Here is a 57,671-nt window from a genome sequence, read left to right as displayed (position 1 = left end):
AGGGATAGGATTTTCCACCCTCGGAGCCCTCTCTGCAATAAAATATCCCCTGCTTGGATTCTCAAGCCTTGGCGGAGGTTCCGGAGTTGCAACTGTAGGTTTTGCCCTGGCTGTTGCCCGAATGAATGCCTATAGGGGGCTTTCAATGGGACTTTTTAATACGACCACCTATGCAGGGCTTTCCTTTGCTCCGATTATTGCGGGGCTTTTTACAGACATTATGAGTTTTGAAAAGCTGTTTATCGTAAACGGCTGTATTCTGGCAGGTGCCCTGATATTGAGAGAGTGAAGAGCACCAGCAGGTTTAGCCAGGCTTCTACCACAGGCTCATTCCAGCCGAATAATGCAGCATATTGCGTAAGATATTTATTCCACGAGATTTCCTGATATTCAGGAAGATTTATAGAGATAAGTGTATTTTTAGGAATCAGAGTATTCTTAGAGGCGAGAGCAATCTTAGAGATCAGAGTAATGTTTCAATTAAGGGTAAATTGAGAAACCAGGAAAAATAAGCATCGAGTAAATGACCGGTATAAGGCTGAAAACATAAAATCGAAAAGCCTATGAACCCCAAAAAACTAGCACTCTATTCTTCAGTTTTTGCGCTCCAGGGCCTCTCAAACTCAGTAATCCCCGTCCTTCCGGAACTTGCCGGAGGAGACAACGGAGGTTCTGCAGTTTCAACCCTTATATTTTCCGGATATTTTATGGGAGCTCTGCTTGCCCTCGTGCCATTCGGAATCCTGGCAGACCGAGTAGGGAACCTGAAGGTGCTAAGGTTTGGAATGCTGCTGACTGTCCTTTCGGGATTTTTTATCATATTTTCTGACAGCCCTTTGATTATTGGAATTTTCAGATTTCTGGAAGGAGTGGGATGCGGAGCTTTTTTTCCTGCAGCTTTCTCTATAATTGCAGAATGGAAAGACAGCCAGCAAAGCCTTGGGGAATTTAACTTTTTGCTAAACGCCGGGCTGGCTGCAGGTGTTTTCTTTTCCGGGATGCTTGCAGGGATTGGGATTAAAACCGCAATAATTAGCTTCACCTTCCTGGCAGGCGTTTCCTGTATTTTACTTCTATCGAAAGCCGGAAAACTTCTTGCCCATAATAACAGACAGCAGAAGTTTGCGCTTGCGGAGAGTGAAAATCTCGTGATGAAGCAGCAGAATGCTCCTCTACTCCCCGAACTGAAAAGTTACCTGGAAAAAGCCAGTGAAACGCTGTTTAAAACGGATTTCGGGAAAATCTGGGGAATTGCAGTGCTTGTTTATGGGACGACAGGCCTGTTAACAGCAAACTACGCGGATTACAGTGCTGGTTTCCTGACAAAGCCCGAACTCGGACTGGCAATTTCAACTTCTTATGCAGCAGCAATGCTTAGTTCATTGCTCGCAGGCAGGGCAGCTATTAACTCAAAGAATATAATAAAGATAGGGATAATCCTTGCATCAGCAGGTATCCTTCTCTCGGTAAAACTGCCCTTGCTGGCCTTCTTCCTGATGGGGGCAGGAGGAGGGGCCGCAGTCGTAGGGCTGATTATGGCAGTTTCCAGAGTCAGCTCAAGTGGCTTTGCAATGGGGCTTTTCAATACCGGAATTTACGCCGGGCTCGGGCTGGGCCCGGTTTTTGGAAGTTTCTTTCTGGAGCCTTTCGGTTATGAGACCGTATTTCTGGGAAGTGCCTTTATACTGCTTGCAATGCTCTTTGTAGAACTTGAGTAAAAATGCCCTGAATAAATACCTGAATAAAATGAGAAAATACAGCAGAAAAGAGAAATCTGCCTGGGGAGCCATAGAGTTTCACATAAGCTTTAAAAGGCACAAAAACCCTATGCTATAAACAATATATAACATTTGAAATCCGGTGGTTAATTGAAAGTAAAATCAAGAGTTCAGTTGAGGAAGAATATCAGGAATAAAATGTTAAAAGACCTTGTATCCACTTTCGGCGAAGAGATGTCAGAGCTGGAAAATAAAACCCTTGAAAAAATTACCCTTGAAGAATATTCAATTATCCTTGTGGATGGCAAGCCGTTGCTTTTCGAGATTGAAGGACATCTTTTTCCTACTGTTCGCGGAGCTCTTGAGATGGAACTTCAAAAACGCGTCGTAACCGTAGATAAAGGAGCTATCCGTTTTGTTTCAAATGGTGCGGATATAATGGCTCCGGGGGTTGTGGCTGCCGATGCCGAAATAAAAGATGGAGATCTTGTAATCATTGTGGAAGAGACTCATCGGAAACCGCTTGCAATCGGAAAAGCCCTTATGGAAGGACCGGAGATGGTCGAGGCTACTTCAGGTAAAGCCATAAAATCAATAACCCATGTAGGAGACAAACTCTGGAATATGGAGTTCTGAGAGTTCCATAGAATAAAATATATTTTCATTAAACGAAACCTGCGGGCAGGGAACGAAAACTTCCTGAGACAGAAAGAAAATCAGGATCAGCTTTATAATAGCAAAATTAATTAATATAGATTTCAATATAGGACAATACTATCCGAATTTTAAAAAATAAGAAAGGTGTGCACAAAATGGCAAAACTCATAGACAAACTCCTTGGCAGCAATGTAAAAAGTCCAACCAGCCCCGAGGATTATACTGAAATTGATCTCAGCAAGTATGAGGAAGTTCTCGAGGAAGAGCCTGCAGAAACTTATGTAAAGATAGCAGAAGTTTCGAATCTTAACCAGGTTTCCCAGCTAAAGCAGGAGATCTATAACGGAAATATCCTGATGATAGATATTTCGAATATCAGGGGCGATGACCTGCTGAGAGACAGAGTTTTAAAAGAGCTAAAAGATGTTATTGTCGATGTCCACGGGGATATCGCCGGTGTCAAAGGAAATACCGTGATAGTGACCCCTACAGGCGTTAAAATCGACAGATCTAAAATAACTGGTGGAAAATATTGAATCCGGATTTTTTTAAACAGGAAAGGTTTGAGACAAGAATCTGCTGCCCTCTGTGCCAGAGAGATCTTGTTATGAACTGGCAGAGAGATAATATCCCCTACTTCGGGGAGATCATGCATATCAGTGCAAGGTGCCAGTGCAGCTTCCGTTTTGCAGATACTATGATCCTCTCGAGTAAGGAGCCCATGCGCTATGAGATGCCAGTTGAAACCCGGGAGGACCTTGATGCAAGGGTTATCCGTTCAACCTCAGGAACAATCCGCATCCCGGAAATGGGGGTTACTATCGAGCCCGGAACGGCATCGGAGTCTTATGTAACGAATATAGAAGGTATACTGCACCGGGTACGGGATGTCCTGATGACCGCGAGCAGGTGGGTGCAGGGGGACGAAGAGAAAACTTCCCGCAGCCAGGAACTCCTGTGTATGCTCGAAGAAGTAATTCAGGGCAAGAGAAAAATCACAGTCATAGTCGAAGATCCCCTTGGAAACAGCGCAATTATTTCAAAGAAAGTCAAGGCTGTCAAGCTCTCTAAAGAAGAAGCCGAGAAACTAAATACCGGCATGATTGTTTTCGACGTTGACAAATCCGAACTCGTACACGATATTTCAGACAATGTTCAGCCCCTTGGAGGAGATTAATTCTTTTTTCCGGTTTTTCACAGCCTGACAGATTCCGGGGGCATACTTCCAATATAGTTATTTACTTTTATTCCAATAAAGGCAGGATACTACGGGCTATGCAGGCAATCTCACATGAGGGTGCCGCATTCATCAGGATTTCATATCTGCGGATGTGACCGCCCGGAAAACCCCCTGCAGGTTTCAGGAGAAAGGCACAACTGCAGGTATCGTATCTGTATGAGAGCAAGCCACTAAATATCCCGGCAAACTGTGCGTTTTTATCCTGAAGATTACCATTGGCACTCAAACGTGATGCAGGAATTCACGCTGCTCAAAGCTCGACAACTTAAGAGTATATTTAGCTGATCCAGGAGTTTATTTAACCAATCTAAAAATTTGTCTAAGCAATTTAAGAGTACACCTAATCAGTTAAAAAGTATTAAATTAGCTAGAATTATTTTAATAATTTAGGATTTATAATGACGTTAATATTTATTTAATTGATTCAGGATTTATCTAACTAACTCAAGAATTTAAGATTATTTCAAATTGCGATAATACGGTGAAGGTATGGCAGAAAGTGAAAAAGAAGCAGCACTCCCTCCAAAAGGGGAATTCAGCGAATGGTACAACGAACTCCTGTGGATGGCCGAAATAATGGATGTCCGCTATCCTGTAAAAGGCCTCTATGTCTGGTATCCTTTCGGCTTTGCAATTCGCAGGAATACTTATAATATTATAAGGGAAATCCTTGACAACAGCGGGCACCAGGAAACTCTTTTCCCGCAGCTTATCCCTGAAAATGAGTTCATGAAAGAAGCCGAACATATCAAAGGCTTTGAGAATGAAGTATATTGGGTAACCCACGGAGGAAGAGATCCTCTTGACATCCCTCTTGCTCTCCGTCCGACAAGTGAGACTGCTATTTACCCTATGTACAAAATGTGGGTCAGATCTCATGCGGATTTTCCTGTCAAGCTCTATCAGATAGTTAACACTTTCCGTTACGAGACAAAACACACCCGCCCCCTGATAAGGCTCAGAGAGATTACTTCCTTTAAAGAAGCCCATACCGTGCATGCCACCTGGGAAGATGCGGAGGCTCAGGTTAAAGAAGCTGTCAGGCTCTATACTGAGATATACCGCAGGCTTGGAGTCCCCGTGCTCCGGTCAAGAAGACCTGATTGGGACAAGTTCCCGGGTGCAGATTACACCGATGCTATTGACGCGGTTATGCCTGATGGAAAGACTCTTCAGATAGGTACCGTTCATCACCTGGGAGATAATTTCGCAAGGACTTTTGATATTAAGTATGAAGCTCCCGACGGAGAGCAGCGTTATGCTCATCAGACCTGTTACGGGATTTCAGAGAGATCGATTGCAGCTACGATTTCGATCCACGGAGACGACAAAGGACTGATTTTGCCCCCTGAGATCGCACCAGTACAGGTTGTAATTATCCCGATTATCTTCAAGAAGGGAGCAGAAGAGGTGCTTGCAGCCTGCAGGGATGTGCAGGAACGCCTGAAAAAAGCCGGGATGAGAGTTGAGATTGATGCAAGTGATCTCCGCCCCGGAGCAAAGTATTATAAATGGGAAATGAAAGGTGTGCCCATGAGGCTCGAAATCGGGCCCAGAGATCTGCAAAATAATGTTGCTGTGGCTGTCAGGAGAGACACCGGAGAAAAAGAGCAGATTCCGCTTCTTGAGATCGAGGCTACCGTTCGCTCAAGGTTTGAGACCATCCACGAAAGCCTCTATAAAAAAGCCGAGATCGAACTTGAAAACCGCATATTTGAATGTACTGGATTTGAAGAAGTAAAGGAGAAAATCCAGAAGGGGGTTGCAACGATTCCCTGGTGCGGGAACAAGGAATGCGGGCTTGTTATGGAAGATAAAATAGGTGCAGGCATTCTAGGAATTCCTATGGAGCAGAAAAAAGACCGCAAAGAGAAATGCCCTGTCTGCGGCGGAGAAACCGAAACCCGCGTGTACGTAGCAAGAACTTATTAAATAAAAAGCCGTTCTGGCACAAATAACCTGAAAGCCGCTTATCGAACCTGCTCTGGCTTTCATTCTTTTCTTTTTTATTCTACGAAGGTTACTATACAGATCTCCACAATCTGAGTAAGTCCGAAAACAAGAGTCTGAAAATTCAGTTATATCTGAGTATGCACTCAATTGATCTTTAATATAGACTTGCCAGTTATCGAGCGGCTGAGTATGAAAAAAGAGAGAACTAAAGTAAACTTAACTTGATTAATATTAAATTATATTTGTTCGTGGATAAATATTAAATAGTAAGTTGAAGAATTCTCATAAGATTTCCGAAAGAATTAATATTTATCTCAGCCGCAAGCCTTTTCAAAAAAATGTTTGAGCGCAAGCCTTTTCAAAAAAGGCTTGAGCGAAAACTCATGATTTATCTAAACCAGCATAGCCGGAGCGTGATCGACCGGCGCAACGGTCGCGACGCCACGCTTGCAGAGCTACTGTACTTTATCCATTAAGGAGATACGATATGGCCTGGATCGAACCGGAAGTAACCAGAAAACCCAGAAGACCGATGTTTTTATGCGTGCTTTCCAATACCAAAACCGCACATATCCCAAAGCTCTCAGCCGCAGGGAAAACAGCTGAACTTACGGACTATACACCTGCAGGAGATGCGGAACTTATGGAGACTGGAAATATTATCAGCGTGCCAGTTCTTCCCATGACTCCTCCTTATGATACCCCTACTCCTGCAATCATGACCCGTTCGGCACTGAAGCTTACGGACATTCCTTATCACTTTATTAATTCCGGCCTTATTGTAACTCCGGAAGTCCCTTGCATTGACCTGAAGGCTAAGCCCGGAGAAGATATCAGGGAACCGGTTGCAGTCAGGGATGTACAGGGAATTTACGAACGGGCAAAGTTCTTTGCCAGAAGGCTCAGAAACCAGGTAGACCATGTGGTTATTGGAGAAAGTATTCCCGGCGGCACAACAACTGCGATGGGAGTTTTAATGGCCCTTGGGTATAATGGAAACGTTAGCAGCAGTGCCGATGAGAATCCTCTTGAACTGAAGAAGCGAGTTGTAGAAGAAGGCATGAAAGCCTCAGGCTTAACCTTCGGATGCCTGAAAGATGACCCAATGAAAGCTATTGCCTGCATGGGAGACCCGATGATGCCTGCTGTTGTAGGTCTTGTTGCAGGTTTCCAGGACAGTTATATCAGTGTCGTGCTTGCAGGCGGGACCCAGATGGCAGCAGTATATGCCGTGATTAAACATCTGGGATTCAATACGGAAAAGCTGGCACTTGCCACCACCCGTTATGTTGTGGAAGATAAGTCGGCAAACTTTACCGAGCTTACCAGAGAGCTTGGCGTACCCGTAGTCTACGTCGCAGACCCCGGATTTGGGAAGTCCGAACTCAAGGGACTTCACAGGTATGAGACCGGCACAATCAAGGAAGGGGCAGGTGCTGGCGGCGCCATGTATCTTGCGGGGCTTTATGGGATCACGCAGGAAGATTTCAGGTCCGAAGTAGAAAACGTCTGCAAACTGCTCAAAGCAGGGCACTGAGACAGCGCTTTCTGACTGGTTTTACAGAATATACACAGAAATTTTATGTATCTGGTAAAACCAGTTTATTTCATAGTTCTTTTTTTTCAAATAAGCTTCCTTTGAAGGAATATTTTCATCTCTTTTTTCATCCGGAGAGATCTGTATGGGCTATACGATATTAATAAATGAAAAAAAGTAATTTAATAAATGGAAAAAAGTAATTTAATAAATGGAAAAAAATAATTACTTTCTAAAATAAACATAGGAAAATACAATAAAGAAAAGAGAAATAAGAAGTAAAATTATTAAAAATTAAAAACTGAATTTATGAGCCGTTGATGCTCTTTAAAAGCTGAATTTCTCTACTTTTCTAACAATAGCTCCTTTTTTCCAGGTCAGGCACAATTAAAGCGATTCGGGCGCCTTTATAGTGTTCAAAGGTAAAGCTGCCCTGTTCACAGATGTCGGTTTCTGGGATTGGAGGACGTCTAACCCCCTTGATAAATACGCTTCCGAACTCACACATCCACAGCTCCGGCAGTAGTAAAAGGTATTAGAACCCAGGACCTGGCGTTTCAACTCTGTCTGGCATACACCGCAAAACATGGAAATACTTGCATTCCCCATTGCAAAGTCCTCATCCGTAAATCATGATCGAATCCAGTCTTGCAGTACCCACCTTTGTCCAGTACTTGCAAATGCTACAGTACTGGGTCTCTCCATCTGAGCTCACTTTCAGTTTAGCATGGCATTTTGGACATATTTTTAGCCGTTTCGTAAATAAACCCCCTTGAATTTCCATTTTTAAAACTACAAGATTCAGATAGTCAAACGCCCGGAAACCAAAAAGATACCCTGACAACACATAAATTATCCGAAAGGATACCCAGGTACGGAAAAGCAACTGACCCCAAACCTTGAAGTTACATTTGAAGGCTGTTTTTAACCTTTAGCTGACACACATTAATTCCCCTGGACAGGACCACAGATAAAGGCGTTTTAAGCTAAACGAGATATTGCTTAAAAATCAGACCTGCCCGATCTCGCTGCATAATATTACAACAAGTAATCAAATATATTATTCCTGAAAGGATATAAGTTTTGGGTCGAAAAGAACTATTTTTTATATGATAAAGAGGCAAAAGGTTACCTCCTGGTGGAAGAGGGTGTTTCTTAGCGAAGGGCTATATAAAAGGAGAAAGAAATATCAGTTTTATCAACACAAGTAAATAATGTTAATTTAATAAGTATCAGTTTAATTTTATTAATTACATAGAGATTGAATAATATTAGTTGGATGAATAATAAATTGTACAGGAATCAAATAAAGGTATTCATCGAATTAGCGGTAAATGGTTGAAGGGTGAAAATAGCGAAACGGAAGAAGCAGATACTGAAAGTGCCTGTACTGCTCCGCGTTAACAAACCCTCACGTTGTCAGACTTAAAACGCTCGCATTTTCAGATTCTTCAGCCCGGAGGTTGTTTTGAGAACGGTTTCAAGCGAAATATATAAATAATATCATCGCTTTAGGAGTGTTCGCGACAGGGTGGGCAAAACGGGCACATCCGATAACGTAAGCCGCTTTAACTCAGTTGGTAGAGTGTCTGGCTGTTAACCAGAATGTCGTAGGTTCGAGCCCTGCAAGCGGCGTAAAATCTTTGTATTTTTTACTATTCTTTCCATAATAAAAAATACACTTTCAAAAACATTATAATTAAAGTCAACAAAAAGCTACTAATAGCCTTATAAAATCAATAAGGGCCTGTAGCTCAGTCAGGTTAGAGCGCTCGGCTCATAACCGAGCGGTCACCGGTTCAAATCCGGTCAGGCCCATAAACTTTATATCCAAAGAATCTCTTGTATAAGAAGATTCGAAGGTGATACCGGGAATGTTTTCCCCCACAAAGCCGCTTTAACTCAGTTGGTAGAGTGTCTGGCTGTTAACCAGAATGTCGTAGGTTCGAGCCCTGCAAGCGGCGTAAAATCTTACTTTTTGATTTGTGTAAAGTAATTATGCTCTTGCCATTTTTACTTCCTGTCCATTGAGAAGGGGACTTGGAGCTTAGTTTACTTGAATCTGCTTTAGTGCTGTTTCTATTATCTCAACCTGCTCAAAGCTTATTTTAATTATGGACTCGCTTAAGATTTTATTTTACCCGAACTTAGTTTAGGTTCACTTTACCTGAATTCGCTTCAGGATATTCTAAATTAACCAGCCAGCCTATTGATTAAATTTTTAAATTTTCGGAACATACCAGTTTTTAATTGAATAGTTTTTATATTCATACAGGGGGAGTCAGATATTTCAGGAGAGTATTGACAAATGCGATCCCTGAACAAACTTGCTGAGACTTAATAGAAAAATTATAAATGTCGGAACGGGGATAAGGTAGTAAGAAGGATTATAGATAAATACAGTTTCACAGTATTACTACCATCCAACTAATTGTCATCGAATAAAACTGAGGTTTATACATATGGTTTCAATTGATAAAGAGGATGTTATTGTACCTTTAGACGTCCCGAAAGCAATGCGTGAGACATACGTCAACAATTATATGGAAATGACAAAGGGAACCGGCAAGCTAATGCTTTTTGCAGGCGACCAGAAGGTAGAGCATCTTAACGACGATTTTTACGGAGAAGGCGTGCCTGAGGACGATGCTGACCCGGAACACCTTTTCAGGATAGCGTCCAGGGCAAAAATCGGAGTTTTTGCAACGCAGCTAGGGCTTATTGCTCGCTACGGCATGGATTACAGGGACGTACCCTATCTTGTAAAAATAAACTCCAAGACAAATCTTGTTGATACCGCACAGGCTGATCCTTTTAGCAACCTATGGTACGATGTTGACCAGGTAGTTGAATTCAAAGAAAACAGCGGGCTTAAAATCCTTGGCGTAGGATATACAATCTATCTCGGTAGCGAGTTTGAAGCCGAAATGCTTGTGCAGGCAGCCCAGATAATTTACGATGCCCACCAGCACGGCATGTTATCCGTACTCTGGATTTACCCGCGTGGGACTGCAGTAAAAGACGAAAAGGACCCGCACCTTATTGCAGGAGCAACCGGAGTCGGAGCCTGTCTCGGTACGGACTTTGTAAAGGTCAATTATCCGAAAAAGGAAGGGGCAAAGTCTGCCGAGATCTTCAAGGAAGCCATTAAAGCCGCAGGGCGTACCAGAGTGGTTTGCGCAGGCGGTACGAGTGACGAAGCCGAAGCTTTCCTGAAGAAGCTCTATGACCAGATCCATATTTCCGGAGCGCAGGGAAATGCAACCGGAAGAAATATTCACCAGAAACCTCTGGATGAGGCTGTACGCATGTGCAATGCTGTCTACGCAGTCACTGTTGAAGACTCAAGCGTCGAAGATGCCCTTAAGATATATAAAGGCAAATAAAAAAGACCAAGAATACCTGATTAGAAGCAGGAAGACGGCATTGATCAGGGATTAAACATAAAAGGCCGTGTAAATATGCAGATTCCGGACCATAAGACAAAGATCGTCTGCACCATAGGCCCGGCTTCCTCTTCCGAGGAAGTAATCAGGGAACTTGTGCTTGCTGGCATGAATGTAGCAAGGATCAACTTTTCCCACGGAAGCTTTGAAAGCCATAGCGAGGTAATCCGTAGAGTCCGCAGGGTCGCAGCTGACCTTGACAGGACAATTGCGATTCTTGCCGACCTGCCTGGCCCGAAGATCCGTATAGGAAAGCTGGAAAAAGAACCGATTATGCTTCACAAAGGAAACTATGTGACCCTTACGGTTGACGAAATTCTCGGAAATGAGAAACGCATTCCCGTTGGCTACAAACAGCTTCCCGAAAGTGTATCTCCGGGGAGCCTTATTTACTTGAGTGATGGTTTTATCCAGCTCCGCTGCCTGGAGGTTTCTGGAAAAGATGTATTTTGCGAGGTTCTTGTGGGGGGACAGCTTTATTCTCAAAAAGGGCTGAACCTGCCCGGGGCAAAGATCTTCGTTGACCCTGTAACCGGAAAGGACCTTAAAATCCTTGAGTTCGCTATGAATGAGGGGGTTGACACTTTCAGTATCTCTTTCATAGAAAATGTTGAGGATATTCGTAAGGTCCGGGATTTCGCTGCAGCCAGAGGAAAGTCTGTATATATTGTTGCTAAAATCGAGCGCAGGGAGGCTGTAGAAAACATTCAGGAGATTCTAAAAGAAACCGATGCACTTATGGTTGCCAGAGGAGATCTCGGAGTCGAGATCCCTATTCAGGAAGTGCCCTCAGTCCAGAAAGAGCTTATCCAGAGTGCGAAACTTCTCGGAATTCCGGTAATTACAGCCACTCATATGCTGGCTTCAATGACCGATAATATAAGACCTACCCGCGCAGAGGCGACAGATGTTGCCAACGCAATCCTTGACGGCACGGATGCGGTCATGCTTTCAGAAGAAACGGCGGTTGGTGATTATCCTGTAGAAGCCGTTGAGATGATGGCAAAAATTGCAAAAACCACAGAAAACTGGCGTTCCCGGACGAAATGGGGACTTGACACGATTATCAAGGGTATAACGGAAAAGGAAATGTCAGTGGATGAGGTAATAACCCTGCAGGTGCATGAAGCCCTGCAAAAACTGCCGGTTGCAGCCGTACTGACCCCCACAAGAAGCGGAGCAACCCCGCGCAGGATTTCACGCTTCAAGCCCGAAACCTGGATTCTTGCGTTCAGCCGTGTACCCGGAGCCTGCGGCTTTCTCTCTCTATCCTATGGAGTTTATCCTGTTCTTGTAAAAGAAACAATAGAGAGCTGGGAAAAGGAAACTACGAAAAAAGCCAAAGAACTGGGTTTTGTAAAAAGCGGGGATATCGTCATATTCACACAGGGTCCCTCTTTAGGAAAACCCGGAGGCACGAATATGCTTAAAATTCTCACCCTTGAGTGAAAAAGGCGGCAGATTGTTCAGGGCAAAAGACTTCAGAAACCCTTTCAGTCAAATATACAGAATCCAGTTGGGGAGAAAACATTAGAAAACTTCTTATGTTATAGATCTCAAACCAGAATATTTAGACAATATATTTAGAGACCAAGTGCATGATCTCTACTGTCAGAAAAATTAACTTTATTTTATGAGGTTTCATTGATGAAACGAAAGGACCCAGCAACAAAAAACCAGAAATATCTGGCTGTTTTTTTGGCGTTTACAATGCTTATGTCAGTCTTTATGATCCTCTTTTCAGGAGACTCAAATAATGATAGCGATAATGATGTTTCCGCTACAGAGAACGGAGAGGGAAATCTTACGGTTTCTTTTTCTCAAATCCCTGGCAAGCAGGTTCACCATAAGTTCAATTCCATTGCTGACGGGTTGAACATGACCCCCGAAGGGGTAATAATTGCTAGATATGTAGACCTGCAGAAAACGACAGGCACCCCATTTGAACAAATCTTCGGGAATGTAACAATGATGGATTCTTTTTATGGGGCAGATGTAACAAGATTCTACGGCTCAAGTTATGCTGACGGAAAAGAATTCGAACTTCACCAGATTCCGGAGCAGAAGATCCTCATGCCCTGGGGAGCAATCTCGTACGATGAGTATAATTTCCTTGCAAGGACAAATAATACCCATGACATATGGAATGTGGTAGGAAGCCCTGTGATTCTTGGCTCCCGCCAGAGCGTGAAAGAAGTAATTGACGTGCTGGAAGGAAATGCAACTGCTACAACCGAATATGATAACCTCCTGAGCCAGGCGAATCCGGAAGGAAGCTTCTACCAGGAAGTTGCTACAAAAACGAATTTAACTGACATCCCGGCCGATCAAGCCTATATGGAATTTAAAAAGCAGGATGACGGAAATTACAGGCAGACATCCATTTACCTGAATCCCGAACCAAAATTAATTGAAAAAATCCAGGCCCTGCAGGCAAACTCTACCGAACGCGGTGTAACCTATAACGTGACTATGTCAGGAGAGATTACCAAATTAGTAATAACCTCCGACTTTGGAAGCTTACTTAATGAAACACAGCTGCTTGCACAGTAAGCTTTCAACTTTTTTCTTTTTTGAATATCTCTTCTTTGAATAGTTTTTCCTTGAATATCCTTCTTTAAACATCTCTTCATTAAATAGTTCCTTCTTAAAATACTCTAAATTTTTAATTACCTTATCCTGTATTGGAATTTATTTTCGATTTGACAGTCCAGATTACACTATGTTTTTGCTGTCCCGGTCAACAGAATAAATATCTATTTCTACCTGTCAGACAATGTTAGAATGGGAAGTGATGCCATTGGGATTTCTGGACAGCTTATTCAAGAAGAAAGTAGAAGGCAAAACCGCAGAGGAATGGTATGCGCTTGGGGTCAGGGAAAACGATCCCGAAAAAAAGATCGAGTATTTCGATAAGGTTCTGAAGCTGAAACCTGATTTCGCAGGAGTCTGGAACCTGAGAGGGCTTGAGTTCGTAGTCCTCAAACGGTACGAAGAAGCTATTGCTTCCTTTGATAAAGCCCTTGAGATCCGGCCTGTCTACCCGGAAGCGAAATACAACAAGGAAGATGCAGAAACCGAATTAAGAAAGATAAAGGCATCCGAAGCAAAAGCCGGAGAGAAGGGAGAAGAAGGAACTGTGGAAAGGAAGGAGACGTAAAAAGGGAAGATTATTTCTCAAGCTCTTTTATTCTACCTCGCCTTTTATCGGATAATACCGGTCTTCCTTTTTCCATGAAGATTATTTCTCTCCCTTCCATGCAGATTATTTTTTTCCAGGTTTTCCGAATTTCACTTTTTTCCCCGGTTCAGTGCCTGCAGTCCCAGTCTTACAGGAGCAGGGAGTTTCCCGCATTGCATAACTTTCATCTGTTCAGGGGAGATGAGTTTGAAAGCTGTATTCATGAGAGTATCGGATTTCATAACCCCATCCATAAGCTGCCTTGCCTGTACCGATGTTTCAAGTGCGGATCCGAACTGAGCCCGCCATCTGCGGTCATACTCATCAAGCCTGCACTTTCCGGCTGCAAACTCGGCTGCAGTTTCTCCTGCTATCTTTCCGGCAATCATTGCGGGAGGAATTCCACCGCCGTTTGTTGCGAAAATCTGGCCTGCCGCATCCCCTACAATCAGAGAGTCGCAGGTTGCGGTCCTTTTCGGAGCGCCGTTTACAGGGATAATGCCTGCAATCACATTCATTACTATGCCGTTTTTTAATTTCGGCCCTGCAAAAGGATGATCCCTCATAAAACGATGCAGATATTCTTTTGCAGAGATCCCTCTCTCAGCCATTCCGCTCCGGATCCCAATTCCCACATTTGCCCGGTCTTTGCCTTCGGGAAAAATCCAGGCGTAACCGCCAGGCACGAAATCCTTTCCGAAATACATCTCCAGAGCAGAGGGGTCGATATCCACGTTCCTGACCTGGTATTCTATAGCAACCGAGGTTTCTCTTGATTCGGGTTTAAGGACAAGCCCTTTTGATCTTGCTACAAGGGAATTGGGACCGTCGGCTCCTATGATAGCCTTTGCTTTAATTCTGTGTTTCCCGAAGATTCCTGAGATTTCAACCGTCGTGTCCTCAATTTTCGTTACGCGGGTTTTGACCATCAGCTCAGCCCCTGCTCTTGCTGCCTCCTCGGCAAGGAACTGGTCATACCTGCGCCTGTCAAGCACTGCGCCCCTGACAGCGAACTCTTTTATACTGCAGTTGGGAGGGATAATGCGCTGAGTATTAATCCGCTGCAGTACGCAGGAATCGGGATAGTTCCTCAGCGTATCCGGCAGCGTGGAATCACGGAGCAAAGCCTGGACTTCCGAAGCATCGGGAAGAAAGCCGGCACACTGAATAGGGCTGCCTATCTCTCTTTTTTTGTCAAGGAAAAGCACCGAAGCGCCGCTTTTTGCAGCATAGAGAGCGGATGTAGAGCCTGCAGGACCTGCGCCTACCACAATTACATCATAAGAGGCTTCGGGTGTCATAATGGGTCTTCCTGTTATTCATTTTTTGAGTCTCAATTTACTGGGAACTATTTATTAATCCTTTCCTGATGCTCACAAATAAATGCAATTAATAATAAGAGATTTTTTTCAATGAATAGAAAGTTATAAATAATATCAAATAGTACAACGGTTACCGGCTTCCCATGGCTGATGGAAAGCAAATAAAAAGAAAGGTTAAAAGATGAGACAGATAGCAATCTATGGAAAAGGTGGCATTGGAAAATCCACTACCACGCAAAATCTGACCGCGGCCCTTTCGACTATGGGCAACAAAATTCTGCTTGTAGGATGCGACCCGAAAGCAGACTCCACCAGAATGCTGCTTGGCGGCCTGAACCAGAAAACTGTACTTGATACTCTGAGAAGCGAAGGGGACGAAGGGGTTTGTCTTGAGACTCTCGTGCAGCCTGGCTTTGGCAGCATAAAATGTGTGGAATCCGGAGGCCCTGAACCTGGTGTAGGATGTGCAGGCAGGGGAATTATCACCTCAATCGGGCTGCTCGAAAACCTGGGAGCATATACCGATGACCTTGACTATGTATTCTATGATGTACTCGGTGACGTCGTATGCGGTGGGTTTGCAATGCCAATCCGCGAAGGAAAAGCCAAAGAGATTTACATAGTTGCCAGTGGGGAGTTAATGGCAATCTATGCTGCAAACAACATCTGCAAAGGGCTTGCCAAATTTGCCAAAGGTGGAGCCCGTCTGGGAGGCATCATTTGCAACAGCAGGAATGTTGATGGAGAGCGTGAACTCCTTGAAGCTTTCGCAAAGAAACTCGGAAGCCAGTTAATTCACTTCGTGCCCAGGGACAACATTGTCCAGAGGGCGGAAATCAACAGAAAGACTGTCATTGACTATGACCCCGAATCCAACCAGGCAAAAGAATACCTGACCCTCGCCCACAATGTCCAGAACAACACCAAACTTGTTGTCCCGACCCCGCTTCCGATGGAAGAACTGGAAGCTATGATGGTGGAATTCGGAATTGTCGAACTGTGAATTGTGGAGCTATAATTGCTGAAATACAGAGGAGAGGAAAACGATGCAGATGATACGTGCAATTATCAGGCCTGGCATGGAAACCAGAGTTGTCGAGAGCCTGGAAAAAGAGGGCTGTATTTCCCTTACAAAAATGGAAGTCTTCGGAAGAGGAAAACAGAAAGGAATCCATATAGCCGATATCCACTATGACGAACTTCAGAAAACCATGCTTCTGATAGTGGTTGAGGATGAACACAAGGACATGGTTGTAGAAACCATAATGGAATCCGCAAGAACCGGAAAATACGGAGATGGGAGAATCTTCGTAAGCCCGGTAGAAGAAGCCTATACCATAAGGACTGGAAAGGCAGGACTTTAAACCCGGATTTTCGGAGGAGAATCCCATGAAAGAGATTACTGCGATAATCAGGATGAATAAAGTCCAGAAAACCAAAGACGTCCTTCTGGAATGTGGCTTTCCTTCATTCACCGTAAGAAGGGTAATGGGCCGGGGAAAGCAAAAAGGGCTCTGCTTTGAATTTGATCCTCCCCTACCTGATCCCGGAGATAAGGAGTCCGAAACCTGTATTCGCTTCATTCCGAAAAGGATGTTCACGGTTGTAGTGGACGATAAAAGTGTCGATGAAGTAGTTCAGAAAATCATCGAGGTAAACCAGACCGGGAATGTCGGAGACGGGAAGATTTTCGTGTCAGATATTGGTGAAGCGCTCCGCATCCGGACAGGAGAAAGCGGAGAATCGACCGTAAGTAAGGAGCTGATGTAATGGGAGCTGAAATCGACCAGGGAATTGAAGATAGACAGAAGCTTGTTGACGACACGCTGAAGGTGCTCCCGGAAAAAGCTGCAAGGAACAGGAGAAAGCACATCGTTGTCAGGGACTGTTCCGCCGAACAGCATATCGAAGCCGACGACAAGGTAATCCCTGGCATCATTACAAACCGCGGATGTGCTTTTGCAGGCTCAAAAGGTGTGGTTTTTGGGCCGATCAAGGACATGGTACATCTGGTCCACGGTCCCATTGGCTGTGCATACTTTACCTGGGGAACCAGACGAAACCTTGCAAAAGCTGAGGAAGGGGAGGATAACTTCAGTAACTACTGCGTATGCACGGACATGAGGGAAACTGACATTGTTTTTGGTGGCGAGAAAAAACTAAAGAAAGCTATTGACGAGGTTGTAAAGATCTTCAAGCCCGAAGCAATCAGTATCTCTGCAACCTGCCCGGTAGGGCTTATCGGAGACGATATCGAAGCCGTTGCCAGGCAGGCTGAAAAAGAGTACGGGATCAAGGTAATCCCCTCCCGCTGTGAAGGGTACAGGGGAGTCAGCCAGTCGGCAGGCCACCACATTGCAAGCAACGCCCTGATGGAAAATCTGATCGGAACCGAGGAGCTTGAAAACCCAACACCCTTTGACATTAACGTATTCGGAGAATATAACATAGGAGGAGATTTCTGGGAAGTAAAGCCTATCCTTGAAAAAATAGGATACAGGATTGTATCGACCTTCACAGGCGATGGATCTTTCCATAAGCTTGCACAGGCACATAAAGCAAAACTCAGCATCCTGCTCTGCCATCGATCCATCAATTACACAAACCGCATGATGGAAGAAAAATACGGGATTCCCTGGTTAAAGGTCAACTACATAGGTACAAAAGCTACTGCAAAATCCCTCCGAAAAATGGCAGAGTTCTTTGATGATCCTGAGATTACCAGAAAAACCGAGGAAACTATTGCCGAAGAAAAAGCGAAATACGGAGCTGAAATCGAAAGATACAGGAAAAAGCTCCAGGGAAAAACCGCCTTTATTTATTCTGGAGGCTCCAGAAGTCATCATTATGCTAACCTCTTCGAAGAACTTGGCATGAAAGTTGTTGTTGCAGGCTACCAGTTCGCCCACAGGGACGACTATGAAGGCAGGCAGATTATACCCCAGATTAAGGAGAACGCGCTTGGCTCGATTCTGGAGGATGTACACTATGACAGAGATGAGAATATCAAACCCGCAGTTAGCCCGGAACGGATTGAGGAGCTGAAAAAGAAAATCGGGCTCATGGACTATGAAGGGCTTTTCCCTGAGATGAAAGATGGGACCATTGTTATTGATGACCTTAACCATCACGAGACAGAAGTCCTAGTAAAAGCCCTTAAACCTGACATCTTCTGCTCCGGAATCAAGGATAAGTACTGGGCCCAGAAGCTTGGAATCCCTTCAAGGCAGATCCATTCTTACGACTACAGCGGAAGGTATACTGGGTTTTCCGGGGTCCTGAATTTCGCAAGGGATATTGACATGGCTCTGCACAGCCCAACTTGGAGATTCATACGCCCGCCCTGGAAAGCCGGAGAAATGGAGTAAGGAGGGAGAAAAATGTTAGACTACACCTCATGTGAAGAAGTAACCAGAGAAGCCGTAACTATTAACCCTGCAAAGATCTGCCAGCCTATAGGCGCAGTTTATGCAGCCCTCGGCGTACATAACTGCATGCCGCACAGCCACGGGTCCCAGGGCTGTCTTTCTTACCTGCGCATGTGCCTGAGCAGGCATTACCGTGAAAGCGCTATGGCTACGACCAGCAGTTTCTCGGAAGGGACTGCCGTTTTCGGAGGGGCAGGAAATCTCAAGGAAGCCCTTGGAAACCTGACTGCAATCTACAAACCCGAAGTAATTGCCATCCACACCACCTGCGTAGCCGAAACCATAGGCGATGATGTGGGAGTAATTATAGAAGATGTGAAGGCAGAAGAGTTAATCGACCCCTCAATAAAGGTATGTGCAGCCTCAACCCCGAGTTATGTAGGTACTCATGTCACTGGCTATGATAATATGGTTAAGAGCTTCGTGACCACCTTTGCCAAGAAGAGCAAGCCGAACGGGAAACTCAACATTATTCCGGGTTTTGTGGAGCCTGCGGATATCCGGGAAATCAAACGCTTACTCTCAATTATGGGAATCTCAAGTATTGTTTTCCCGGACACGACTGATGTCTTCGATGCCCCTCTAACCGGAGAAAGCCGTATGTATCCGAAAGGTGGGACTCCAATAGGGGATATAGAGGATTCTGCAAACTCTCTAGGAACAATCGCGCTCTGCAGGATGGCAGGAGGCTCGCCTGCAAAAATCCTTGAAAACCGCTACAAAGTCCCGGCAAAAATAGGACCCACTCCCATAGGTATCCGAAATACCGACCGTTTCATCATGAATGCAGCAAAGCTTGCCAGTGTGGCGATTCCTCCCGAACTTGAGGATGAAAGGGGAAGGCTTGTAGATATGATGACTGATGCGCACCCTCATTATCATGGGAAGAAAGTAGCATTATATGGAGACCCTGATATCATTGCAGGCCTGACCAGTCTTGTGCTGGAAATGGGTATGGAACCTGGTGTTGTGCTCACGGGAACCCAGAGTTCGGAGTTTGAAAAAGAGATAGAGGCACTTATAGGCTCTGAGTACCCGGAAGCTGATATCATCTCCAGAGGAGACCTTTTCACACTCCATCAAATAATCAAGCGAAAACCTGTGGATCTCCTTATAGGGAATACCTACGGGAAATTCGTAGCAAGGGCAGAGGATGTGCCCCTTGTAAGGGTGGGCTTCCCGATTATGGACAGGGCGAACCTGCACTACTTCCCGATCATGGGATACGCAGGGGCTGCAAGACTGGTAGAGCGTATAGGAAATACCCTGCTTGACAGGAAAGACAGGGATGCCCCTGACTGGCTGCTTGAGACCATCCAGTAAAGCACCTTTTAGAAGATAAACCGAACGACCGGATTAACCTGATAACCGGAAAACTGCCGCTGCAAACCTGAAAACCGAAGCAGAGGAGAGTGAAGGAAGTGAAAGAGAAAATTGAGATAGTGGATACTCTCGAAGAAAGAAAGCCCTATATTGCCAGAAAACAGAAAAAGGGGCAGGAAATCCCCCTTGCCTGTGATAACAATTCCCTTGCAGGAGCGATTAGCCAGCGAGCCTGTGTATATTCGGGAGCCAGGGTTATCTTAAACCCGGTAACCGATGCCGTTCATCTCGTCCACGGACCTATAGGCTGTGCAGGCTATACCTGGGATATAAGGGGTGCAAAATCGAGCGGGATTGAGACGAACCGTACCAGCTTCAGCACGGATATGAAAGAGCTCGATGTAGTATTCGGAGGAGAGAAAAAACTCTCAAACGCGATCGACGAACTGGTTGGACTATACCGCCCGCCTGTTATTTTCGTGTATTCCACCTGCATAGTCGGGATTATAGGAGACGATCTGGAGTCCGTATGCAAAACTGCAAGCCAGAAACACGGAATCCCTGTAATCCCTGTTAAATCCGAAGGCTTCAAAGGCAACAAGTCCGACGGGTACAAGGCTGCCTGTGACGCCTTAAAAAAGCTGATTAGAAGGCCAGGCGAAGGTGAAATCACGAAAAAAAGCCCCAGGCATCCTGAAACTATAAAATCGAAGATTAACATCCTGGGGGATTTCAACGTGGCAGGCGATGTCTGGCTCATAAAGCCCCTCTTTGAACAGATGGGAATCGAGGTCATAGTCTCAATGACAGGGGATTCGACTGCAAACTCCATTTCAAGAGCTGCTGAAGCCGACCTTAATCTCGTCCAGTGCAGCGGGTCTATGACCTATCTTGCTAAATGGATGCAGAGAGAGTATAGGATCCCGTACTTAACAGTGAGTTTCTTCGGAATCGAGGATATTTCCCTGGCTCTGCGTAAGACTGCGGATTATTTCGGCTCCGAACTTATGAAAGAACATGCTGAGAAGTTTCTGGAATCCGAGATAAGCCGTATAATGCCTGAAATCTTGCGAGTTAAGGAAAGGGTAAGAGGAAAAAAAGCCGCCATTTACATGGGAGGGCCTGCGAAAGCTCTTACACTTATCAAAGGTTTTTCAGAACTGGGCATGGAAGTAGTCATTATCGGGACCCAGACCGGGAAAAAAGAGGATTACGAACAGATCAGTTACTCGGTCAGGGAGGGAACGGTCATTGTGGACGATGCAAACCCGCTTGAGCTTGCCGAGTTGCTTGTGAAACAGAAAGCCGACCTTATGGTTGCAGGCGTAAAAGAGAGATTTATCGCATACAAACTGGGAGTTGCTTTCTGCGACTTCAACCATGACAGGGTTGTGGAGTTCGAAGGTTTTGATGGCTTTGTGAACTTTGCACGGGAAGTAGATGCTTCTATCAACAGCCCTGTCTGGAAAGCTGTAAGACAGAGAATTCTGAAACCCGAAGCAAAAGAATCAGAGGAAAGGTCAGGGAGAACAAAAAGACCAGAAGTAAAAGAAAAGATTCCAGGCGAACCGTACGCCGGAGAGTATAAAGAAATAACCATTGGACCAGGTATCGAGCCGGACTTTCTGAACCCGGAGCCGGATACTGCAGTTGAAAGCCAGGCATGAGGAGGGAACCGAAATGACCAAAAGAAACTATGCTACCGTAAACCCCTGTGTCATGTGCCAGCCCATGGGAAGTGCCCTTGCGTTCAGGGGGATTGAAAACACAATGGTTCTCTACCACGGTTCCCAGGGCTGCAGTACCTATATGCGCCTGCATCTTGCCCATCACTTCAGGGAACCTGTGGATATTGCATCAAGTGCTCTCAGTGAAAAAGGGGCAGTATACGGAGGCAGGGAAAACCTGAAAAAAGGGTTGAGAAACGTGATCAACAGGTACAACCCGAAAGTGATAGGAGTTGCCACTACCTGCCTTGCCGAAACAATAGGAGATGATGTGCCTGCGATTATCCGGGAGTTCAAAGAAGAGGAAGGGCTCGGAGACGACCCTGAAAAAGATATAATAATCATTCCCGTTTCCACTCCCAGTTACGGGGAAAGCCATGTAAGCGGGTATATAAAAGCCCTGGATGCTGTTGTCAGGAAGTTTGCAGAAAAACAGGAAGAACAGGGAAAGCCAGAAAAGCCAGAGAAAACGGAGAAAGCAGAAAAACCGGAGAGAACTAAACTTTCCAGAGGCATTGAGATCATGGATTACATGGAAAGCATGGAAATTATGGAATATACAGAGATCATGGAAAAAGGGAAGGCTGAAGGAACTTCACTGGAAGCGGAAGGTTTTGATACGAAAGAACTCGCAAAAGGCAAACTCAATGTTATCCCTGTCGAGAGTCTCTCTCCAGCCGATATACGGGAATTGAAAGAAATCCTTGAGATTATGGCTGGAGAGTATGTTTTCATGCCTGACATTTCCGAAACCTTTGACGCTCCTTTGAGAGAGGATCTCCCGAGGATTGCAAAGGGCGGCACTCCTCTTTCCGAGATTGCCGATATGCCGAACAGCCGGGCAAGCCTTGGCCTGGGCATAGTCAGCAAGAACCTCGCACTTGAATACCTGCGAAAATCGCATGGTGTACCCGGGCGCAATGTTCCTATCCCTATCGGGCTTTCAAATACGGACAGTTTCTTTACTGAACTGGCACACATCTTTGGCTGCCCCATTCCTGAGAAGTACCAGAGAGAAAGGGGCAGGCTTCTCGATGCAATGGTGGATGTGCATAAGTATCTTTATGGTGTAAAAGCCGCGGTCTACGGAGATCCTGACCTGGTATTTAGCCTGACGACCTTTATGCTGGAACTCGGGATGCATCCTGTGCTGATAGCTACAGGGAGTGAAAGCCGGGACTTTGGGAAGAGAATCGAGCAAGTTTTTGAAGAAAAGCCGGAATTAAAATATTCGGCTCTGGATGGAATTGATTTTGATAGTCTCAATGATGCGATTACTGAATGCAACCCTGAGATCCTGATAGGAAACTCCAACGGGAGATATATTGCAAAAGCAAGGGATATTCCACTTGTAAGGGTCGGCCTGCCAATACATGATAGAGTAGGCGCACAGCGTATTCTTACTGTGGGGTACAGGGGAGCTATGGAACTGCTGGACAGGCTTACCAATGCGATTCTTGAAGCAACGGATACCTTCACAGCACCGGTACAGGTAGGATCTACAGCATACACCGGAAAGCGAATTGAGGAAGAATGTGTTAAAGGGGCGGATGAGTGAGCTATGGCAGGAAAACTGATGCTTTCGGTCCTTGCAGCATTACTCTGCCTTTGCCTTGTAACAGTACTCGCAGTCTCTCAGGAATCAGAAGAGCAGCCTACAACAATTACGGTTTCAGCTGCTACAAGCCTTACTGAAGCATTTACTGAGATTGCAAAAGAGTTTGAAGCTGCCCATCCTGATACGAAGGTTGAGCTTAACCTTGCAGGCTCAGGTACGCTTCGAATGCAGATTGAAGCCGGGGCGCCTATTGATGTATTCGCGTCGGCTTCCGAAGATCATATGGATGCCCTTTCGGAGAAAAACCTGATTGAAGAAGATTCAAGAAAAGACTTTGCAGGAAATACCCTTGTGATGATAGTGCCTGCAAATAGCGGTTCCGAAGCCCCGGAAACCCTGGAAGACCTGACTGCGGAAAATGTAGAAAGGATTGCAATCGGAGCCCCTGAAAGCGCTCCTGCAGGAAAATATGCCGACCTGGCGCTGAAAGAAGCCGGTATTCGTCAAGTAATCGACGATAAAACCATCTTTGCGGAGAATGTCAAACAGATCCTCACTTATGTAGAGGCAGGAGAAGCCGATGCAGGTTTCGTATACATGACTGATGCTGAAAGCGGGAATCGAGTCCTTTACAGAATAGCGTGCACTGTTCCAGTCAGTCAACCGATTTCCTACCCTATAGCAATTGTCAGTACAGCGGAAAATAAGGATAAAGCTCAGGAGTTTACGGATTTCGTAACTGGAGCCAGAGGACAGGAGATCCTGGCAAAATATGGTTTCAATTCACCATGAAACATTATCATAGAACTTTATCATGAGCATTATTATAAAACAAATCCTGGACAGAAGAGTCCTGGACAGAAGGAAGAAAAGAAGCCAAAAACCGGAAAGAGTGAGAATACCCGGCACAGGAAAATATGGAATTAGACAGAGAGGGATTTAATGGAAACGCTTCAATCGGTCATAACTCCGCTCCTGCTCACACTCAGGATTGCTACCGTTTCATCCTTATTTGTGACACTGCTGGGAATTCTAATTGCATATGTACTGGCAAAGCGGGAGTTTACCGGAAAATGGCTGGCTGATGTGCTCGTGACCCTGCCCCTGGTTCTGCCTCCTACTGTAACCGGGTATATCCTTGTACTCTTGCTGGGGAAAAACGGAGTTTTCGGAGGTATTTTTTTCAGAATTACCGGGGATGGAATACTCTTTACCTGGCAGGCGGCAGCCGTTGCAGCTTTTGTCGTCTCTTTGCCCATGATGGTAAAAACCGCCACCTCGGCTATCGGGGCAGTTGACCGGAATATTGAGGAGGCTGCCTGCATTCTCGGGAGAAGCGAATTCGAGACTGCGCTCTTCATAACCCTGCCCCTCGCAAAGAAAGGAATAATTGCAGGCTGCATATTGAGTTTTGCAAGGGCTGTGGGAGAGTTCGGAGCGACCCTGATGGTCGCAGGAAATATCCAGGGAAAAACCAGTACCATGCCCCTTTCGATCTACGGGGCATACCAGGCAGGAAATAATGAACTTGCGAACCTGCTTGTGCTTGTCCTGATTGTCATATCCCTCATAACTATTGCAGCTACCAGTAAACTCGGAGAATGATAAAGAAAAATAAGGTGAGAGCAGGAATGCCCGTTGAAGTTGACATTGAAAAGAAATTCTATGGAAGGAAGCATATAAAAAGAAAAGGAGAAAAACCCAGCTTTTCAATGCAGTGCAGCTTTGATGCCGACTCTGATTTCGTGGTCCTGTTCGGCTGCTCGGGTTCGGGAAAAACCACGGCTCTCCGCTGCATTGCAGGACTTGAGAAACCGGATGCAGGAACTATAAAGATAAACGATACCCTGTGTTTTGACGGCAGGAAGAAAATAAACCTGCCTCCTCAGAAGCGGAAAATCGGATATATGTTTCAGGAAAATGCGCTCTTCCCGCACATGAATGTCCGGCAGAACATTGAGTTCGGGTTAAAAGGCATGCACCCGGCAGAGAAACTGGAAAGAGTTTCTGCAATGCTGGATCTTGTGGGAATCGAGAAGTTTGAGTTTGCATACCCGGAAGAACTTTCAGGCGGCCAGAAGCAAAAAGTTGCACTTGCAAGAGCTCTTGCTCCCGACCCGGAAATCCTGCTCCTGGATGAGCCCTTTTCATCCCTGGACACAGTAGTAAGGCTGAAATTACGGAAAGAACTGAGAGTGATCCAGAAAAGGCTCGGGATTCCTGTAGTCTTTATCACCCATGACCCTGTCGAAGCTTTTACGATGGCAGACCGGATTGCGATTTTCGATAACGGCAGAGTACAGCAGCTTGGCTCACCTGAGGATGTATTCTATCACCCGAAAACCCGCTACGTGGCGGAGCTGGTAGGCTTCTCTAACCTCTTTGACGATGCTGTAGTAGAAGGACATGGAGAGGAGTGCACTTTTCTCTGGTCCCTGGGTACGGAGATTACGGCTCCCTATATAAGGCGAATGGCAGGAGATAAGGTAAGCTGGGGAATAAAGCCTGAGAATGTAGAGATTATAGACAGCGGAAATATCCATGCATCCCGAGAAGAAGACAGGAAAAATCTGTTTGACGGCGTGATAAGGAACGTCATTAACAAAGGCAGCAGCCGGGTTATGTCCATGAAATTAAAAGACAGCGGGGCATTTCTCAATGTTGAAGTTACGAACCATATTTTTGACTCGTTAAAAATAGGGAAAGGAGATGAATGCATGGTAAGGGTCAGGACTTCGGATATGATTGTATTCTAGTTCGATAAGTTATGATCCAATTTTAATTAATATATAGCAGTATTTTAGCGGGAACTCGATTGTTTTTAAACAGGGAGAGCTTCCTTTGCAGTGAATAAGGGTAAGGGAGCTTCGCCCTGATTATCTATACTACATTTCGTATTACATTCTTTTTACAGCTCTTAAGATCGCTGCTCCTTCCATATTCTCAACCTCGACTGCGAAGCCGACATCTTCAAAAAGCGTTTTCCATTCAGTTTCCGAGAACTGGGGACCGTGGTGGTGCTGGTGGGCAAGCGGCTCGACTGCAATCAACAGGCCGCCGCTTTTAAGCACTCTTTTAATCTCGAATAGGGCAAATTTAATGTCTTCGAGGTGGTGAAGCATGAAAAAACAGGTAGCCACGTCCGCAGATTTAGGTTCAAAAGGCAGGGCATAGGCACTTCCTGTCCTGAATTCCACATTCGACACTCCAAGGATATCGGCATTCATCTGTGACTGTCCGGTAAGAGAGTCATGAATATCGATCCCGTAAACCTTCGAATCCGGGTTGTTTTTTGCAAGCTCCATTGTAAGGCTTCCGAAACCGCTGCCAATATCGAGGATTGTTTCCCCTATTATGTCAGGAAGCACGGCAGGAAGCACCTGAGCCCGGATACGGGCCATGCGGTCTTCAGGAAACATTGCCTGTTTCGTTTTTTCCGCATCTATTGTCGTAAAGGGAAGGATGGCATAGACCTTTGAGCCGTTAACCGCAATAAGCCCTTTTACGTAAATCCGGTCTGTCTCAGCCATAATACATTCCACAACCGAAACTCCTGCATTCCCGCAAAAACGCATATTCCATTCTTCCCTTTTCTCAGGGAACCGGATGTCCAGGGGCGTATGTACCACAATATAATGGGAGTATTCCGGCTTGAAATAGTCTGATACGGACTCAGGCTCATTCAGGTGAATCTCACTAATGCTCTCCCTGAAAAGGGCAAGAATTTGCAGGGAAACCTCATCAGCCCTGTTTCTTATGCTTCCAATTTCTCCGAACATAGCTCTAAGTTTGCTTTCGGGGAATAAAAGGTCTCTTACAGCGTGCCCGGAGAAAGGAAAGCTGACTCACATAAGACAGTCCGAATTCTAATTTTAGATAGCTACAGTAGCCACAAAGACCACGAAAAACTTATCCTGGGATCTATAATTGAGGAAAAAAGCCATTTACTTTACCATTTTTTTGCCAAACTGTATGAATATTTAATGCCCTGATAGGGTTCTGTAACGTCTTCGTCTGTTCAGGACGGTCTAAAACAAGTGTAACGTGTCGTCTGTTTTGAGTAACACTAATATTAAGAAAAGTAAAACTAAGTGTCTAAACCTTTTCTTTTAATTTGTTTAGAATAAAACAATACTTTCGCGCTGCTTGCCAGAAATTTATACCATCGAGTTTTATTAATATTTTTTCAAGCGTGAGGCATACACCAAAATGTATATAATATATACGCTAAACACGTTATATATAGATTTTATTATAATTATTTAGTTTATGCCAATATATAATCGAAATGGAGGATGTATTTGATAAATATTTTAAAAGAGGTTGAGAAATATTTATTTTATATTATATTACCATAACATTTTGGTGGTCCGCCAATAATCAGTTGATATTTTCCAGAGTATTCGTACATTCGCATTCTGCTTTCATTTTCTGCTTTATGTACACTCAATTTCCTGTACACAGGTGAGCTTAGAAAACAGATGCAACTAAGCAAAAACATTCACAAACAAAATATCAACCACGTACTAATGCACGACCTAAAATTATTTCGCTTTTTAATTTCTTTTATTTCAATTACATATTGTATACAGTTGACCCACTATTTTACTCCTATTTCGAACTTGTTTCATTTTACATGATTATTCCACAGTACCAAAATGGAATTGAAACTTGCTCAACGTTTAACTTTTTGTGCCCCCTGCTGTTGTATCGTGTATCGAACTTTCAAATAGCTTTGAATCTGCGAAATTATTTCAGGATACAACAATCGGGGATAAAACAATTTGACTTAAAAGAGGGGGATAAATTAGAATGGAATATAGAACCGAGGAAAAATAAATTGATAATTGTCGTTACAGTGCCAAAAGAAGAGACAAATGAATAAAGGAATAAAAAAGATATTGAAATCTTTTATTAATAAACCATAGCCGTTTGTACTGGCTGCAAATTTATATCATTTATTCCAAATGCAGTACTTACTTTTTCAATTCTTGCGTTTCTACTTATAACGAATATTTTCATTTTTACTTTTATTTCTTCTTTAGATATATCTACTTCAGCGCTTATTTTTTTAATATTCCTCAATACTGTTTTCGATATCCTAAAATTAACAGATGCATTAAGTAATTCCATACCCATAGGCGTCTCTGTTTCATCAAGCTCTACGATTAGGTCTCCCAAAAGAATAGATGAATGATATTTTATTCTATTGTCGCGGAAAAATAAAATATCGGTTTCGGCATCATAATTCCAGAGATTTATTTCTCTTTTAAAATCACTCATCTGCTTTCGGTCTCCTTTTTGCATTTTGTCTATGGATAGTTAATAAAAAAATTTGGTATGAACTCGATTTTTTAATAGATTTAACAGATATTACTATCATCAAGTCATATACAACATCTACGTCGTAGAAGAGTATAAAACTATCGTCGGTTTTACCTTTCGCTATGCAAACAGGTTTTTTACTTGAGAGTAAAGCCTGAACACCATCATCATCGGGAACTACGGAGTCTTGACGTAATGTGACTTGCTCCATATAATGCCAAGTTTTGATGATAGTGTTGTTTTTCGCACTTGACATTACAATATCAGCAATGTTCAATTTTAATCCTCTAGTTTTCGTACTTATGTATGGAAATTCAGTGTATGGAATTAAACTTTTTGATTTTAATCGATCTTATCTCGATGTAACCTTCTAACAATAATAATTGAGGATAGACGAATTAATATTCTCTGACTGTAATTTTAATTATTTTGCACAAACTTTTCCTCAAAACCAGACGATATGTTACACTCATTTTTGACAGTTCAGAACTGACGCAGACGTTACAGAACCCTTGATAGATATCTTTAAATATAATAGGATAGGATACAAGCTACCGATTGGTGGTTGAGATGAAATACATAATCGCTATGATAAGGCCGGAAAGACTTGATGCGGTCAAACGAGAACTTCAGAAACTTGAGGTAAACAGATTAACAGTCTCATCCGTTGCAGGTTATGGTGCACAGAAAGGGCATCTGGAAATATACAGGGCAACGGAATATGAAGCAAACCTGCTTGAGAAAATTAAGATTGAAATCGCAGTTGAAGATCATTTTCTTCAACCAATTGTTGAAGCAATAAAAACCGGAGCAATGGGCAATGACGGGTACATCGGAAGCGGCAAGATATTTGTGCTTCCACTTGATGACGTAATACGGATTCGAACGAACGAAAGCGGACCTGAAGCTTTATGAGGGGATAAATATGGCTATCGAAGCTGCAGACACAGTATGGGTACTGATTTCATCTGCAATGGTATTACTAATGGTTCCCGGACTGGCGCTTTTCTACGGCGGGCTTGTCCAGCGCAAAAACGTCCTGAGCAGCATGATGCATTCATTCGTTGCAATGGGCGTTATGGCTCTGGTATGGGTGTTAGCAGGCTACTCGCTTGCTTTTGGAGAAGGCAACTGGTTTGTGGGCGACCTTGAATACGCATTCCTTAAAGGGATTGACGCATATTCGGTAACTGGCACAATTCCAACTTATGCATTTGTAGCATTTCAGGGAATGTTTGCAATAATTACACCTGCTCTTATTTCAGGTGCAATTGTGGGACGTGTTAAGTTCAAGTCTTACATCGCGTTCATTGCGCTGTGGGGACTCATAGTCTATGCACCTGTATGTCACTGGGTGTGGGGCGGCGGATTCCTCACTGGGGAAGCTCTGGACTTTGCAGGCGGTACGGTTGTTCACATAACAGCAGGTATGTCCTCGCTTGCAATACTGACTTACCTCGGAAAGAGAAGAGGATATGGCGTTGATACCCTGAAGCCACATAACATTACTCTGACACTTCTTGGCGCCGGAATTCTGTGGTTTGGATGGTTCGGGTTCAACGCAGGCTCGGCTCTTGCTGCAAATGAAATCGCAACCCTCGCATTCCTTACAACGCTGGTAGCCCCAGCAGCAGCAGGGTTTGTCTGGATGGCAGTGGAATGGCATCACCTGGGACATCCAACTGCTCTGGGATTCGCAACCGGGGTTCTGGCAGGGCTTGTTGCAATAACTCCGGCTGCCGGGTTTGTCACGCCAATGGCAGCAATTCCAATAGGTGCGATTACAAGCTTTATATGCTATCAGGCCGTGATGCTCAAAAACAGGTTTGGGTACGATGATTCGCTCGATGCCTTCGGAGTTCATGGAGTAGGCGGAATAATCGGTGCACTTTTAACAGGCGTATATGCAAGCGTAGGAGGCGAAGGCCTTCTCCTTGGGAACTCCAGCCAGCTGATGATTCAGCTTGAAGGCGTAGTCCTTACAATTATATATGCAAGTGCCTGTACCCTCCTGATCGGGTTTGTACTCAACAGGACTATAGGGCTCAAGGTAACTGAAAGTGAAGAAAATATCGGGCTTGACAAAACACAGCATGGTGAAGCCGCTTATAACGTATGAGTTGCAGGAACTCTTTACTTTCAATTTTCCAATTTTTTACCTTGATACGGAACAATAGAGGAAAAGACTCTCTAGACTCATACAATCAAGCTTACAAACCTTCGGGCTGAACTCAAATTAACCGGGTCTGACGAATCTGCTGGCTGGATCGGACATCTTGACTTCGCAATCGCAGGTGAAAAAAGGCTGCATTAAAATCCTGTTTTGTTTCTGTGAAGATAAAGAAATTAAGGACAAAAAACGAAAACAAAAACGTGAATTTTACAGGAAGCTGAGTTTTATGGATAGTAAAATCACTTCCATGAAACTTATGTTTTCTATCTTCAATCATCCTATCCCGCATTTATCTGGAATTTTCTACTTTTCCGCATTGTGAAATCCAATTTTTAGTCATCTTTTCCCGTGAAAATTCCTTGAAATTATATTTCCTGTAATATGAATGGTAGAAATATTTAAGTAAAATTAGGTAGGAAAAAGGCAAGATATTTGAGATTTCCTAGTTATCATATAAAAGTAGATGGGATGAAAAGATGTTAAATACTGGTTCAACAGGCTTTATGCTGCTTGCCACAAGTCTTGTAATGCTCATGACTCCTGGTCTTGCATTCTTTTACGGGGGGCTCTCCTGTAAGCGAAACATATTAGGAATTATGATGCAGAGTTTTGTCTCAATGGGAGTGACAACTGTTCTCTGGTTTATTGTCGGGTATTCCCTGTGCTTTAGCGGGGGAGAAGGTGCAATCATAGGAAACCTGGACAAAATATTTCTGAACGGAATTACCCCAACTATGATGTTCAAAGATACGGGATTTCCTGAGCTCGTGTTCGTGGCTTACCAGATGATGTTTGCAATTATTACACCGGCTCTGATTACGGGAGCATTTGCAAACCGGGTCACTTTCAAAGCTTATGTTATTTTCCTTATTCTCTGGCAGCTTTTTGTTTACTATCCTTTTGTACATATGATCTGGGGAGGTGGCCTGCTTGCGGAAATGGGGATAATTGACTTTGCAGGCGGGATCGTGGTCCATGCGACAGCCGGATTTGCAGCCCTTGCTTCGGTGTTTTATGTAGGCACAAGAAGGTATAAAGGAGGAAAACCGAACAGTATTCCCTTAATGGCAATTGGCACTGCTCTTCTCTGGTTCGGATGGTATGGCTTTAACGCCGGAAGTGAACTCAATGTTGACGGAATTACCGCACTCGCATTCCTGAACAGCGATGTTTCAGCTTCTTTTGCAGCTGTTACCTGGATGATAATAGAATGGTCCAGGGAAAGAAAACCGAAATTTGTCGGGCTCATGACAGGGGCAGTTGCAGGCCTTGCAACAATTACACCTGCAGCCGGCCTTGTCTCTTTACCTGTGGCTGCACTGATGGGTATCATCGGATCAATTGTCTGTTACTATGCAGTACACCTTAAAAACAGGATGGAATGGGACGATGCACTTGATGTATGGGGTGTACATGGAATCGGAGGCGTTACAGGGACAATTCTCCTTGGAATCTTTGCTTCAACGGCTATAAACCCGGCAGGAACTGACGGACTGCTTTATGGAGGCACTGCATTCTTTATCAAAGAAGTTGTGGTCGTTGTAGCTACTTCAGTCTACGCATTCGTATTTACCTACATTATGCTGATGTTGATAAATGCAATTACTCCGGTAAAAGCTACAGACCAGGAGCAGCTTGTAGGTCTTGATATTTCTCTTCACGGCGAATGTGCCTATGATACGATTCATTGAAAAAACTAAAGAGAAAGGCTTAATTCAGTTAAGTAAAAGGGTCAGGATAAAACCTGATCCTTCCTTTATACTTACCCGTTAACGAGGCACGTAGAACATTATCATCACACCTGCAAGTGCGATCAATGCCCCTATAATTTCATATTTATCGGGATTTTTCTTATCGACAATAACTCCCCAGATCAGGGACGAAACAATAAAGATTCCTCCGTAGGCAGCATAAACCCTGCCGAAGTGCGCAGGCTGGAAAGTAGGAATTATCCCGTAAATCGCTAATGTAAGTCCTCCGAGCAGCCCGAATGCTGCTCCTTTATTCTCCCTTAGCCAGAGCCAGATACAATAACCTCCTCCGATCTCAAAAAGGGCAGCCAGAAAAAATAAAGCAAGAGAAAGAGCGGGATCAATCAATGTTCTCATCCTCTCTTGGCCAGTAGTAAATAATTGACACTCCGATAAGAATAATCAGGGCGCCTATGAGATCATAAGTATCGGGAGGGATTTTATCGAAGATCCAGCCCCATAAAAGGGACATGACAACAAAAATGCCACCATAAGTTGCATATATCCTGTGGAAGTAAGACGGCTGGAAAGTAGGCACGACTCCATATAAAAACAGGACAATTGCTCCCAAAAGCGCAAAGATAAGTTCCCTGCCTTCACGCAGCCATAGCCACAAAAGGTATCCTCCCCCGATCTCAAAAATACCTGCAAGGATAAACAGGAGAATGGTGTATGTAAAACACCTTTTTCTGGAGACGCATCTTGATTCGATTTTAACCATACTCTCAAAATACTACTAGAAATATATAAGTACAATGATGTACGGCTACTCTGATTTATTGAAATGCCAGCCTTTTTAAAATTATGAGAGAATAGTATACAAGAGGATCTAAACTTTGCAGCCAGTTAATCTACAGAATTATATCGTTTTATCAATGAGATATAGCCAGGAAGCCATTTCAAAATAATTTGAAATAGGAAATTTTATATAGCTCTCTTCAAATATATTTGAAATAACAATTCAGGATCTGGAAAAAATGAGTCTGGACTATTTCCTATATCTTATATCAGTCGGGGTTCAGTCACTGCAGGAATATCTGGCCCTGCATGTCTTGATGTGCCTTCTACCTGCCTTTTTTCTGGCTGGAGCGATAGCCTCCCTCTTTTCCAAAGAATCCGTATTGAAGTTCTTTGGAGCAGATACCCCAAAATACATCTCATATACCGTAGCTGCGGCTTCAGGCTGCCTTCTTGCAGTCTGCAGTTGTACGGCTCTTCCTCTTTTTGCGGGAATATACAAGAGAGGGGCGGGTATAGGCCCTGCAACCACTTTCCTATTCTCTGCCCCGGCAATCAATATTCTTGCAGTTGTTTATACCGCAAAAATCCTGGGATATGACCTTGGGGCTGCAAGAGCTTTTTCGGCTGTTCTTCTTTCAGTACTTATAGGCATGACAATGTCTCTAGTTTACGAAAAGAAAGAAACGGAACGCAGTTCCATAAAAACTTTTGGAGAAGAAGAGCATAGATATAGTTCTCAGCTTTTCATTTTGCTCATTATTGTTCTTGTGGCTCCGGAAATTATGTCCGGTTGGGGATGGAAATACATAACTCAGATAATTGCCTGGACACCCTTGATAGGGCTTACTGCATATTTGTCTTTTAAGTGGTTCTCAAAAGAGGAACTTGAAAGCTGGATGGGTGAGACCTGGTTCCTGATCCGACAAATTACCCCTCTGCTCCTGATAGGGGTATTTTTCGCAGGCATTATAGTTGAAGTGCTCCCAAAAGAGATTGTAGCATATTTCGTAGGAGGAAATTCCTTTGCTTCCAGCTTTGTTGCATCCATTACAGGAGCCCTGATGTACTTCTCCACTCTTACGGAGGTGCCAATAATCAACGCTCTTACCCTGCTTGGAATGGGAAAAGGCCCTTCTCTTTCTATGCTGCTTGCAGGCCCTGCACTCAGTCTTCCGAGTATGATTGTAATCAACAGGGTAATGGGAGTAAAAAAAGGGATGAGTTATATTTTCCTGGTTGTGTTGATTGCAACTATCTCAGGCTACATATTCGGGACTATGATTGCGTAAACAGGAATGCAAACAAAACTTAAAATAATCTATGAAGAAATTAGAGCTATAGAATCAACAAAATCGACTGATAAAAAGATCGAGTAAGTTTAATTTAAAAGTTGAGGTGAAAAATATGAGGATCGAAGTACTGGGCACGGGATGTGCAAAGTGTAAAAAGACGAAAGAAATAGCTGAGAAAGCCGTTAAGGAAGCAGGTGTAGATGCTGAGATCGTAAAGGTAGAGGACTTCGACAAAATTCTTGCATACGGGGTCATGGTCACGCCTGCTCTCGTTATTGATGGGGATGTTAAGGTCGCAGGAAAAGTCCCAAGCGTGGATGATATTAAAAAATGGATTAAAAAATAATAAACTAAGTAATTCTCCGGATATAGATTTTTAATAAATTCCAGAATATAAAGTACAACCAGGAGAGTGTAGCATTATGGCAGAAAATATGAAATGTGCATGCGGAGCAGCTAATATCGCAATTTTTCCCTGTGCGGGAGCCTCGAACACTGGACAGATTTCAAATAAAATTGCAATCGAGCTTGCCCGGCAGGAAGTCGGAAACATGATGTGCACAGTGGGAATTGGAGCTCGAGCGCCAGGTCTTATGAAATCCGCAGAATCTTCCGAAAAGATCATGGCTATTGACGGTTGTCCGGTGAATTGCGCCAGAAAAACCCTTGAGCTTGCAGGCTTTAACGTAGACCGACACATAATAATTTCCGAGCTGGGGATTAAGAAAACGAGAGATATGGATCTGAAGGACGAAGAAATCGCTCTTGTTCTTGAGAAAGTTGGGGATATACTCCAGTCCGAGTAAATTTTCAACCTGCTTTTTTTATTCGATTCCGGGCACCCGGTCCGGACAAGGATTTTTATTTCCCTGTCCTGGTTTTGATACTGATATCAGGGAGTTTTTATTTTTAAATATATCAATATCATTAGATATTGATAGGGAAGCGAATCCACAGGTTTCAAAATTCCTTTGAGGGGAAACTGGAGGTAAAGGATCAAGAATCCTGTACAAAAGTTAACAGGCTGTAAAATGGAAGATAAAAGAGCTTAAGAAATAACCTGACAGCAGATTCACTTACAGCAGCCGCATCCACCACATGAAGGAAGAAGATTCTTGTTGCTACTCTCCACTTCCCAGCATTCAAAGCAGAGTTTTATTATGCCAAGTCTCCTGTGCTTTACTCTAAGCAGTGAGTTTTCATCCTTTCCGCAAATAGAACATTTAACCATATGTGACCCTCAATAAGTATTTTTCAAAAATGCAATTTAACCGTTTTCAACTTTTCAATTGATTTTCTCAAACCAGTGCATCCCTAAAGGTCTTCTTACTTTTTAGCAGGTATACATTAAACTCTGAACGTAAACCTGAAACGGATCTGTTTTGAGTCTTGCTGTAGTAAGATGCTCACTCTAACTCAGGTATTATTATAAAAAGATTTACTTAAAGCGATAGAATTATACTTCAAATAAACATATAAATGTATATTGATAGATAAACGAAATGAAAAATACAAAAATTAAGGGAAACTGAAAGACCATGATTAATCAAAAATAAAGTTCATATTCTAAAGAGAGTATACGGAGGACTTTATTTATAAGATAGAAGCAGGACAGCAGACTGGAAATCCCGAAGAGCTGACAGTAAAGGAAAGACTGGGCTTTACCTTTGAAAACATAAAAGACACCCGTGGGGAAGGTATGGATACATATAGTTATAGGCGTCAGCAGAGGAGGCATTCTATCTTTTTACCTTATCAACAGTTATAACCTTAAGTTACATGTTTCCGACCCCAGGTAGAGTCATTATTATACCTATTTATGCTGCAAAAATATACTATAAAAAGGAGTCTTGAAGAGGAAGAGACAGTGAAGTGAAGAAGCTTTTGGGGTATCCTCTGAAACCGGGGGCATTGGATTGATTGAAAGAGTGCTTGTTCCTACTGATTTCACCATAGAAACGGAAGATTTGCTCGGCTGCATAGGGGAATTGAAAAATGCCGGACTAAAGAGAGTCATTCTGCTGCATGTGATAGATATCCATAAAGCTCAGGGGCTTGCCCCGATGTTTGAGAGGCATGCAAAAGAAGAGATTGAACATTATGCGGACTTTGCCACAGCCCTTGAGCTTGAAGCCGAAGCACTGGTTGTGGTCGGAGAGGTCAAAAAGGTTATAATAGAGGTTGCCAACCAGAACCACGTTGACTGTATCATAATGGGAGCAACCACTGAAGGACTTATAAAGGGCAGATTGCTGGGAAGAACTACGGAATATATAACTCACAGATCCGAAAGGATGCTTCTTATCGAAAAATATAACGTTCTGAGAGAAGGAAAGGAAGTTTACGGGAAAGCCTGCCGAACAACTTTTTCCAGAATTCTCGTGCCTCTTGATTTCTCAAAAGAATCCATAAGGGCGGTTGAGCAGCTTCAGGAGTTTACTGAAATCCTGAAAGAGATTGTGTTTGTCCATGTTATAGATAATATAAAAGATTTCGATCTGCTTGACGAGCAGAGGGCAGAAACAATCAGCCGACTTCAAGAGCTAGGGAAACGTTTTTCGGGAGTTAATGTCAGGTACAGCATTCCTCAAGGGGTTCCGTCTGAAGAAATTACCAGGCTTGCCGAAACAGAAGATATTACCCTTATTATACTGACTGCCAGAGGGAGGGGAGAAGTGAAGGAACTGCTGCTTGGAAGTACCGTAGAGAAAGTACTCCGGCAAACCATAAAACCTGTACTTTTAATCCCGGCAAGCAGGGGAAGAGAGGGAGAAAGAAGGAAGGGAGAATAAATGTCCGGAGAAAGAGAGAAAATAGAATTTGAGGAGGAACGGGAACTCGACTTCTTCAGTAAATATCTTTCTATCTGGGTTGCCATCTGCATAGTACTGGGAACCGCAGTCGGCTACGTTTTCCCGGGTTTTGCGGATACCCTAGGGAGAATCGAGCTTGCGAATGTCTCCATACCTGTAGCTGTTGTACTTCTTATTATGATGTACCCTATCATGTTGAAAATAAACTTTGAAGAGATCCTGAATGTTAAAGCAAATTTAAAGCCCCTTCTGCTAACCCTTGCTGTAAACTGGATAGTAAAGCCCTTTACCATGGCTTTCATTGCATGGCTCTTCATGCGTGTAATCTTTGCATCGTTTATTCCTGCGGATTTACGGGACCAGTATATCGCAGGCATGATCCTGCTAGGACTTGCCCCTTGCACGGCAATGGTACTTGTCTGGACCTATCTTGCAAAGGCTAATATCAATTATGCACTTATTCAGGTATCAATAAATGATCTTATTATCCTGATTCTCTTTGCTCCTCTTGGGAAATTTCTCCTGGGGGTCACAACCGATTTTCCTGTGCCTCTGATGACTATATTCGTTTCCGTTGTTTTTTATGTAGCACTGCCGCTCGGTCTGGCTGTGCTGACAAGGCAGGTAGTGATAAGGAAAAAAGGCATTACCTGGTTTGAGAACAGGCTGATAAGAAGAATTGAGTGGGTAACCCCTCTTGGTCTCTTAGTTACTCTTATCCTTATCTTTGTTTTTCAGGGAGAGAATATTATAAATTATCCTCTACATATCCTCCTGATTGCAATCCCTCTTGTACTGCAAACTTACCTTATCTTCTGGATTGGGTATGCAGGAGCGAAATACCTTAGAATTTCCTATAGAGAAGCTGCTCCCTCTACTTTCATAGGAGCGAGCAATTTCTTTGAGCTGGCTGTAGCAGTGGCTCTCATCCTTTTCGGGATGAATTCGGGAGCAGCCCTTGCTACTGTAGTGGGTGTGCTTGTGGAAGTTCCTGTAATGCTTTCCCTGGTTAGGATTATGAGAAAAAATAAAGATAAGTTCAGATTTTGAAAATTCAGAAGATAAGTTCAAAAGTTTTCCTATCCCTTTATGGAATAGACAGACAGGAATGCGCTTAATTATATACACCTATCTAAGTTATTTGTGAAATGGCCTGTAAATAACATTTTTTATGTTCGATGTGACTGTTTATTCCAGTATATAACAAGAATTATATAAAAATAAAGATAAAATCACTTTCTTTAAATATGCCTTTGTTATATTAATTATTGGAATAATTTGATATTATTGTTTATTTTTTATTTCGGTCTTTAGATTTGGATAACTGTGAGATTTGAAGGCTATTAAAAAATAAATCTCAGGAGCAATATAAAAATAAACTGAAACCACTATATTTAAATAGGGCTTTGTGCATGCTAATTTACATAACTTTAGTAGGATATTGAAGTTACCTGGTAGCACATATTAGCATTGAGTAGCATTGTTACTATAAAAAAGAAAATCGGAAAAAAACAATATTTGGGGGCTATTTTGTCCATTATTCTTCTTAGTAATATAAAATTGAAAAGAAAATCACTATCTTTAAATATGCCTTTGCTATAATTAAGAATTGGCAACATGTCGAATTTATATCGACATTATTCGCATATTATTATTTCTTGTGATTTTGATATAAGAATATTATAATATTAGTGGACTATTAGTCCATATTCTTATATACTCAGGAATTGCGCAGTTGGGCTGAGAAATCAATATAAAAACCTTTCGGGATATAAAAAAAGGGTTATAAAAACGTCATACATAATTGATTTGTTTTTCAACTGTATAAATTCCGCCACATAGTCAGAGAATAAACGGATCGGAGGATTAATAGATCGGAGGATACGCTGTATGATAGAAAACACTGTTATGCTATTAATTGCAGTACCCATACTGTTTTCGCTTTTATTCGTAGCCCTTCCCAAATCTCTATATAAGTATTTGGCCTGGGCTTTTTTCATAATTGGAGTAGCTTTATCAGTTAATTTAGTATTAGATGGTACTGGAGTAGTTGAAATTGGCGAACCAAATTTCGCAATGTTTGAAAACATTGTCCTTATACTCGAAGTACTGGTGATACTATTTATTATTGCTGTGTCAGCAAAATATAAAAACTGGCCTACACTTGCACTGGGAATAATTTCAGCAGCTATATTTGCTTACACTTTTACCAATGCGCCACATGCCGAAGGTGCTTCTTTTAATATCGATCAATTTTCCCAGATAATGATATTAATTGTGAATATAGTCGGTACTGCAATTATTTTATTTGCAACCGGTTATATGGATGAATATGAAGAGCACAGGCATTTAAACAGACAAAAAACTTTCTACTTTACAATGAGCTTCTTCCTGGCAGCCATGAACGGTCTTGTAATGGCTGACACACTGGGATGGCTGTTCCTTTTCTGGGAACTGACAACTCTGTGTTCGTTCGTGTTGATCTCATACAATATGGATGAAGAAGGAATAAATAACGGTTTCAGGGCTCTGGCTTTGAACCTTGTAGGTGGAATTGCTTTTTCTGTAGGCATAATTCTTCTCGCTACTAATGATATCGCTACCCTTTCTGGAATTGGAGTTTACGCTGGAACTGACGCAGCAGCAATGGCCGTTGTAGCTCTTCCTGTTGCCCTACTCTGTATCGGAGGCTTTGCGAAATCTGCTCAGATGCCTTTCCAGAGCTGGCTCTTGGGCGCAATGGTAGCTCCAACCCCGGTTTCTGCCTTACTGCACTCAAGCACGATGGTAAATGCTGGTGTGTTTTTAGTTGTCAAACTTGTGCCGGCTTTTGCAGGATCAAGTCTCGGAACAGCCATTGCAGTTTACGGTAGCTTTACCTTCGTTATGTGCTCGGCTTTAGCCTTATCCCAGAGAAATGCCAAGAGAGTACTTGCTTACTCCACTATTGCAAACCTGGGATTAATTATCGCAAGCGCTGGAATCGGCACACCTCTTGCTGTAGCTGCTGCGATTATGCTGATTCTGTTCCACGCAATATCAAAAGCTCTTCTCTTCCTGTGCACAGGTGAAATCGAGCACACTATAGGAAGCCGAGATATCGAGGACATGTCAGGATTAGTAAAGAAGGCTCCTCTTCTCACCACACTTGCAGCTCTGGGAATGGTATCCATGCTGTTACCTCCTTTTGGGGTACTGCTTACAAAATGGGTATCAATGGAAGCTGCATCAAGCAATCCTATTGTGATAGTCTTCCTTATACTTGGAAGTGCACTCACTACAGTTTATTATGCTAAGTGGATGGGAACAATCCTATCATCCAGCATGGATAAAAATGCAGTTCACCACAAAAAACCGGAAACATACTTCCCACTGTCCTTCCTTGGACTAGCTATAGTGGCTACAAGTATACTTGTATTTACAATATACGACTATTTCATTAGACCTCAGGTCGAGATCTTACTCAACACTGCTCCTACCGTCTCAGGGCAGGCTGGACAATTCACTTCCGAGATTGGGGCATTTGCCTACGCCGCAATATTTGTAGCGCTTGCTCTGGCTTTCGTGATTTATTTCGCTACCAGAAATATGTTCACCCCGCGTACAGCTGGCTATTATATGTGTGGGGAAAACAATATGGAGATGGACAAATTAATGTTCAGAAACGGACTTTGCAGCTATGATAAGAGCAGTGTATCTAACATTTACCTCCAGAATACTTTTGGAGAAAGTAAACTTACAACACTCGGATATGCAATTTCCATAATACTTATCATAATTGCATTAGCGGGAGGAGTATTGATATGAATATGACCGATATTTTAATAGCCGCTCTTGTTATATTTGTAGCTCCTATAATCGGCTGCCTGTACGCAGGAATTGACAGGAAAATTACCGCAAGATTGCAGGGTAGAGTCGGCCCTCCTCTTTTGCAGCCATATTACGATGTCAAGAAACTCCTCAGCAAAGACAACATGGTTGTAAACCCATCTCAAAACTTCTACGTGGTAGTATACGTAGCCTTCTTAATATTGAGCCTCTTGATGTTAGTGTTTAGAGCAGATATTCTGATGATAATATTTGTATACACAGTATCATCAATAGCTCTCATAGTAGGAGGAATGAGCACTGGTTCTCCATACGCCAGGGTAGGAAGTTCAAGGGAGATTATGGCTATACTGGCATATGAACCAATTTTAATATTGTATGCTCTTGCAATATACTTGCTTACAGGTACTTTTAAGCTATCTGCAGTAGTAGATGCATCAACCCCTCTCCTGGTATATACGCCTCTTATATTCATAGCAATGATAGTTGTCCTGAATATAAAGCTGAAAAAATCACCCTTTGACTATTCGACCTCTCACCATGCTCACCAGGAGCTGGTTAAAGGTATGCTTACCGAATATTCGGGACCAGGTATGGCAGGAATTGAGATTGGGCACTTCTATGAATACGTGTTCTTGACAGGACTTATTTTCGTATTCTGGGCAGTAAACCCATTGATAGGTTTGATCATATCTGCGGCTGCATTCTTCTTTGTAACTCTTATAGATAACATTACTGCAAGAGTTTACTGGCAGTGGATGCTCAAACTGAGCTGGTCGGTTTTACTGATACTTTCCATTGTAAACATAGCATTCCTGTACTTTAGTGAAGCCACAATAATGTAAAGAGGGAGACTTATGAGTTTGGCAAAATCCCCATGGATTATACATGTAAATTGTAACAGTTGTAATGGCTGTGATATTGAAGTAGTAGCCTGTCTTACTCCTCTATATGATGCTGAAAGATTTGGTGTTTTAAACATTGGTACTCCCAAACAAGCAGATATAATGGTGGTTACAGGCTCGGTGAATTATAAAAACGTAAATGTGATCAAGAACATCTATAACCAGATTCCTGATCCCAAAGTTGTTTTAGCAGTCGGCGCCTGTGCATCCACAGGCGGGATATTCCATAACTGCTACAATGTGATAGGCGGAGTGGACCAGGTCATACCCGTAGATGCATATGTTCCCGGATGCTGCCCAAGACCTGAAGCCATACTTGATGGCGTAGTAGCGGCACTTTCAATACTTGAGAACAAGAAGAAAGGGAACATTAAAGGAAAAGAAGTAAAATTGAAAGGGAAAGAGGTGCCATCGAATGCTTGAGAATACCATAGAAGCCACAGAGATTAAAAGCAGTGGAGAACTGCTAAAAACCATTGAGGGTTTAAAAAGTGATGGCTATCGATACTCTACTATGATATGCCTGAAAGCTAACGAAGGTCATGATTTTATATATGTCTTTGAGAAAGACAATAAATTAAAAAATCTAAGGTACTTTGTGAAACCAGGCGAGAAGCCCAAGAGTGTATCAGGCATTTATCTCTGTGCACTTTTGATCGAGAATGAGTACCAGGACCTCTTTGGATTGACCTTCGAAGGTTTAGCAATAGATTACAAGGGACACCTCTACTTAACGCCAAACAGTCCGAAAGCTCCCTTAGCTTAAAGCAATTTGAGAGGAGAATCACATGACAACCGTAATACCGTTTGGTCCTCAACATCCCGTTTTACCCGAACCAGTATCGTTAAAACTTGAGATTGATAACGATGTTGTTGTTGGAGCACTTCCCTCACTGGGCTACGTTCACAGAGGGCTTGAGAAATTTATAGACACAAAGGACTATAATCAAACCACATATATTTGCGAGAGAATTTGCGGAATATGCAGTGCCCTCCACGGAATAACCTATACAAAGGCAGTCGAAAAACTTTTCGATGCCGAGATTCCTGAAAGGGCAGAGTATATAAGAGTAATAGTTGGTGAACTCAACAGACTTCACAGTCACCTTCTCTGGCTCGGTCTGTTTGCCGATGGCTTCGGGTTTGAAAGTCTCTTTTACGAATGCTGGAAGTACAGAGAGGAAGTACTGGATGTAGCGGAGAGAATCACTGGAAACAGAGTCATACATTCAATATCCAAAGTCGGAGGAGTCAGCAGAGATTTGACTAAAGAGAACATTGACATGCTTCTGAAAATGTGTGATTCGCTGGAACCCAAAATTAAAGACATTGAAAAAGTGTTCGTAAACAATTACACGGTTAAGCAAAGACTTGTAGGCCTAGCTACAATGTCAAAGCAGCTTGCATATGAGGCTGGAACTGCCGGTCCTACACTTAGAGGAAGCGGAAACGCCATCGACGTAAGAGAGACAGCGGACTGGGATATTTATAAGGATCTCGGTTTTAAGACAGCTGTCGCGAAAGAGGGAGATTGCTACGGCAGGACTAAAGTAAGAATAGATGAATTATATGAGTCTATTAAGCTGATAAGAAATGCGATCTCCAAGCTGCCTAATGGTGATATTGCAACACCCATAAAGGGCTTCCCAACCGGTGAAGCAATTATGAGAACAGAGCAGCCCAGAGGTGAAGTTGTATACTATGTGAAAGGTAATGGTACTAAAAACCTGGAAAGGCTTAAAGTAAGAACCCCTACCTTTGCAAATATACCTTCACTGTTACTGATGCTCCCAGGCGTTAGACTCGCAGATGTGCCTATAGTCGTGCTTACTATAGATCCCTGCATTAGCTGCACTGAAAGATAAAGAGAAGGGTGATATGATGGGTATGTTAAATCTTGTTCTAACAAACATTTCTCGTAAACCGGCTACCAGACTTTACCCCTTCGAGATAAGGGAACCTTTCAAAGAGTTTAAAGGAAGGATTGTTTTCGATCCTGGAAACTGTATTCTCTGCGGGATATGTCAGAAGAAATGTCCACCGGATGCAATTACAGTCACCAAAGCCGACAAAATGTGGGAAATTAATCTATTTCGATGCATTATGTGCACCGAATGCGTTGTTGGTTGCCCGAAAGACTGTCTATCGATATCTAATGAAAGAGTAAAAACCGGTGCGAAAGAAACTGTTAAAGTAGTAGTTCCGATAGTAGACAAACCAAAAGCACCGAAAGCAGCTTCAAAATAAGAATTTAATTTTAAATTTATTCTTTTTTGATAATGCTTTTAACTTTAAAAAAAGATACCTGAAAAACAATACTGAATGTTCTCCGGTCTAAATGTGGCAGCTAAGGGAATTCCTAACAGGGATTCCCTCAAAAGCCACGATAAAATAATACTTATTACTTACGATTGCTTTTCAATGAGTATATCTAGAGTGTTTTATTTTAATGAGCATGTTTGTAATAAATACGTTTTCTAATGAGTACATTCAGAATGAGTGCCGATCCACTAATACAGTTTTTACTTATTTTTGAACTTCATCAAAATATTGCCCTTATCTCTCCTGCAGTTCCCACATCAGTCGCTACAGCAGCACCCTTTCTTTTCTTCGGGTTTACCAGCTTCCTCCTCAAAGATCGAGTCATAAATATTTTTGTCGTAAATGTTTGTCCAGCCGATCTGGGAACCGGCTGCTATAAACATGGCAACGGCAATGGCTTCAGCGATTTCCTGTTTGCTGGCTCCATGTGCAAGAGCCCTTTGCGCGTGGGCGTCAACACAAAACTGGCAGCGCATAAGGACTGAAGAAGCAACTGCAATCAATTCTTTGCTCTTGCGGTCAAGTGCGCCGTTCTCAAAAACGGAATTTCTCAAATTTCCAAATGCTTCAGCAGTATCGGGTAAAATATCGTTCAGAAATGACATTTTCATCCTCCGATACATTCAAGGACTCGAACTTATAAAATACCGAAAGCCAAAAATCAAAAAAATTTGATACCGGTCTAAGTTTTAAGATAGTGAAATCTGATATGAAATTCTTAATTAGAAAGCCTAACCTCTTTTATTTATGAGTTATTGCTGTTCTTATCCCTGCCGGATCCAGGCCATGGGAATGTCAGCTTCCAGTTCTCCTGTTTTGCCGGAAATTCGCTTTTCAAGCCTGCCCTCAGCCCTGAAACCGAATTTTTTGTAAAATCTTATGGCTTTCTGATTGCTCTCTTTTGCAATTAGTTCAACCCTGAGGATTTCAGGATGCTTTGATTTGATTTCCTGCAAAAGGGTCCGAAACAGCAATGAACCTATTCCCTTACCCTGATAGTCCGGATGCACAGCTATTGTAAGATCGCTGAAAAGATGCGAAAAGACCTTTATACCCGGGCTGCAAGTATGAACTTCCGCAATCAGGGTTCCGGAATTTGAAGGTTCCTCAATTGTCAGAATAATGCCTGTCTCATGACATCGCTCGATGAAGTTTCGGACATAGGCTTCGGTGACTTCATCGGCCTGTCTTGCGATTCCACCCGAACGGGCTGCAACAGCCCTGTAAAGCACCATAATCTTATACAGATCCGAAAGCTCGGCTCCTCTGACACTGAATTCCATTTGCATTTTACCCAATCCCTTTTTTAAGAAAAAATCAACATGACCATATTAAAGCATAACCCCAGGCATGACAGTAGATCAGAGTGAATCCTCTAAACCGGATTCGAATAAGAATTATATACAGCAGGGCTCAGGGCAGAAGTCAGGTAGCTGGCTGGACCGAGTCAGGAAAAATTTCAGAAAAACATATAATCCTGCGGATATCCCGAAACAAATTCCAGAAAACATATTATAGAGCCTGAGAATTTAGTTAAGCTTTTATTCTTTCTTCCAGCATGTTAATACTGAAAAAAGGCAAAGATAAACAGGAGATGAATCGGCTGACGAGCAGAATTCCTTTTCCCAATACGGGCTCGCAAACTAATTTTGATAAGCAGTGGGCTTTTGAAATCGCATACTTTACCCAGCATATAGGGACTGATCTCAGAAATCTCGGGAATCTTCTGAACACCCGGGATTATGTTGAGTCGCGCCTCCTGGTTTCAGATATGAAACAGAGAGCAGAATACGAAAAAACCATCCAGCCGGACTTCAGGACTTCGGACGGTCTTGTAAAGGCCCGCAAATTGTTCAACCGTTTTCTGGATGAGTGTGTTAATTTTGCCGAGCTTTTAAGGATTACAACAATACAGGAAGAAACCAGGTGCGAGGAAATGGTAGATAAGCCCGAACAGATCAGGAATTCAATCGACAGGCTGAACCTTCTTAAAGAAATGCTAACCGATGAACTTAGTTTTCACGGATGGTACTACTGAATAGGCAGTAGTACTACTAAAGAGCCCGTATCTGAGCATTTTCTGCATCCTGCGGGTATTAATAGAAGTAGCATTTTCCGAAAACCACTGATTTCTGGCTCAAAGTTGTCATGGAGATAGAAAGCTTTATCATTAAAAACCTCGTTAGAGGAATAGCAAAGGGTTATATACAGGAAAAGGGGTTACAGGGTAATTATCCTGTTAAAGGTTATTTAATCTAATATTATCTAATCTAATAATTCAGTCTGCCTGTATCACAGGGAAGAACTCAAAAAAGCGTCCGGAACTTATCCAAGAAAATCGAATTTTTGCTGTATAAGTTTTATGTATATCGGTTGTGAATTTCCCTGGTCCTTAGGCACACTTTCTCGCATCCCGGGGATATTAACCATTTATACGGCGTGTTTACCTGTTTTTATCTGGTATCATGTACCTGTTTGATAAGTGGCCTCTTCCGCAAAGGATACTGCCGGGTATGCGGCAGAGTATATAAACAGCAGGTCTGTAAGCTACACGATCTGGAAAAAATAATTGTCAATATTAGAGTGAGTACATGGAAAAATTAGCAAAATTTAAGGCATTGGGGCTTTCTGACAGTATGTTAAAAGCCCTCAAAAAGAAAGGGTTTGAAGAACCAACCCCAATTCAGGAAAAGGTCATCCCGCTTTTTTTGAAAGGAGAACGTGATATTATAGGGCAGGCTCAGACCGGAACCGGGAAAACAACGGCTTTCGGAGCCCCCATTATAGAAAAAATCCCTGAAAAATCAGGAAAGGTGCAGGCAATAGTTCTGACCCCAACCCGAGAACTGGCAATCCAGGTTTCGGAAGAACTCAACTCTCTGAAAGGAGATAAAAAGCTGCACATCGTCCCTATATACGGGGGACAGTCCATGACCCAGCAGCTCAGAGTGCTGAAAAGCGGTGTTGACATCGTTGTGGGAACCCCGGGAAGGATTATCGACCACCTTGAGCGGAAGAGCCTGAACCTTGGGCACATTGCGTATTTCGTGCTTGACGAAGCCGATGAAATGCTCAATATGGGCTTTATTGACGAGATTAAGGAAATCTTAAAGGCAACCGGACCTGAGAAACGCATGCTTTTCTTCTCAGCCACAATGCCAAAGCCGATCCTTGGTATTGTCAAGAAATATATGCAGGACTATGAGCACGTTGCTATTGAGAAAGAAGAGCTTGTTGCAGACCTGACCGAACAGATATACTTCGAAGTCAAGGAGAGCGACAAATTCGAAGCCCTGTGCAGGATTATCGATATTGAAGACGAATTCTACGGGCTTGTATTCTGCAGGACAAAAACCGATACCGCCCAGCTCGCCCAGAAACTTGGGGACCGGGGGTACGCAGCCGATGCCCTGCACGGTGACCTTTCCCAGAACGAGAGGGAAAAGATTCTGAACAGGTTCAGGAAACAGAAGATAAACATCCTCGCGGCGACTGACGTTGCAGCGAGAGGTATCGATATCATGGACCTGACCCATGTTATTAACTATACTCTTCCCCAGGACCCTGAATCTTATGTACACAGGATCGGAAGGACCGGAAGAGCAGGAAAACAGGGAACTGCTATCACCTTTGTTACATCCAGCGAATACAGGCGGCTTACTTACATAAAAAAGACTTCAAATTCAGAGATGAAGAAAGGAAAGCTACCTGAGATTAAAGATGTGATTAAAGCCAAAAGGACAAGAGTAAAAGCCGAACTTGATTCTACCATAAAAATGGAAGAATACGGCGACTGCCTTGAGATGAGCGAAAAGCTTCTCGATGAATACCCTGCAGAAAAGATCTTGGCTGCACTTCTGAAGTACGCTTTCAAAGAACAGTTTGACGAGAGCATGTACGCAGAAATCTCCGACAGTTCTTATGTAGATAGAAAAGGCAAAACCAGGCTATTCATCGCTATGGGAAAAGTCGACGGCATGACCCCTGACAAGCTGTGCGAGTTCATTCAGGAAGAAACAGGAGACAGCGAACTGAGAATTAGGGACGCAGAGATTTTCCCCCACTTTTCCTTCGTAAGCGTACCCTTTGCCCAGGCTGAAGCGTTACTTGAAATCTTCAAAAACAAGCAGAGAGGAAGAAAACCCTTTGTTGAACTTGCCCAGAAATCAAAGGGAAGAAGCTCAAAGGTTGATAGTGAATCTCGCGGTGGTACTCGCGGCAATTCTCGTGGTAGCACTCGTAGCGATTCCCGCAGTGATTCTCGCAGCAGCTCTCGGAGCAACAGCGGAAATTACGCAAGAGACAGAATTGCGAAGAAAAAGAATTCTTCGTACTAAATCCATTTCTTTTTTCAGGATTCCTGAGACTATAAGGTTTCAGGAAATCCAATACATTTCGGGAGCAGTTACTTTATCCGAATTTTACTTATAGGCTGATTTGTAAAATTAAAAATTTATGAGCCTTCAGTCTAATCTTTAGTTTGACAGCTTCCTTGCCCGCAATAGACTAACGAAATCTGCAAAATTAATTGCACAAAAAATAATAAAATTATTTAATACAGTAAAATCCAGCCTGCATATAAGAATACCAGAATAACTCCACTGTCCTGAAGCCTGTATCTCTCAGGAGCTTCAGATGCTCTTCGACAGTTATCGGGAAATACTCCGTATCAAAACGCTTCAGGTGTTCCTCTATTTCTTTCTCAGTCCTGCCGTTAGCTTCCTGAAAACTGCGCCAGTATCGTTTTCCTATTGCGATACCCTCTTCGGTTAGCGGCCTGATATTCTCGAAGGTGATATAAACCCCGCTTTCTTTTAGAAGATTGTAACAAACAGCGGTGGCTTTAGCCCTATCTTCGCGGCTAAGGTAGTGATGGCACTGTATTGCAGTTATAACGTCCGGTTGTTCCTCCAATTCCTGAGAAAATTCCTGGGTAGCCGAAGCTTCCAGAAATTCCAGCCTGCCGGCAGGGCAGGATGACAGTTTTTTCCTTGCCTGACCCAGCATACCTTCCGAAGGGTCAAGCAAAATGAATTTTGTAACTGGAAATTGCCTGACTGCCTTATTAACCAGAGATCCGGTCCCGCATCCGGTATCCATCCATATTCTCGGGCTCGATGGCAGGGATTTAACGAAATTGATAGTTTCCTGATGAAAGCAGGAGTAGTAAGGGAGGACGCTGGAAATCCGGGCATCAAAATCCTCAGGAAGATGAGGAGTGAAATTCCGAGCAGGTTTTGAAGAAGTCATAGCGATAGAATCCTTTTTAATCGTTAACTAATCTGGCTTATATTCAATTACTGTATCTTCTCTCTTCTAAAATTAGGTAATTAAGGTTTTCCTCAAAGATAGTACAATTTCTTATTTGACATTTATATAATCAGTAAATTGAAGGAAAACATTGAATACTTTCCCTGAAGTTATTAATCCCAGCCGTTTCAAACATTATTGAAATAACTATTTATATTTAATAATTCCAAATATTGTTGCCTTACTATGCCTTACTATTATCTTATCAACATTTCTTTATCCTGAAGTCGATCTTTTTACTCAATTATTTAAAAGAGAAATCACAACCTTTCAAAAACACTTACAGAAAAAGAAAAAAGGAGTTATTTTCGTTATGCATTACAGCCTTGGGATTGATGCAGGAGGCACTTATACCGATGCGGTGCTTATAAGGGATTCGGATGGAGAGATAATAGACTCGAACAAGGCACTTACCACTTATCCCGACCCCCTTGCAGGCATTAAAAACGTAATTGACGGGCTCAATCCTGAATATCTCGAAAACGTAAAGCTGGTTTCGGTTTCAACGACCCTTTCCACCAATACCATTCTTGAAGGCACAGGTTTTCCCGTAGCCCTGATCCTCATAGGAGACCACCCGCTTGAAAAGGAACTGCCAGCCGAACACGTACTTTTTACTGCCGGCGGGCATAACCACAACGGAGAAGAGGTTGCTGCTCTTGACCTTGAGGCTATCGAAAAATTTGCCATGCAGGTTAAGGACAAAGTTTCAGCTTTTGCCATATCTTCCTACTTCAGTACAAGGAATCCTGAGCATGAATTGAAAGCCAGGGACCTCGTTCTTGAGCTCACAGGACTGCCTGCGGTTTGCGGGCACGAGCTTTCCCAGGAACTGGGGGCTTATGAGAGGGCGGTAACGGCTTTTCTCAATGCACAGCTTATCCCTATAACAAGGCAGTTTGTGCAGTCCATTATCTCGGATATTATGAAGCGTGGAATTAATGCACGGCTCCTTATGCTCAAATGCGATGGCTCGGTGCTGGGTATAAGAGATGCCCTGAATAAACCTATCGAGACGATCTTTTCAGGCCCGGCAGCAAGCCTTGTAGGGGCTTCTTACCTCTCAGGGTTCAAGACCTGCGCAGTAGTGGATGTTGGGGGCACAAGCACGGATATCTCCTCAATCTGTATGGGTGTGCCTGACCTGAGCGACGAGGGAGCCATTGTTGGGGGCTGGAAGACCCGTGTCCGGGCAATAAGGATGGAAACAACAGCTACAGGCGGAGACAGCCATATCTGGACCGTAGACAGGGAACTTTTTCTTGGTCCCAGGCGAGTCATGCCCCTCGCGGTAGCTGCGGTAGAGTATCCGGATTTTCTGAATAATCTCAAAAGAACAATCATGCCTCCCAGAGAAGATCTCGATGAAAACATTCAACCTACAAAGTTTTTTGTAAGATCTGGCTACCAGGCAGGAGAACTGAGCAGGGCGGAAGCCGAGATCCTGGAGGTTATAGGCGAAAAGCCGGTCTCAGTGCCCGAAATCAAAACCCTTATCCGAAAAGACCTGCATCCGCTGACACTTGACTCCCTTATCAGAAAACGCCTTGTGCAGGCAATAGGTTTCACTCCTACTGATGCCCTGCATGTGCTTGGAGAATACACATCCTGGAACGCCGATGCGTCGAGGGTAGGCGCAGAAAGACTTGCAAGGCTCATGCGCATGGCTCCTGGAGAGTTTTGTATTGCCGTAAAGAAGCGGGTCGCCAGGAACATGGCACTCCATCTGCTCTCGTATATCCTCCCAGACATTCCACGTGCATCCATTGAAAAAATTCTGGATGGAAACTATCCTGCCAGATTCAAACTGGATATCCCGGTCGTGTTGCTTGGTGGGCCTGTCCGGGCGCACAGGAAAGAACTGGAAGAACTCATTGATGCAGAGATTCTGGTGCCTGAGTATGCCGAGGTCGGAAACGCGGTAGGAGCACTCGTAGGAAAGGGTATTAAAAGAGTTGAGATTCTGATACGTCCGGCAAGCCTGATGTCCCCGGAACAGGATTTCCTTGTATTTGCCCCGGACAGCAGGCTGAAGTTCGAGACCTACACGGAAGCCCTTGGAACTGCTACCGAGCTTGGTAAAAAGCTTGTTATGGATTACATGCAAGACTGCGGCCTTAGCGGGAACCAGGTTGAAATTTCAGTGGAGAGAAAGACAATCTCGCCTGAAGGCTGGAATCATCCGCCTATGGAAACCAATTTGCTAATAATGGGAATCGGGATGCGTGGACTACGCGTTTGATAAATAGTGAAAAAAACGTAATTGAAGAAATATAAATGATAAAACGTGTGAATAAAAATATACAAAAGTATGAAAATGAAAAACAAAATATAAAATGAAGTTACAAAAGGGGAAAACATGAGAATCCTGCTGATTGCCGACATCCATGCCAATTACGAAGCTCTCGAGACTGTTCTGGCAATCCCCTATGATAGAGCCATCTGTCTCGGAGATATTGTTGATTATGGGCCTGATCCGGATAAATGCATTGACCTCCTGCGTATGAAAGGGATTCCAGTAATACGGGGAAACCATGATAACGCCGTTGCTTTTAAAGTAGACTGCCAGTGCGGGTACAAATACAAGCACCTCTCGATAGCAACCAGGGAATATACCTGGGATATCCTTGACAGAGCGAGAATGGAGTACCTTCAGAAACTTCCTCTTCTCATCCGGGAAGAAATCGGCGGAAAAAGGCTCTACCTGACCCATGCAAGCCCCCGTTCCATGTTTGAATACATAAAACCCGAAACTGCAGACGAGGAGGTCCGGAACATGATAGATGAGGCAGCGGAACCTTTGGAAGCAGATTTTCTCATAGTTGGGCACTCCCATATTCCTATGAACAGGAAACTCGGGAATCTGACAATAATAAATCCGGGTTCGGTAGGGCAGCCAAGAGATGGAGACCCCAGGGCAAGCTGTGCCATTTTTGATACCGAAAGCGGGAAAGTAGAAAACCTGCGCCTTGACTACGATATTGACGCAGTCTGCACTAAAATTAAAGAGAGAATGCCCCATGCCGATGAACTCATAGCTATTCTCAGGCGGGGATACTGATGATATAAAAGGCAATAAAATAACGCTCGAAGGCTGATCAGGTTTCTTTTATAGCCTTTATAATTTTCTCCACATACTCAGGCTTTACATCCGAAGGTCTCGTTTTCTCGATACCCAGTTCTATAACCATCAGATATGCATCAGCTTTCAATCCGGCTTCATCAAGCTTTTTTGTGGCACAGCGGTCCGTGCAGCCATCAAGGGCAAGAATCCTGAAACCGTCTGATACAGCATCCTCAACAGCATCAATCCCTTTGTGAGCTGCCGCAGCCCGGTACAGGTCAGGCCTCCTGAAAGCAAGAGCCGATGCTGCCTGCATCGTAAGTTTTCCTGTATTAGAAAGGCCTGAACAGGCAAAAATAAGGGTATTTTTCCTTTTCCTTGAGACCTTTTCCCTTTCATCCGACATGCCGGGAAGAGAATCTGTAGGTTCAGTTCCTGCTGGTTTCATAGCTGTTACATCCTTGGTGAGAGATACAATCTTTATGAAAGGTACACTTTTGTCAGAGGTGCAACCTTAATAAGAAATTGTTTCAAAAAAGGTTGAAATGGAAATTGCGCGAGAATTAATATAATTTCCGGTATTACCGCCAGCTAATCAGGCCTCACTGCCTTAGAAAGCAAAACAAATTCAAAAAACGTTAAAAATAGATGAGCGAAATCAGTCAAGGTCAAGCTGAGTTATCTCAACGTTAAGGTTTGAAATTTCAAGAACTGCAACTGTTGATTTTCCGGAAAGCACGCCTGAAGATTCCCCAGGATTTATCACCGTGACCCCTTCAATAATTTTAACATTCGGCTCATGCGTGTGACCCCGGATTACCACGTCAAATTCCCCGGACCTGGCAAGGGCTCTGACAAGGGTTTCATTTGTCCCGTGCAAAAGGGCAATATGCAGCCCGTCAATCGTCAGGTCTCCAAAATATCCACAGGAAACAGCTCCGATTTCCTCAAGCCGTTTTGTAAGTGTTAGTTTATCCCCGTCATTGTTGCCGAATACAAAGTAAAGTTTTGGCTTCAATTCCTTAAAGGCTCTTGCAGTAAAAGGAGAGATAATATCTCCTGCGTGAAGCACGTTTTTCACCCCTCTTTCATTAAAAAATTCCACGGCTTTCCGGAGAGCGTTCATGTTATCATGTGAGTCCGAAATAATTCCAATCAAGTAATCCCACCTCTTCGATTAGATTTCCCTATTTAATATATAGTGGGATTTACTAAAAAGAATTCGCTAAATCAGATTTTTTAGAGGCTTCTTCAGGAATTAAGGTTTACAAGTAAAGTTTTAGACTCGGGTTTTAGATGCAGAACTTTATACTTAAGCCCCAAAACGGAACTGTTTTTCCATTGTTGTACCGCGAGCGAAGCCGGGGAATACATCGTCATAAATCAAGCCTCAAGACGACCATTGTGGAGACAGCTACGTTTAAATACGAGTTGCTGGTATTATTGGGATAATCTCTGAAGAATATCCGGAGAATCCTGAAAGAATAGCTTTGGGTAATCCTGAAAGAATAGCTCAGGAAAATCCCTGCTGGATATAAATAATCAGCTTAATTTTCTGTTGAATTTAGCTATCAGTTGAACTAGTGAATCAGGATAGTAAGTTTAAGTAGTGAGTAAAAATGAAAGCTATAACCCTCCTCAGCAGCGGGCTTGATTCGGTTGCGGCGTTATCAATTGCAGCGGAAGATTTTGATATTGAGATGGCTATTACTTTTGATTACGGGCAGAGAGCCAGAGAGAGGGAAATAGAGTACTCACGGAAGGTATGCGAGTATTTCGGAATTGAGCACAGGATTATCAAACTTGACTGGCTTTCGGAGATCACATCTACTTCTCTTGTTAATAGGAATCTTGAAGTCCCATCTTTGTCACTTGAGGACATTGGCGAAACCGCACCTGCAGAAATTACAGATGCTTCAGCAAAGGCGGTCTGGGTGCCTAATAGAAATGGGGTAATGCTTAATATCACAGCGAGCTTTGCTGAAAGCAAGGAATGTAATTACATTGTAGTGGGCTTTAACGGAGAAGAAGCCGGGACTTTCCCTGACAATTCTCTTGCTTATGTGCAGGCAATGGATAAGGCTTTTTCATATTCTACCCGGAATGGAGTGAAAATCCTGGCTCCTCTGATTGAACTTGGGAAAACCGAAATTGTCAGAAGAGCTCTCGAAACAAAAGCTCCTCTTGAATACAGCTGGAGCTGCTATCACGGAGGAGAGAATCCCTGTGGAGAATGCGAGAGCTGCGTGCGTAGAGCACGTGCATTTAGAAACGCAGGAGTCAAGGATCCTCTTCTGGAAAGGCTTGGGGTCTGAGCCGGAAGAACCGGACCGAATGCGGAGAAAGCTGGGTCAGAAAAGGTTTACAGAAAACTTGTAGAGAAGTTTACAGCTAAAATTACAGAGAGAATTCTATGAAATGCATTGTTTTACCTGAGAAATTTGATTATGACGGGAGCCAGATTTCCTCTCTCTGGGCTTACAACAATTTTGGAGTTCAGGAGGACTCAGTTGTAGTGTTCAGAGGAACCTGCGACGTAAAGATCGAGCATATGATCGACCTTGAAGATAGGCGAGCAAATGAGTCAATCTGGTCCGAAGATATGGTGAGTTTCATTATAGAACATTTTGATTCTACTGACCTGAAGCTTATCTATGCGCGGCAGCGCCTTTTTACAGCCCTTGTAAGAGAATATCTTGCAGACCTCGGTGTGCAGACAACACGGGAAGGAGACGATCTTTTCTTGAAGGGGAAAAAACTGACAGTCTCGATTGCCAGCACCTCTGCAGTTTCCCAGAAAATACACTTCGGCATTAATATTTTTCACGATGTATACGGAAATCTTAGAGATGCCGGAATAGGGGAAGAGCAGCAGGTTGCAAGCTTTATGCAGGCTGTCGGGGAGGCTTATGTCCGCGAGTTTGAGGATATAGAAAAGGACCTGAGAAAATCCAGGCCCCTTGGAGTGGTATAATGCCAGCTTCGGATTCTTTGTCTGCTCCTATAAGGGAAGTTTTCTGCTCAGTCCAGGGAGAGGGCCCGTATGTTGGGACAAGGCAAGCTTTTGTCCGCTTTTCGGGCTGCAACCTGAATTGTAATTACTGTGATACGGACTTTGCAAATCCGGGAACATGTGATTATGAGCAGGTGGAAGGAAGCGGCTATTTTGAGAAAATCAAGAATCCTGTAAGTGTCGCTCATCTGGAAGCTATACTCCAGCCTTTCAAGAAACTTCATTCAGTCTCCCTGACCGGGGGAGAGCCTCTCCTGTATGCGGATTTTATAGAAAGGCTGAGTATACCCTCGCCGCTTTACCTGGAATCCAATATGACCCTGCCTGAACAGGCCAGAAAACTTACTGAAAAGGTTACTTACGTATCTGGAGATTTCAAACTTCCCGAGTCACTGAGAGGTATCGGACCTGAAGCCCGCGAAGCCCATATGGAAAATACAGTAGAATGCTTCAGGCTTTTGAGAAAAAGCCATTCAAGAGATTGTTTTTGCAAGATTGTGGTAGACAGGAACACAGAACTGGAAACGGTAAATCCGGTTGTAGAAGCTATAGCTTCTTACGTATCCTGTGTGGTTCTTCAACCTGAAACCCCTATTGGCCGCGACCCGATGAATCCGGGAGCTATACAGGCATCCGTACAGAGCATTATGGAACTTCAGAAGAACCTGCTTGAAATTATAGACACACGAATTATCCCCCAGACCCACAGGATGTGGGGTTGCTTATAACCGGAATTAAAAGGATAAAAAAGACATTGAGTTAGAAAAATATTTAAAAAAGGCTTAATTGAAATGGGGTGTATGAGAAATGGCAAAAATGAGATTGGGAATTATTGATTATATCGACAGTGCCCACTACCTTCCAGGGCATGGAAAATGCGGGAGAGTGCACGGCCATACATATAAAATTGAGGTCATAATAGAAGGAGAGGTCAGGGAAAGTGGAATGGTCATAGACTTCTACGACCTGAAGAAGGGAGTCAAAGAAACCCTGACAGAATACGACCATATGTTGCTAAATGAAATCCTCGAATTCCCCAGTTCCGAGTACCTGTGCCAGCACATTCACTCCCGCCTTCTGGGTAAGTTCGGGTTTCCCCTCCTGGTCAGAGTCTGGGAAGGAGAAGGAAAATGGTGCGAAATGGATAATTTCTCAGATGGACCGATTTGACAATAATTATCCGGTGACATTTATCTGATAATGTTCACTCTGACAATATTCGTAATTACTCCCACCTACCGAAAAATTCACTGGGAGATGAATTAACCATGATTCAATAAAATTCACGGCGGTCCAGTAGATTCACTGAGAAATCCGATATACTACATGGGTTTTTATATATAATTAGAGAAATTTTAATGTCGAGTAACATAAAATCAGAGCAGGGGATGAGCTCCGACAAGGTGTCTTGTATTTCTCCAGGACTCCAGAGAAATTCCACAATCTATATCAAGGGGGGCATCATAGGTTGGATTAGACATTCTAAATCCCCCTTCACTGAAGTTAGACTGTATATACTATACTTATAAACTCCGAACGGAGGAGAACGCATTTGCCAGAAGAAAACAATCTTATAAGTGACATAGACAGCCCTAAATTTGAAGAGGAACTCCTGAGAAAGATTGCCGAACATCCCTGCTATGACAGGAAAGCCCAGCACAAGTATGGGAGAATCCACCTGGCTGTGGCTCCGTCATGCAATATCCAGTGTAACTTCTGCGTCCGGGAGTTTGATTGTGTAAACGAGAGCCGCCCGGGGGTTACGAGTAAGGTTCTTACTCCGCAGGAATCCCTTGAAAAGACAAGGCAGGTCCTGGCAGACTATCCCTTCATCAAGGTTGTCGGAATCGCAGGTCCTGGAGACCCTCTGGCTAACAAGGAGACCTTTGAGACCTTTGAACTTATAAAAAAGGAATTTCCTGAGCTAACGCTTTGTATGAGTACAAACGGGCTTCTGCTCCCCGAAAAGCTTGAGGATATTCTACGTGTGGGGGTTTCCACATTAACGGTAACGATAAACGCAATTGATCCCGAGATCCAGGCA

At 43.4% G+C, this 57,671-nt stretch carries 57 protein-coding genes and 3 tRNA genes (2 of these 60 cut by a window edge); 47 read left to right on the top strand and 13 right to left on the bottom strand.

Going from position 1 to position 57,671, the window contains the following annotated elements:
• The 5 genes from EQO05_RS08675 to EQO05_RS08655 all read left to right on the top strand — a co-directional run.
• Positions 1–289: the 3' end of an MFS transporter gene (locus EQO05_RS08675; RefSeq protein ID WP_128505645.1), read on the top strand. The gene continues 830 nt to the left of window position 1, outside the view; the window shows 289 of its 1,119 coding nt (coding positions 831–1,119); the start codon falls outside the window, past its left edge; its stop codon occupies positions 287–289.
• Between the two features lie 274 nt (positions 290–563).
• Positions 564–1,718: an MFS transporter gene (locus EQO05_RS08670; RefSeq protein WP_128505643.1), complete on the top strand. Its 1,155-nt coding sequence runs from the start codon at positions 564–566 to the stop codon at positions 1,716–1,718.
• Positions 1,719–1,868: 150 nt separating this feature from the next.
• Positions 1,869–2,354 (top strand): RNA-binding protein, encoded by a 486-nt coding sequence (locus EQO05_RS08665; RefSeq protein ID WP_128505641.1) that lies wholly within the window; start codon positions 1,869–1,871, stop codon positions 2,352–2,354.
• 176 nt (positions 2,355–2,530) lie between these two features.
• Positions 2,531–2,911, top strand: coding sequence for a cell division protein SepF (gene sepF, locus EQO05_RS08660; protein ID WP_128505639.1), 381 nt, complete (start codon positions 2,531–2,533; stop codon positions 2,909–2,911).
• Entirely contained in the window at positions 2,908–3,552 is a 645-nt protein-coding gene (locus EQO05_RS08655; RefSeq protein ID WP_128505637.1) for a ZPR1 zinc finger domain-containing protein, read from the top strand. The genes sepF and EQO05_RS08655 overlap by 4 nt, the downstream gene beginning before the upstream one ends.
• Positions 3,553–3,619: 67 nt before the next feature.
• On the opposite strand, the gene EQO05_RS08650 is transcribed toward EQO05_RS08655, so the two are convergent.
• The gene (locus EQO05_RS08650; RefSeq protein ID WP_128505635.1) at positions 3,620–3,841 is read right to left on the bottom strand and encodes a hypothetical protein; all 222 of its coding nucleotides are present in this window, start codon (positions 3,839–3,841) and stop codon (positions 3,620–3,622) included.
• A gap of 263 nt (positions 3,842–4,104) precedes the next feature.
• Between EQO05_RS08650 and proS the strand changes: the two genes are divergently transcribed.
• The 9 genes from proS (at position 4,105) to EQO05_RS08600 (ending at position 13,711) form a co-directional block, all read left to right on the top strand.
• Positions 4,105–5,547, top strand: a complete 1,443-nt coding sequence (gene proS / locus EQO05_RS08645; RefSeq protein WP_128505633.1) for a proline--tRNA ligase — start codon at positions 4,105–4,107, stop codon at positions 5,545–5,547.
• 508 nt (positions 5,548–6,055) lie between these two features.
• Positions 6,056–7,105, top strand: coding sequence for a nicotinate mononucleotide-dependent phosphoribosyltransferase CobT (gene cobT / locus EQO05_RS08640; RefSeq protein WP_128505632.1), 1,050 nt, complete (start codon positions 6,056–6,058; stop codon positions 7,103–7,105).
• A 1,562-nt stretch (positions 7,106–8,667) separates the two neighbouring features.
• A tRNA-Asn gene (locus EQO05_RS08630) sits at positions 8,668–8,740 on the top strand.
• A gap of 108 nt (positions 8,741–8,848) precedes the next feature.
• A tRNA-Ile gene (locus EQO05_RS08625) sits at positions 8,849–8,923 on the top strand.
• Positions 8,924–8,996: 73 nt separating this feature from the next.
• A tRNA-Asn gene (locus EQO05_RS08620) sits at positions 8,997–9,069 on the top strand.
• Between the two features lie 498 nt (positions 9,070–9,567).
• Complete coding sequence (locus EQO05_RS08615) at positions 9,568–10,491, top strand: aldolase (protein ID WP_128505628.1); 924 nt, start codon at positions 9,568–9,570, stop codon at positions 10,489–10,491.
• Positions 10,492–10,566: 75 nt separating this feature from the next.
• Positions 10,567–12,000, top strand: coding sequence for a pyruvate kinase (gene pyk / locus EQO05_RS08610; RefSeq protein WP_128505627.1), 1,434 nt, complete (start codon positions 10,567–10,569; stop codon positions 11,998–12,000).
• Positions 12,001–12,198: 198 nt separating this feature from the next.
• Positions 12,199–13,104: a hypothetical protein gene (locus EQO05_RS08605; protein ID WP_128505625.1), complete on the top strand. Its 906-nt coding sequence runs from the start codon at positions 12,199–12,201 to the stop codon at positions 13,102–13,104.
• 241 nt (positions 13,105–13,345) lie between these two features.
• The gene (locus EQO05_RS08600) at positions 13,346–13,711 is read left to right on the top strand and encodes a tetratricopeptide repeat protein (RefSeq protein WP_240664500.1); all 366 of its coding nucleotides are present in this window, start codon (positions 13,346–13,348) and stop codon (positions 13,709–13,711) included.
• A gap of 131 nt (positions 13,712–13,842) precedes the next feature.
• Here EQO05_RS08600 and EQO05_RS08595 read toward each other — a convergent pair whose 3' ends face one another.
• Positions 13,843–15,033 carry a geranylgeranyl reductase family protein gene (locus EQO05_RS08595; RefSeq protein ID WP_128505623.1) on the bottom strand — a complete coding sequence of 397 codons (1,191 nt, stop codon included), beginning with the start codon at positions 15,031–15,033 and terminating at the stop codon, positions 13,843–13,845.
• 202 nt (positions 15,034–15,235) lie between these two features.
• On the opposite strand from EQO05_RS08595, the gene nifH reads away from it, so the two are divergent.
• The 10 genes from nifH (at position 15,236) to EQO05_RS08545 (ending at position 25,846) form a co-directional block, all read left to right on the top strand.
• Positions 15,236–16,057 (top strand): nitrogenase iron protein, encoded by an 822-nt coding sequence (nifH, locus tag EQO05_RS08590; protein ID WP_128505621.1) that lies wholly within the window; start codon positions 15,236–15,238, stop codon positions 16,055–16,057.
• Between the two features lie 43 nt (positions 16,058–16,100).
• Positions 16,101–16,418, top strand: a complete 318-nt coding sequence (locus EQO05_RS08585) for a P-II family nitrogen regulator (RefSeq protein ID WP_128505619.1) — start codon at positions 16,101–16,103, stop codon at positions 16,416–16,418.
• 25 nt (positions 16,419–16,443) lie between these two features.
• Complete coding sequence (locus tag EQO05_RS08580) at positions 16,444–16,824, top strand: P-II family nitrogen regulator (protein ID WP_128505618.1); 381 nt, start codon at positions 16,444–16,446, stop codon at positions 16,822–16,824.
• The gene (gene nifD, locus EQO05_RS08575) at positions 16,824–18,422 is read left to right on the top strand and encodes a nitrogenase molybdenum-iron protein alpha chain (protein ID WP_128505616.1); all 1,599 of its coding nucleotides are present in this window, start codon (positions 16,824–16,826) and stop codon (positions 18,420–18,422) included. The genes EQO05_RS08580 and nifD overlap by 1 nt, the downstream gene beginning before the upstream one ends.
• 12 nt (positions 18,423–18,434) lie before the next feature.
• On the top strand, positions 18,435–19,805 hold the full coding sequence (gene nifK / locus EQO05_RS08570; RefSeq protein WP_128505614.1) for a nitrogenase molybdenum-iron protein subunit beta: 1,371 nt from the start codon (positions 18,435–18,437) through the stop codon (positions 19,803–19,805).
• A 98-nt stretch (positions 19,806–19,903) separates the two neighbouring features.
• Positions 19,904–21,472: a nitrogenase iron-molybdenum cofactor biosynthesis protein NifE gene (gene nifE / locus EQO05_RS08565; RefSeq protein ID WP_128505612.1), complete on the top strand. Its 1,569-nt coding sequence runs from the start codon at positions 19,904–19,906 to the stop codon at positions 21,470–21,472.
• Positions 21,473–21,485: 13 nt separating this feature from the next.
• Entirely contained in the window at positions 21,486–23,090 is a 1,605-nt protein-coding gene (locus EQO05_RS08560; RefSeq protein WP_128505610.1) for a nitrogenase component 1, read from the top strand.
• A gap of 3 nt (positions 23,091–23,093) precedes the next feature.
• Entirely contained in the window at positions 23,094–23,882 is a 789-nt protein-coding gene (gene modA / locus EQO05_RS08555; RefSeq protein WP_205793751.1) for a molybdate ABC transporter substrate-binding protein, read from the top strand.
• A 150-nt stretch (positions 23,883–24,032) separates the two neighbouring features.
• Positions 24,033–24,695: a molybdate ABC transporter permease subunit gene (modB, locus tag EQO05_RS08550; protein WP_128505608.1), complete on the top strand. Its 663-nt coding sequence runs from the start codon at positions 24,033–24,035 to the stop codon at positions 24,693–24,695.
• A 26-nt stretch (positions 24,696–24,721) separates the two neighbouring features.
• Complete coding sequence (locus EQO05_RS08545; protein ID WP_128505606.1) at positions 24,722–25,846, top strand: ABC transporter ATP-binding protein; 1,125 nt, start codon at positions 24,722–24,724, stop codon at positions 25,844–25,846.
• A gap of 141 nt (positions 25,847–25,987) precedes the next feature.
• Here the strand turns inward: EQO05_RS08545 and EQO05_RS08540 are convergent, their stop codons facing one another.
• The 3 genes from EQO05_RS08540 to EQO05_RS08530 all read right to left on the bottom strand — a co-directional run bounded on the left by EQO05_RS08540 (position 25,988) and on the right by EQO05_RS08530 (position 28,692).
• On the bottom strand, positions 25,988–26,869 hold the full coding sequence (locus EQO05_RS08540; RefSeq protein ID WP_128505604.1) for a class I SAM-dependent methyltransferase: 882 nt from the start codon (positions 26,867–26,869) through the stop codon (positions 25,988–25,990).
• Positions 26,870–28,004: 1,135 nt separating this feature from the next.
• A complete protein-coding gene (locus EQO05_RS08535; RefSeq protein ID WP_164888511.1) occupies positions 28,005–28,373 on the bottom strand; it encodes a DUF2283 domain-containing protein in 369 nt (122 codons plus the stop codon).
• On the bottom strand, positions 28,366–28,692 hold the full coding sequence (locus EQO05_RS08530; protein WP_128505601.1) for a hypothetical protein: 327 nt from the start codon (positions 28,690–28,692) through the stop codon (positions 28,366–28,368). Before EQO05_RS08530 ends, EQO05_RS08535 begins: the two co-directional genes overlap by 8 nt.
• A 293-nt stretch (positions 28,693–28,985) precedes the next feature.
• Between EQO05_RS08530 and EQO05_RS08525 the strand changes: the two genes are divergently transcribed.
• From EQO05_RS08525 to EQO05_RS08515, 3 genes are all read left to right on the top strand, one after another.
• The gene (locus tag EQO05_RS08525; RefSeq protein WP_128505599.1) at positions 28,986–29,330 is read left to right on the top strand and encodes a P-II family nitrogen regulator; all 345 of its coding nucleotides are present in this window, start codon (positions 28,986–28,988) and stop codon (positions 29,328–29,330) included.
• Positions 29,331–29,340: 10 nt separating this feature from the next.
• Entirely contained in the window at positions 29,341–30,534 is a 1,194-nt protein-coding gene (locus EQO05_RS08520; protein ID WP_128505598.1) for an ammonium transporter, read from the top strand.
• 530 nt (positions 30,535–31,064) lie between these two features.
• Positions 31,065–32,279 (top strand): ammonium transporter, encoded by a 1,215-nt coding sequence (locus EQO05_RS08515; RefSeq protein ID WP_128505596.1) that lies wholly within the window; start codon positions 31,065–31,067, stop codon positions 32,277–32,279.
• 78 nt (positions 32,280–32,357) lie between these two features.
• Here the strand turns inward: EQO05_RS08515 and EQO05_RS08510 are convergent, their stop codons facing one another.
• The gene (locus tag EQO05_RS08510; protein WP_164888510.1) at positions 32,358–32,696 is read right to left on the bottom strand and encodes a YnfA family protein; all 339 of its coding nucleotides are present in this window, start codon (positions 32,694–32,696) and stop codon (positions 32,358–32,360) included.
• Complete coding sequence (locus EQO05_RS08505) at positions 32,680–33,060, bottom strand: YnfA family protein (RefSeq protein WP_128505594.1); 381 nt, start codon at positions 33,058–33,060, stop codon at positions 32,680–32,682. The genes EQO05_RS08510 and EQO05_RS08505 overlap by 17 nt, the downstream gene beginning before the upstream one ends.
• 256 nt (positions 33,061–33,316) lie before the next feature.
• Here EQO05_RS08505 and EQO05_RS08500 point away from each other — a divergent pair, with 256 nt between their 5' ends.
• The 3 genes from EQO05_RS08500 (at position 33,317) to EQO05_RS08490 (ending at position 35,178) form a co-directional block, all read left to right on the top strand.
• Complete coding sequence (locus EQO05_RS08500) at positions 33,317–34,369, top strand: permease (protein ID WP_128505593.1); 1,053 nt, start codon at positions 33,317–33,319, stop codon at positions 34,367–34,369.
• Between the two features lie 115 nt (positions 34,370–34,484).
• Entirely contained in the window at positions 34,485–34,718 is a 234-nt protein-coding gene (locus tag EQO05_RS08495; protein ID WP_128505591.1) for a thioredoxin family protein, read from the top strand.
• 76 nt (positions 34,719–34,794) lie between these two features.
• Entirely contained in the window at positions 34,795–35,178 is a 384-nt protein-coding gene (locus EQO05_RS08490) for a putative zinc-binding protein (protein WP_128505589.1), read from the top strand.
• A 266-nt stretch (positions 35,179–35,444) separates the two neighbouring features.
• Here the strand turns inward: EQO05_RS08490 and EQO05_RS15515 are convergent, their stop codons facing one another.
• On the bottom strand, positions 35,445–35,603 hold the full coding sequence (locus tag EQO05_RS15515; protein WP_164888509.1) for a hypothetical protein: 159 nt from the start codon (positions 35,601–35,603) through the stop codon (positions 35,445–35,447).
• A gap of 685 nt (positions 35,604–36,288) precedes the next feature.
• On the opposite strand from EQO05_RS15515, the gene EQO05_RS08485 reads away from it, so the two are divergent.
• The 8 genes from EQO05_RS08485 (at position 36,289) to EQO05_RS08450 (ending at position 44,165) form a co-directional block, all read left to right on the top strand.
• A complete protein-coding gene (locus EQO05_RS08485) occupies positions 36,289–37,164 on the top strand; it encodes a universal stress protein (protein ID WP_128505588.1) in 876 nt (291 codons plus the stop codon).
• Entirely contained in the window at positions 37,165–38,235 is a 1,071-nt protein-coding gene (gene arsB / locus EQO05_RS08480; protein ID WP_128505586.1) for an ACR3 family arsenite efflux transporter, read from the top strand.
• A gap of 1,026 nt (positions 38,236–39,261) precedes the next feature.
• Entirely contained in the window at positions 39,262–40,992 is a 1,731-nt protein-coding gene (locus EQO05_RS08475) for an NADH-quinone oxidoreductase subunit L (RefSeq protein WP_240664498.1), read from the top strand.
• Positions 40,989–41,858: a respiratory chain complex I subunit 1 family protein gene (locus EQO05_RS08470; protein WP_128505582.1), complete on the top strand. Its 870-nt coding sequence runs from the start codon at positions 40,989–40,991 to the stop codon at positions 41,856–41,858. Before EQO05_RS08475 ends, EQO05_RS08470 begins: the two co-directional genes overlap by 4 nt.
• 12 nt (positions 41,859–41,870) lie before the next feature.
• Positions 41,871–42,341 carry an NADH-quinone oxidoreductase subunit B family protein gene (locus EQO05_RS08465; RefSeq protein ID WP_128505580.1) on the top strand — a complete coding sequence of 157 codons (471 nt, stop codon included), beginning with the start codon at positions 41,871–41,873 and terminating at the stop codon, positions 42,339–42,341.
• Entirely contained in the window at positions 42,334–42,684 is a 351-nt protein-coding gene (locus tag EQO05_RS08460; RefSeq protein WP_128505578.1) for an NADH-quinone oxidoreductase subunit C, read from the top strand. Before EQO05_RS08465 ends, EQO05_RS08460 begins: the two co-directional genes overlap by 8 nt.
• A 22-nt stretch (positions 42,685–42,706) precedes the next feature.
• On the top strand, positions 42,707–43,783 hold the full coding sequence (locus EQO05_RS08455) for a nickel-dependent hydrogenase large subunit (protein ID WP_128505577.1): 1,077 nt from the start codon (positions 42,707–42,709) through the stop codon (positions 43,781–43,783).
• A 13-nt stretch (positions 43,784–43,796) separates the two neighbouring features.
• Positions 43,797–44,165 carry a 4Fe-4S dicluster domain-containing protein gene (locus EQO05_RS08450; protein ID WP_240664497.1) on the top strand — a complete coding sequence of 123 codons (369 nt, stop codon included), beginning with the start codon at positions 43,797–43,799 and terminating at the stop codon, positions 44,163–44,165.
• Between the two features lie 332 nt (positions 44,166–44,497).
• Here EQO05_RS08450 and EQO05_RS08445 read toward each other — a convergent pair whose 3' ends face one another.
• Together EQO05_RS08445 and EQO05_RS08440 are read right to left on the bottom strand one after the other, a co-directional pair.
• Positions 44,498–44,845, bottom strand: a complete 348-nt coding sequence (locus EQO05_RS08445; protein ID WP_128505575.1) for a carboxymuconolactone decarboxylase family protein — start codon at positions 44,843–44,845, stop codon at positions 44,498–44,500.
• Positions 44,846–45,004: 159 nt separating this feature from the next.
• Entirely contained in the window at positions 45,005–45,529 is a 525-nt protein-coding gene (locus tag EQO05_RS08440; RefSeq protein ID WP_128505574.1) for an N-acetyltransferase, read from the bottom strand.
• A gap of 305 nt (positions 45,530–45,834) precedes the next feature.
• Between EQO05_RS08440 and EQO05_RS08435 the strand changes: the two genes are divergently transcribed.
• A complete protein-coding gene (locus tag EQO05_RS08435) occupies positions 45,835–46,278 on the top strand; it encodes a hypothetical protein (protein WP_128505670.1) in 444 nt (147 codons plus the stop codon).
• Between the two features lie 553 nt (positions 46,279–46,831).
• Positions 46,832–48,577: a DEAD/DEAH box helicase gene (locus tag EQO05_RS08430; protein ID WP_128505572.1), complete on the top strand. Its 1,746-nt coding sequence runs from the start codon at positions 46,832–46,834 to the stop codon at positions 48,575–48,577.
• 211 nt (positions 48,578–48,788) lie between these two features.
• Here the strand turns inward: EQO05_RS08430 and EQO05_RS08425 are convergent, their stop codons facing one another.
• Entirely contained in the window at positions 48,789–49,490 is a 702-nt protein-coding gene (locus EQO05_RS08425; RefSeq protein ID WP_128505570.1) for a class I SAM-dependent methyltransferase, read from the bottom strand.
• A 373-nt stretch (positions 49,491–49,863) separates the two neighbouring features.
• On the opposite strand from EQO05_RS08425, the gene EQO05_RS08420 reads away from it, so the two are divergent.
• Complete coding sequence (locus tag EQO05_RS08420) at positions 49,864–51,792, top strand: hydantoinase/oxoprolinase family protein (RefSeq protein WP_128505568.1); 1,929 nt, start codon at positions 49,864–49,866, stop codon at positions 51,790–51,792.
• Between the two features lie 117 nt (positions 51,793–51,909).
• Positions 51,910–52,611, top strand: a complete 702-nt coding sequence (locus tag EQO05_RS08415; RefSeq protein WP_128505566.1) for a metallophosphoesterase — start codon at positions 51,910–51,912, stop codon at positions 52,609–52,611.
• 37 nt (positions 52,612–52,648) lie between these two features.
• On the opposite strand, the gene EQO05_RS08410 is transcribed toward EQO05_RS08415, so the two are convergent.
• Positions 52,649–53,062 carry a putative zinc-binding protein gene (locus tag EQO05_RS08410; protein WP_128505564.1) on the bottom strand — a complete coding sequence of 138 codons (414 nt, stop codon included), beginning with the start codon at positions 53,060–53,062 and terminating at the stop codon, positions 52,649–52,651.
• Positions 53,063–53,272: 210 nt separating this feature from the next.
• A complete protein-coding gene (locus EQO05_RS08405) occupies positions 53,273–53,773 on the bottom strand; it encodes a metallophosphoesterase (RefSeq protein WP_128505562.1) in 501 nt (166 codons plus the stop codon).
• 460 nt (positions 53,774–54,233) lie between these two features.
• Between EQO05_RS08405 and queC the strand changes: the two genes are divergently transcribed.
• From queC to nifB, 5 genes are all read left to right on the top strand, one after another.
• A complete protein-coding gene (queC, locus tag EQO05_RS08400; protein WP_128505560.1) occupies positions 54,234–54,929 on the top strand; it encodes a 7-cyano-7-deazaguanine synthase QueC in 696 nt (231 codons plus the stop codon).
• Positions 54,930–55,027: 98 nt separating this feature from the next.
• Positions 55,028–55,588 carry a DUF366 family protein gene (locus EQO05_RS08395; RefSeq protein WP_128505558.1) on the top strand — a complete coding sequence of 187 codons (561 nt, stop codon included), beginning with the start codon at positions 55,028–55,030 and terminating at the stop codon, positions 55,586–55,588.
• Positions 55,588–56,355, top strand: a complete 768-nt coding sequence (locus tag EQO05_RS08390) for a 7-carboxy-7-deazaguanine synthase QueE (RefSeq protein ID WP_128505556.1) — start codon at positions 55,588–55,590, stop codon at positions 56,353–56,355. The genes EQO05_RS08395 and EQO05_RS08390 overlap by 1 nt, the downstream gene beginning before the upstream one ends.
• Positions 56,356–56,434: 79 nt before the next feature.
• Positions 56,435–56,797 carry a 6-carboxytetrahydropterin synthase QueD gene (gene queD / locus EQO05_RS08385; protein WP_128505554.1) on the top strand — a complete coding sequence of 121 codons (363 nt, stop codon included), beginning with the start codon at positions 56,435–56,437 and terminating at the stop codon, positions 56,795–56,797.
• A 382-nt stretch (positions 56,798–57,179) separates the two neighbouring features.
• Positions 57,180–57,671, top strand: partial view of a nitrogenase cofactor biosynthesis protein NifB gene (gene nifB / locus EQO05_RS08380; RefSeq protein ID WP_128505552.1) — the 5' portion only. It continues 477 nt past the right edge of the window; 492 of the gene's 969 nt are visible here — the first part of the coding sequence; it begins with the start codon at positions 57,180–57,182; its stop codon lies off the right edge, out of view.

Source organism: Methanosarcina sp. MSH10X1, from assembly GCF_004099695.1.
In the GTDB taxonomy this organism is placed as follows: Archaea; Halobacteriota; Methanosarcinia; order Methanosarcinales; family Methanosarcinaceae; genus Methanosarcina.
Note: the sequence above shows the minus strand (reverse complement) of the source record. Positions and strands in the feature narration are given on the sequence as shown.

What these genes read in the sequence shown, in the direction of transcription:
- EQO05_RS08670 (WP_128505643.1), top strand. Translation starts at nt 564, where the DNA reads ATGAACCCCAAAAAACTAGCACTCTATTCTTCAGTTTTTGCGCTCCAG.
- sepF (WP_128505639.1), top strand. Translation starts at nt 2,531, where the DNA reads ATGGCAAAACTCATAGACAAACTCCTTGGCAGCAATGTAAAAAGTCCA.
- proS (WP_128505633.1), top strand. Translation starts at nt 4,105, where the DNA reads ATGGCAGAAAGTGAAAAAGAAGCAGCACTCCCTCCAAAAGGGGAATTC.
- cobT (WP_128505632.1), top strand. Translation starts at nt 6,056, where the DNA reads ATGGCCTGGATCGAACCGGAAGTAACCAGAAAACCCAGAAGACCGATG.
- EQO05_RS08615 (WP_128505628.1), top strand. Translation starts at nt 9,568, where the DNA reads ATGGTTTCAATTGATAAAGAGGATGTTATTGTACCTTTAGACGTCCCG.
- pyk (WP_128505627.1), top strand. Translation starts at nt 10,567, where the DNA reads ATGCAGATTCCGGACCATAAGACAAAGATCGTCTGCACCATAGGCCCG.
- EQO05_RS08605 (WP_128505625.1), top strand. Translation starts at nt 12,199, where the DNA reads ATGAAACGAAAGGACCCAGCAACAAAAAACCAGAAATATCTGGCTGTT.
- EQO05_RS08600 (WP_240664500.1), top strand. Translation starts at nt 13,346, where the DNA reads ATGCCATTGGGATTTCTGGACAGCTTATTCAAGAAGAAAGTAGAAGGC.
- EQO05_RS08595 (WP_128505623.1), bottom strand. Translation starts at nt 15,033, where the DNA reads ATGACACCCGAAGCCTCTTATGATGTAATTGTGGTAGGCGCAGGTCCT.
- nifH (WP_128505621.1), top strand. Translation starts at nt 15,236, where the DNA reads ATGAGACAGATAGCAATCTATGGAAAAGGTGGCATTGGAAAATCCACT.
- EQO05_RS08585 (WP_128505619.1), top strand. Translation starts at nt 16,101, where the DNA reads ATGCAGATGATACGTGCAATTATCAGGCCTGGCATGGAAACCAGAGTT.
- EQO05_RS08580 (WP_128505618.1), top strand. Translation starts at nt 16,444, where the DNA reads ATGAAAGAGATTACTGCGATAATCAGGATGAATAAAGTCCAGAAAACC.
- nifD (WP_128505616.1), top strand. Translation starts at nt 16,824, where the DNA reads ATGGGAGCTGAAATCGACCAGGGAATTGAAGATAGACAGAAGCTTGTT.
- nifK (WP_128505614.1), top strand. Translation starts at nt 18,435, where the DNA reads ATGTTAGACTACACCTCATGTGAAGAAGTAACCAGAGAAGCCGTAACT.
- EQO05_RS08560 (WP_128505610.1), top strand. Translation starts at nt 21,486, where the DNA reads ATGACCAAAAGAAACTATGCTACCGTAAACCCCTGTGTCATGTGCCAG.
- modA (WP_205793751.1), top strand. Translation starts at nt 23,094, where the DNA reads ATGGCAGGAAAACTGATGCTTTCGGTCCTTGCAGCATTACTCTGCCTT.
- modB (WP_128505608.1), top strand. Translation starts at nt 24,033, where the DNA reads ATGGAAACGCTTCAATCGGTCATAACTCCGCTCCTGCTCACACTCAGG.
- EQO05_RS08545 (WP_128505606.1), top strand. Translation starts at nt 24,722, where the DNA reads ATGCCCGTTGAAGTTGACATTGAAAAGAAATTCTATGGAAGGAAGCAT.
- EQO05_RS08540 (WP_128505604.1), bottom strand. Translation starts at nt 26,869, where the DNA reads ATGTTCGGAGAAATTGGAAGCATAAGAAACAGGGCTGATGAGGTTTCC.
- EQO05_RS08535 (WP_164888511.1), bottom strand. Translation starts at nt 28,373, where the DNA reads ATGAGTGATTTTAAAAGAGAAATAAATCTCTGGAATTATGATGCCGAA.
- EQO05_RS08525 (WP_128505599.1), top strand. Translation starts at nt 28,986, where the DNA reads ATGAAATACATAATCGCTATGATAAGGCCGGAAAGACTTGATGCGGTC.
- EQO05_RS08520 (WP_128505598.1), top strand. Translation starts at nt 29,341, where the DNA reads ATGGCTATCGAAGCTGCAGACACAGTATGGGTACTGATTTCATCTGCA.
- EQO05_RS08515 (WP_128505596.1), top strand. Translation starts at nt 31,065, where the DNA reads ATGTTAAATACTGGTTCAACAGGCTTTATGCTGCTTGCCACAAGTCTT.
- EQO05_RS08510 (WP_164888510.1), bottom strand. Translation starts at nt 32,696, where the DNA reads ATGAGAACATTGATTGATCCCGCTCTTTCTCTTGCTTTATTTTTTCTG.
- EQO05_RS08505 (WP_128505594.1), bottom strand. Translation starts at nt 33,060, where the DNA reads ATGGTTAAAATCGAATCAAGATGCGTCTCCAGAAAAAGGTGTTTTACA.
- EQO05_RS08500 (WP_128505593.1), top strand. Translation starts at nt 33,317, where the DNA reads ATGAGTCTGGACTATTTCCTATATCTTATATCAGTCGGGGTTCAGTCA.
- EQO05_RS08495 (WP_128505591.1), top strand. Translation starts at nt 34,485, where the DNA reads ATGAGGATCGAAGTACTGGGCACGGGATGTGCAAAGTGTAAAAAGACG.
- EQO05_RS08490 (WP_128505589.1), top strand. Translation starts at nt 34,795, where the DNA reads ATGGCAGAAAATATGAAATGTGCATGCGGAGCAGCTAATATCGCAATT.
- EQO05_RS15515 (WP_164888509.1), bottom strand. Translation starts at nt 35,603, where the DNA reads ATGGTTAAATGTTCTATTTGCGGAAAGGATGAAAACTCACTGCTTAGA.
- arsB (WP_128505586.1), top strand. Translation starts at nt 37,165, where the DNA reads ATGTCCGGAGAAAGAGAGAAAATAGAATTTGAGGAGGAACGGGAACTC.
- EQO05_RS08475 (WP_240664498.1), top strand. Translation starts at nt 39,262, where the DNA reads ATGTTTGAAAACATTGTCCTTATACTCGAAGTACTGGTGATACTATTT.
- EQO05_RS08470 (WP_128505582.1), top strand. Translation starts at nt 40,989, where the DNA reads ATGAATATGACCGATATTTTAATAGCCGCTCTTGTTATATTTGTAGCT.
- EQO05_RS08465 (WP_128505580.1), top strand. Translation starts at nt 41,871, where the DNA reads ATGAGTTTGGCAAAATCCCCATGGATTATACATGTAAATTGTAACAGT.
- EQO05_RS08460 (WP_128505578.1), top strand. Translation starts at nt 42,334, where the DNA reads ATGCTTGAGAATACCATAGAAGCCACAGAGATTAAAAGCAGTGGAGAA.
- EQO05_RS08455 (WP_128505577.1), top strand. Translation starts at nt 42,707, where the DNA reads ATGACAACCGTAATACCGTTTGGTCCTCAACATCCCGTTTTACCCGAA.
- EQO05_RS08450 (WP_240664497.1), top strand. Translation starts at nt 43,797, where the DNA reads ATGATGGGTATGTTAAATCTTGTTCTAACAAACATTTCTCGTAAACCG.
- EQO05_RS08445 (WP_128505575.1), bottom strand. Translation starts at nt 44,845, where the DNA reads ATGTCATTTCTGAACGATATTTTACCCGATACTGCTGAAGCATTTGGA.
- EQO05_RS08440 (WP_128505574.1), bottom strand. Translation starts at nt 45,529, where the DNA reads ATGCAAATGGAATTCAGTGTCAGAGGAGCCGAGCTTTCGGATCTGTAT.
- EQO05_RS08435 (WP_128505670.1), top strand. Translation starts at nt 45,835, where the DNA reads ATGAATCGGCTGACGAGCAGAATTCCTTTTCCCAATACGGGCTCGCAA.
- EQO05_RS08430 (WP_128505572.1), top strand. Translation starts at nt 46,832, where the DNA reads ATGGAAAAATTAGCAAAATTTAAGGCATTGGGGCTTTCTGACAGTATG.
- EQO05_RS08425 (WP_128505570.1), bottom strand. Translation starts at nt 49,490, where the DNA reads ATGACTTCTTCAAAACCTGCTCGGAATTTCACTCCTCATCTTCCTGAG.
- EQO05_RS08420 (WP_128505568.1), top strand. Translation starts at nt 49,864, where the DNA reads ATGCATTACAGCCTTGGGATTGATGCAGGAGGCACTTATACCGATGCG.
- EQO05_RS08415 (WP_128505566.1), top strand. Translation starts at nt 51,910, where the DNA reads ATGAGAATCCTGCTGATTGCCGACATCCATGCCAATTACGAAGCTCTC.
- EQO05_RS08410 (WP_128505564.1), bottom strand. Translation starts at nt 53,062, where the DNA reads ATGAAACCAGCAGGAACTGAACCTACAGATTCTCTTCCCGGCATGTCG.
- queC (WP_128505560.1), top strand. Translation starts at nt 54,234, where the DNA reads ATGAAAGCTATAACCCTCCTCAGCAGCGGGCTTGATTCGGTTGCGGCG.
- EQO05_RS08395 (WP_128505558.1), top strand. Translation starts at nt 55,028, where the DNA reads ATGAAATGCATTGTTTTACCTGAGAAATTTGATTATGACGGGAGCCAG.
- EQO05_RS08390 (WP_128505556.1), top strand. Translation starts at nt 55,588, where the DNA reads ATGCCAGCTTCGGATTCTTTGTCTGCTCCTATAAGGGAAGTTTTCTGC.
- queD (WP_128505554.1), top strand. Translation starts at nt 56,435, where the DNA reads ATGGCAAAAATGAGATTGGGAATTATTGATTATATCGACAGTGCCCAC.